General features: G+C 72.3%; 48 protein-coding genes and 1 tRNA gene (1 of these 49 running past the window's edge). 26 read left to right on the forward strand and 23 right to left on the reverse strand.

All coding sequences use genetic code 11. The features are described 5' to 3' along the window. Positions 1-176: 176 nt before the first annotated feature. Positions 177-2,993 (reverse strand): penicillin acylase family protein, encoded by a 2,817-nt coding sequence (locus ACFVFQ_RS27880; RefSeq protein ID WP_383420873.1) that lies wholly within the window; start codon positions 2,991-2,993, stop codon positions 177-179. A gap of 187 nt (positions 2,994-3,180) precedes the next feature. On the opposite strand from ACFVFQ_RS27880, the gene ACFVFQ_RS27885 reads away from it, so the two are divergent. The 5 genes from ACFVFQ_RS27885 (at position 3,181) to mscL (ending at position 9,178) form a co-directional block, all read left to right on the forward strand. Further along, positions 3,181-4,725 carry a potassium/proton antiporter gene (locus ACFVFQ_RS27885; RefSeq protein ID WP_383421011.1) on the forward strand — a complete coding sequence of 515 codons (1,545 nt, stop codon included), beginning with the start codon at positions 3,181-3,183 and terminating at the stop codon, positions 4,723-4,725. Positions 4,726-5,098: 373 nt separating this feature from the next. Continuing rightward, positions 5,099-6,373 (forward strand): MFS transporter, encoded by a 1,275-nt coding sequence (locus ACFVFQ_RS27890; protein WP_383420875.1) that lies wholly within the window; start codon positions 5,099-5,101, stop codon positions 6,371-6,373. A 136-nt stretch (positions 6,374-6,509) separates the two neighbouring features. Next, the gene (locus ACFVFQ_RS27895; RefSeq protein ID WP_383420877.1) at positions 6,510-6,842 is read left to right on the forward strand and encodes an FmdB family zinc ribbon protein; all 333 of its coding nucleotides are present in this window, start codon (positions 6,510-6,512) and stop codon (positions 6,840-6,842) included. Between the two features lie 135 nt (positions 6,843-6,977). Then, positions 6,978-7,811, forward strand: coding sequence for an S-methyl-5'-thioadenosine phosphorylase (locus ACFVFQ_RS27900; protein WP_383420879.1), 834 nt, complete (start codon positions 6,978-6,980; stop codon positions 7,809-7,811). 851 nt (positions 7,812-8,662) lie between these two features. Further along, the gene (gene mscL, locus ACFVFQ_RS27905; protein ID WP_383420881.1) at positions 8,663-9,178 is read left to right on the forward strand and encodes a large conductance mechanosensitive channel protein MscL; all 516 of its coding nucleotides are present in this window, start codon (positions 8,663-8,665) and stop codon (positions 9,176-9,178) included. A gap of 90 nt (positions 9,179-9,268) precedes the next feature. Here the strand turns inward: mscL and ACFVFQ_RS27910 are convergent, their stop codons facing one another. After that, on the reverse strand, positions 9,269-9,667 hold the full coding sequence (locus tag ACFVFQ_RS27910) for a hypothetical protein (RefSeq protein ID WP_383420883.1): 399 nt from the start codon (positions 9,665-9,667) through the stop codon (positions 9,269-9,271). A 727-nt stretch (positions 9,668-10,394) separates the two neighbouring features. Next, positions 10,395-10,886: an AMP-binding protein gene (locus ACFVFQ_RS27915; RefSeq protein ID WP_383420885.1), complete on the reverse strand. Its 492-nt coding sequence runs from the start codon at positions 10,884-10,886 to the stop codon at positions 10,395-10,397. Between the two features lie 351 nt (positions 10,887-11,237). Between ACFVFQ_RS27915 and ACFVFQ_RS27920 the strand changes: the two genes are divergently transcribed. Further along, entirely contained in the window at positions 11,238-12,638 is a 1,401-nt protein-coding gene (locus ACFVFQ_RS27920) for an MFS transporter (protein WP_383420887.1), read from the forward strand. A gap of 77 nt (positions 12,639-12,715) precedes the next feature. Here ACFVFQ_RS27920 and ACFVFQ_RS27925 read toward each other — a convergent pair whose 3' ends face one another. Beyond that, the gene (locus ACFVFQ_RS27925; protein ID WP_383420889.1) at positions 12,716-14,185 is read right to left on the reverse strand and encodes a rhodanese-like domain-containing protein; all 1,470 of its coding nucleotides are present in this window, start codon (positions 14,183-14,185) and stop codon (positions 12,716-12,718) included. Positions 14,186-14,413: 228 nt separating this feature from the next. On the opposite strand from ACFVFQ_RS27925, the gene ACFVFQ_RS27930 reads away from it, so the two are divergent. The 3 genes from ACFVFQ_RS27930 to ACFVFQ_RS27940 all read left to right on the forward strand — a co-directional run bounded on the left by ACFVFQ_RS27930 (position 14,414) and on the right by ACFVFQ_RS27940 (position 17,796). Then, positions 14,414-15,349, forward strand: a complete 936-nt coding sequence (locus tag ACFVFQ_RS27930; RefSeq protein ID WP_383420891.1) for a GntR family transcriptional regulator — start codon at positions 14,414-14,416, stop codon at positions 15,347-15,349. Between the two features lie 9 nt (positions 15,350-15,358). Then, on the forward strand, positions 15,359-16,318 hold the full coding sequence (locus tag ACFVFQ_RS27935; protein ID WP_383420893.1) for a sulfite exporter TauE/SafE family protein: 960 nt from the start codon (positions 15,359-15,361) through the stop codon (positions 16,316-16,318). A gap of 239 nt (positions 16,319-16,557) precedes the next feature. Next, positions 16,558-17,796, forward strand: coding sequence for an FAD-dependent oxidoreductase (locus ACFVFQ_RS27940; protein ID WP_383420895.1), 1,239 nt, complete (start codon positions 16,558-16,560; stop codon positions 17,794-17,796). A 437-nt stretch (positions 17,797-18,233) separates the two neighbouring features. Here the strand turns inward: ACFVFQ_RS27940 and ACFVFQ_RS27945 are convergent, their stop codons facing one another. Both ACFVFQ_RS27945 and ACFVFQ_RS27950 read right to left on the reverse strand, forming a co-directional pair. Next, a complete protein-coding gene (locus tag ACFVFQ_RS27945; RefSeq protein ID WP_383420897.1) occupies positions 18,234-19,325 on the reverse strand; it encodes a MerR family transcriptional regulator in 1,092 nt (363 codons plus the stop codon). Between the two features lie 142 nt (positions 19,326-19,467). Further along, positions 19,468-20,721, reverse strand: a complete 1,254-nt coding sequence (locus ACFVFQ_RS27950; protein WP_383420899.1) for an amidohydrolase — start codon at positions 20,719-20,721, stop codon at positions 19,468-19,470. Positions 20,722-20,976: 255 nt separating this feature from the next. On the opposite strand from ACFVFQ_RS27950, the gene ACFVFQ_RS27955 reads away from it, so the two are divergent. The 4 genes from ACFVFQ_RS27955 to ACFVFQ_RS27970 all read left to right on the forward strand — a co-directional run bounded on the left by ACFVFQ_RS27955 (position 20,977) and on the right by ACFVFQ_RS27970 (position 25,767). Then, on the forward strand, positions 20,977-22,008 hold the full coding sequence (locus tag ACFVFQ_RS27955) for a methyltransferase (RefSeq protein WP_383421014.1): 1,032 nt from the start codon (positions 20,977-20,979) through the stop codon (positions 22,006-22,008). Between the two features lie 171 nt (positions 22,009-22,179). Further along, positions 22,180-23,328: a low temperature requirement protein A gene (locus ACFVFQ_RS27960; RefSeq protein ID WP_383420901.1), complete on the forward strand. Its 1,149-nt coding sequence runs from the start codon at positions 22,180-22,182 to the stop codon at positions 23,326-23,328. A 464-nt stretch (positions 23,329-23,792) separates the two neighbouring features. Next, the gene (locus ACFVFQ_RS27965; RefSeq protein WP_383420903.1) at positions 23,793-24,608 is read left to right on the forward strand and encodes a L,D-transpeptidase family protein; all 816 of its coding nucleotides are present in this window, start codon (positions 23,793-23,795) and stop codon (positions 24,606-24,608) included. Positions 24,609-24,636: 28 nt separating this feature from the next. After that, positions 24,637-25,767 carry a P1 family peptidase gene (locus ACFVFQ_RS27970; protein WP_383420905.1) on the forward strand — a complete coding sequence of 377 codons (1,131 nt, stop codon included), beginning with the start codon at positions 24,637-24,639 and terminating at the stop codon, positions 25,765-25,767. Positions 25,768-26,032: 265 nt separating this feature from the next. On the opposite strand, the gene ACFVFQ_RS27975 is transcribed toward ACFVFQ_RS27970, so the two are convergent. After that, positions 26,033-26,749: a VIT family protein gene (locus tag ACFVFQ_RS27975; protein WP_383420907.1), complete on the reverse strand. Its 717-nt coding sequence runs from the start codon at positions 26,747-26,749 to the stop codon at positions 26,033-26,035. A 280-nt stretch (positions 26,750-27,029) separates the two neighbouring features. Between ACFVFQ_RS27975 and ACFVFQ_RS27980 the strand changes: the two genes are divergently transcribed. Beyond that, entirely contained in the window at positions 27,030-27,548 is a 519-nt protein-coding gene (locus ACFVFQ_RS27980; RefSeq protein WP_383420909.1) for a YIP1 family protein, read from the forward strand. A gap of 140 nt (positions 27,549-27,688) precedes the next feature. Here the strand turns inward: ACFVFQ_RS27980 and ACFVFQ_RS27985 are convergent, their stop codons facing one another. Beyond that, positions 27,689-27,958, reverse strand: coding sequence for a hypothetical protein (locus ACFVFQ_RS27985; protein WP_383420911.1), 270 nt, complete (start codon positions 27,956-27,958; stop codon positions 27,689-27,691). Between the two features lie 329 nt (positions 27,959-28,287). Here ACFVFQ_RS27985 and ACFVFQ_RS27990 point away from each other — a divergent pair, with 329 nt between their 5' ends. Both ACFVFQ_RS27990 and ACFVFQ_RS27995 read left to right on the forward strand, forming a co-directional pair. Beyond that, positions 28,288-29,496 (forward strand): CaiB/BaiF CoA transferase family protein, encoded by a 1,209-nt coding sequence (locus ACFVFQ_RS27990; protein ID WP_383420913.1) that lies wholly within the window; start codon positions 28,288-28,290, stop codon positions 29,494-29,496. A gap of 81 nt (positions 29,497-29,577) precedes the next feature. Beyond that, the gene (locus ACFVFQ_RS27995; RefSeq protein ID WP_383420915.1) at positions 29,578-30,906 is read left to right on the forward strand and encodes an Ig-like domain-containing protein; all 1,329 of its coding nucleotides are present in this window, start codon (positions 29,578-29,580) and stop codon (positions 30,904-30,906) included. A gap of 75 nt (positions 30,907-30,981) precedes the next feature. Here the strand turns inward: ACFVFQ_RS27995 and ACFVFQ_RS28000 are convergent, their stop codons facing one another. The 5 genes from ACFVFQ_RS28000 to ACFVFQ_RS28020 form a co-directional block, all read right to left on the reverse strand. Continuing rightward, complete coding sequence (locus ACFVFQ_RS28000; RefSeq protein ID WP_383420917.1) at positions 30,982-31,947, reverse strand: NAD(P)-dependent oxidoreductase; 966 nt, start codon at positions 31,945-31,947, stop codon at positions 30,982-30,984. Between the two features lie 108 nt (positions 31,948-32,055). Next, positions 32,056-34,257, reverse strand: coding sequence for a fructose-specific PTS transporter subunit EIIC (locus ACFVFQ_RS28005; RefSeq protein ID WP_383420919.1), 2,202 nt, complete (start codon positions 34,255-34,257; stop codon positions 32,056-32,058). After that, a complete protein-coding gene (pfkB, locus tag ACFVFQ_RS28010; RefSeq protein ID WP_383421017.1) occupies positions 34,250-35,338 on the reverse strand; it encodes a 1-phosphofructokinase in 1,089 nt (362 codons plus the stop codon). Before pfkB ends, ACFVFQ_RS28005 begins: the two co-directional genes overlap by 8 nt. A gap of 64 nt (positions 35,339-35,402) precedes the next feature. Next, positions 35,403-36,173 (reverse strand): DeoR/GlpR family DNA-binding transcription regulator, encoded by a 771-nt coding sequence (locus tag ACFVFQ_RS28015; RefSeq protein WP_383421020.1) that lies wholly within the window; start codon positions 36,171-36,173, stop codon positions 35,403-35,405. Positions 36,174-36,546: 373 nt separating this feature from the next. Continuing rightward, complete coding sequence (locus ACFVFQ_RS28020) at positions 36,547-37,548, reverse strand: RNA polymerase sigma factor RpoD/SigA (RefSeq protein ID WP_383420921.1); 1,002 nt, start codon at positions 37,546-37,548, stop codon at positions 36,547-36,549. 191 nt (positions 37,549-37,739) lie between these two features. Here ACFVFQ_RS28020 and ACFVFQ_RS28025 point away from each other — a divergent pair, with 191 nt between their 5' ends. After that, positions 37,740-38,255 (forward strand): GNAT family N-acetyltransferase, encoded by a 516-nt coding sequence (locus tag ACFVFQ_RS28025; RefSeq protein WP_383420923.1) that lies wholly within the window; start codon positions 37,740-37,742, stop codon positions 38,253-38,255. Positions 38,256-38,386: 131 nt separating this feature from the next. Continuing rightward, entirely contained in the window at positions 38,387-38,941 is a 555-nt protein-coding gene (locus ACFVFQ_RS28030) for a hypothetical protein (protein WP_383420925.1), read from the forward strand. 121 nt (positions 38,942-39,062) lie between these two features. Here the strand turns inward: ACFVFQ_RS28030 and ACFVFQ_RS28035 are convergent, their stop codons facing one another. Then, positions 39,063-39,659: a pyridoxamine 5'-phosphate oxidase family protein gene (locus ACFVFQ_RS28035; RefSeq protein WP_383420927.1), complete on the reverse strand. Its 597-nt coding sequence runs from the start codon at positions 39,657-39,659 to the stop codon at positions 39,063-39,065. Positions 39,660-40,056: 397 nt separating this feature from the next. Between ACFVFQ_RS28035 and ACFVFQ_RS28040 the strand changes: the two genes are divergently transcribed. Together ACFVFQ_RS28040 and ACFVFQ_RS28045 are read left to right on the forward strand one after the other, a co-directional pair. Further along, positions 40,057-41,109: a questin oxidase family protein gene (locus tag ACFVFQ_RS28040; RefSeq protein ID WP_383420930.1), complete on the forward strand. Its 1,053-nt coding sequence runs from the start codon at positions 40,057-40,059 to the stop codon at positions 41,107-41,109. A gap of 145 nt (positions 41,110-41,254) precedes the next feature. After that, positions 41,255-41,752, forward strand: a complete 498-nt coding sequence (locus ACFVFQ_RS28045; protein ID WP_274915205.1) for a MarR family winged helix-turn-helix transcriptional regulator — start codon at positions 41,255-41,257, stop codon at positions 41,750-41,752. A gap of 245 nt (positions 41,753-41,997) precedes the next feature. On the opposite strand, the gene ACFVFQ_RS28050 is transcribed toward ACFVFQ_RS28045, so the two are convergent. Both ACFVFQ_RS28050 and ACFVFQ_RS28055 read right to left on the reverse strand, forming a co-directional pair. Next, positions 41,998-43,527 (reverse strand): MFS transporter, encoded by a 1,530-nt coding sequence (locus ACFVFQ_RS28050; RefSeq protein ID WP_383420932.1) that lies wholly within the window; start codon positions 43,525-43,527, stop codon positions 41,998-42,000. A 341-nt stretch (positions 43,528-43,868) separates the two neighbouring features. Further along, positions 43,869-44,558: a TetR/AcrR family transcriptional regulator gene (locus tag ACFVFQ_RS28055; protein ID WP_383420936.1), complete on the reverse strand. Its 690-nt coding sequence runs from the start codon at positions 44,556-44,558 to the stop codon at positions 43,869-43,871. 518 nt (positions 44,559-45,076) lie between these two features. On the opposite strand from ACFVFQ_RS28055, the gene ACFVFQ_RS28060 reads away from it, so the two are divergent. After that, positions 45,077-46,621, forward strand: a complete 1,545-nt coding sequence (locus ACFVFQ_RS28060; protein WP_383420938.1) for a M6 family metalloprotease domain-containing protein — start codon at positions 45,077-45,079, stop codon at positions 46,619-46,621. Between the two features lie 51 nt (positions 46,622-46,672). On the opposite strand, the gene ACFVFQ_RS28065 is transcribed toward ACFVFQ_RS28060, so the two are convergent. After that, positions 46,673-47,317 carry a TetR family transcriptional regulator gene (locus ACFVFQ_RS28065; protein ID WP_383420940.1) on the reverse strand — a complete coding sequence of 215 codons (645 nt, stop codon included), beginning with the start codon at positions 47,315-47,317 and terminating at the stop codon, positions 46,673-46,675. 143 nt (positions 47,318-47,460) lie between these two features. On the opposite strand from ACFVFQ_RS28065, the gene ACFVFQ_RS28070 reads away from it, so the two are divergent. The 4 genes from ACFVFQ_RS28070 to ACFVFQ_RS28085 all read left to right on the forward strand — a co-directional run bounded on the left by ACFVFQ_RS28070 (position 47,461) and on the right by ACFVFQ_RS28085 (position 48,575). After that, positions 47,461-47,625 (forward strand): hypothetical protein, encoded by a 165-nt coding sequence (locus ACFVFQ_RS28070; RefSeq protein WP_383420942.1) that lies wholly within the window; start codon positions 47,461-47,463, stop codon positions 47,623-47,625. Beyond that, entirely contained in the window at positions 47,622-47,888 is a 267-nt protein-coding gene (locus tag ACFVFQ_RS28075; RefSeq protein ID WP_383420944.1) for a hypothetical protein, read from the forward strand. The genes ACFVFQ_RS28070 and ACFVFQ_RS28075 overlap by 4 nt, the downstream gene beginning before the upstream one ends. Before the next feature lie 82 nt (positions 47,889-47,970). Further along, positions 47,971-48,043 (forward strand) — tRNA-Arg (locus ACFVFQ_RS28080). A 133-nt stretch (positions 48,044-48,176) separates the two neighbouring features. Beyond that, entirely contained in the window at positions 48,177-48,575 is a 399-nt protein-coding gene (locus tag ACFVFQ_RS28085) for a hypothetical protein (RefSeq protein WP_383420946.1), read from the forward strand. Positions 48,576-48,863: 288 nt separating this feature from the next. Here ACFVFQ_RS28085 and ACFVFQ_RS28090 read toward each other — a convergent pair whose 3' ends face one another. From ACFVFQ_RS28090 to ACFVFQ_RS28110, 5 genes are all read right to left on the reverse strand, one after another. Then, positions 48,864-49,247 carry a hypothetical protein gene (locus ACFVFQ_RS28090; RefSeq protein WP_383420948.1) on the reverse strand — a complete coding sequence of 128 codons (384 nt, stop codon included), beginning with the start codon at positions 49,245-49,247 and terminating at the stop codon, positions 48,864-48,866. Continuing rightward, a complete protein-coding gene (locus ACFVFQ_RS28095) occupies positions 49,247-50,521 on the reverse strand; it encodes an amidase domain-containing protein (protein ID WP_383420950.1) in 1,275 nt (424 codons plus the stop codon). The genes ACFVFQ_RS28090 and ACFVFQ_RS28095 overlap by 1 nt, the downstream gene beginning before the upstream one ends. Before the next feature lie 2 nt (positions 50,522-50,523). Then, positions 50,524-50,853, reverse strand: a complete 330-nt coding sequence (locus ACFVFQ_RS28100) for a type VII secretion target (protein WP_383420952.1) — start codon at positions 50,851-50,853, stop codon at positions 50,524-50,526. Between the two features lie 488 nt (positions 50,854-51,341). Continuing rightward, positions 51,342-52,112, reverse strand: coding sequence for a tetratricopeptide repeat protein (locus ACFVFQ_RS28105; RefSeq protein WP_383420954.1), 771 nt, complete (start codon positions 52,110-52,112; stop codon positions 51,342-51,344). Then, on the reverse strand, positions 52,113-53,333 hold the full coding sequence (locus tag ACFVFQ_RS28110; RefSeq protein WP_383420956.1) for an NB-ARC domain-containing protein: 1,221 nt from the start codon (positions 53,331-53,333) through the stop codon (positions 52,113-52,115). Here ACFVFQ_RS28110 and recQ point away from each other — a divergent pair. Further along, a complete protein-coding gene (gene recQ / locus ACFVFQ_RS28115) occupies positions 53,247-55,235 on the forward strand; it encodes a DNA helicase RecQ (RefSeq protein ID WP_383420958.1) in 1,989 nt (662 codons plus the stop codon). The genes ACFVFQ_RS28110 and recQ overlap by 87 nt on opposite strands. A 212-nt stretch (positions 55,236-55,447) precedes the next feature. Here the strand turns inward: recQ and ACFVFQ_RS28120 are convergent, their stop codons facing one another. Continuing rightward, a protein-coding gene (locus ACFVFQ_RS28120; RefSeq protein WP_383420960.1) for a sensor histidine kinase crosses the window boundary here: on the reverse strand, positions 55,448-56,587 show its 3' portion. The gene runs 153 nt beyond the window's last position; the window shows 1,140 of its 1,293 coding nt (coding positions 154-1,293); its start codon lies beyond the right edge, outside the window — the gene reads right to left on this strand; it ends in the stop codon at positions 55,448-55,450.

The following is a 56,587-nucleotide window of genomic DNA, read 5'->3' on the forward strand; positions in this document are numbered from 1 at the left end:
GCGGTCCCCCCGGGGGGTGTCCCCCCCTCCCCCCACCCCCGCCCCCGGCGCGGCCGTGTTCCCCGAGAACGGCCGTGGGGGGGCCCGGTGTTGCCCGGGCCCCCCCGACGGCGTTGGCGGTTCTGGCGTGCCTGTTCCTGCCTGTTGCTGCCTGTTGCTGCCTGTTCCTGGCGTCCTTACGGCGACAGGGTCAGGGTGTCCTTGCCGGCCTTCTTCACGGCGTCCTCGCTGAACGCCCAGGGCAGCAGCTCGCCCTTGGCCCACTTGTCGGTCTGGTCGTAGTAGTGGGCGTGGTAGGCGTGCCCGGAGGCGCCGGTGAGGTTTATCCAGCGGGACTTGTCGAGGTCGGCGAGGTTGACCACCATCCGCATGGACGGGACCCAGGTGACCTTGTAACCGCCGGAGGCGTTCCAGCCGGTGGCGTCGACCGCGGCCTCACCGCCACCGAGGTTCCAGGGCCCGCGGTTGAGCAGGTCCTTGAGGAAGCCCGGACCGTCCTTGCCGAGGGTCTGGTTGGTGAGGTCCATCTGGTGCAGGCGGCCCCACGTCCAGTGGTCGATGTTCTTGCCCAGCTTGGAGGTCAGCTCGTAGCGGGCGTCCTTCATGGCCTGGGCCAGGAGCTGGTCGCGGTTCTTCAGGCCGGGGTGGCCGGGCCGGTCGTCGGTCTTCCACCAGGCGTTGTTGGGGTCGTCGAGGATGTTCCGGACGACCTCGTACCAGCGGTCTCCGCCGTCGGGCTGGGCGGTGTCGCCGGCCCGCTCGCCGCACTCGCGGACCAGCTTGTTCTGGTCGTCGGCCGGGCCGGTGTCGCTGGCCGGGCGGACGTAGAGGCACTGGCCCTGGACGCGCAGCTCCTTGGGCATCTTGTTGCCGAAGGCCAGCTTGAGGGTGTTGCGCCAGACGGCGTTGAAGTAGGCGGCCGCGGCGGAGTCGGGCTCCTGGGTGAAGTCCCAGCCGCTGAGGAGCTGCTGGGCGTCGCGGACGTACTTGTCCTTGATGTCGATCTTCGTCAGATAGGGCGTCAACAGCCGGGCGATCTCGCTGCTGTTGTCCTTCTGGAAGGTCTGCATGTCGTCGGTGGAGACCTTGCCACCGTCCTTGATCTTCGACTCGATCAGGTCGTTGATCCGCTGGCTACGGGCGCCGTAGCCCCAGTCGTTGGTGATCAGGTACGGGTACTTCTCGTTCGCGACGGCCTGGTTGGCGGTCACGATGAAGCCGCGCTTGGGGTTGTACTCGTACGGCAGCGCGCTCTGCGGGATGTAGCCCTTCCACTTGTAGGCGGAGTCCCAGCCGGGCGACGGGTAGGAGCCGTCGCCCTTGCCACGGATCGGGATCTGGCCGGGGGCCTGGTAGCCGATGTTGCCCTTGGTGTCGGCGTAGATGAGGTTCTGCGAGGGGACCTCGAAGTCGGCGGCGGCCTTGCGGAAACTGGTCCAGTCCTTGGCGCGGTTGAGCTCGAAGACGGCGTCCATGGACTTGCCGGGGTCCAGCGCCGTCCAGCGGAGCGAGACGGCGTAGCCGTCGCCGCGGTCGGGGGCGCCGTCGGCCACCGGAGCGTCCTTGCCGACGTTGGTCAGCTCGTCGTCGCGGTCGGAGACGATCGGGCCGTTGTTGGTGGACCGGACGGTGATCTTCTGGCTGTCGCCGCCGGCAACCTTGATGGTCTCCTGGCGGGTAAGGAAGGGCTGCTGCTTGCCGTCGTAGAGGTAGCCGTCGGCGTTGATCTTCTCCAGGTACAGGTCGGTGACGTCGGCGCCGAGGTTGGTCATGCCCCAGGAGATGTCCTGGTTGTGGCCGATGACGACGCCGGGCATCCCGGAGAAGGTGAAGCCGGCGACGTCGTAGTTGCACTTGGGGCCGGTGGTGCGGCAGTGCAGGCCCATCTGGTACCAGAGCGAGGGCATCTGCGGGGCCAGGTGCGGGTCGTTGGCCAGCAACGGCTTGCCGGTGGTGGTGTGTTCACCGGAGACGACCCAGGAGTTGGAGCCGATGCCGTTGCCGTTGGGGCCGAGCAGCGCCGGTACCTGCTCCAGGGTGCTGGACAGCGAGGAGAGTTGCGCCTGGACGCCGGCGGTGGCGCCGCGCACCGTCCCGCGGGGGGCGCCGGTGCCGCTCCCGGTGGACGAGCCGGAGCCCGTCCCCGTGCCCGTCCCCGTGCCCGTCCCGTTGGCCGTGCCCGTGCCGGTACCCGTGGACGCGCCGCCGCTCGGGGTGCCCTTGGGGTCGAACTCCTTGGTGGCCTGGTCGACGCTGCCGCCGTCGACGATCGGCCGGTTCCGCTGGTACGGGTAGCCCGGGTACAGCTGGTCGATCTGCTTCTGCGTGAAGCGGCTGGTCATCAGGGACCGGTCGATCTCGTCCTGCATGTTGCCGCGCAGGTCCCAGGCCATCGCCTTGAGCCAGGCCACCGAGTCGACCGGGGTCCAGGCCTCGGGCTTGTAGTCGCCCGTGAAGCCGAGGGCGGCGTACTCCAGGGAGAGCGCCGAGCCCTGATGGTCCTTGAGGTAGGCGTTGACGCCGGCGGAGTACGCCTGGAGGTACTTCTTGGTGCTGGCCGAGAGCTTGGTGTCGTATTCCTTCTGCGCCACCTCGTGCCACCCGAGGGTGCGCAGGAACGCGTCGGTCTTCACCTGGCTCTTGCCGAACATCTCGGAGAGCCGGCCGGCCGTCATGTGGCGACGGACGTCCATCTCCCAGAAGCGGTCCTGGGCTTGGACGTAGCCCTGGGCGCGGAAGAGGTCCTCGTCGGTGTCGGCGTAGATCTGCGGGATGCCGTTGGCGTCACGGACGACGTCCACCGGGTCGGTCAGGCCCGGGAGTTTGAGCGATCCGGTGGTCTCCGGGAACGAGGCGCGGACCGTGCTCACACCCCAGTACGCGCCGAAGCCGATGCCCGCCACGAGCAGCAGCACGACCGTGAGCGCGACGAGGCGGCCGCGCCGCCCCTTCTTCTTCTTTTTGGGGGCTGGTCCGGACTTGTTGGCGGGCATCTCTGTCCTTCGAGGGGCAGGGTGGGAGTGCTGGAGCAACCATAGGCGCACCGGTTTGTCGACCCCTACGCGGAGTCACCGCCGAGCACATTAAACTTTCAAGCAATGGTAAATTGTTAGAGTCAGTAACTAGATACGGTAACGACAAGCGGCCCATCCCGGCCATGGCGCGAGGAAGGATCAGCTCCTGACTGTCGAACACCTCAATGAACTCCTGCTGATCAGCTCACTCGTACTGCTCGTCGCGGTGGCCGCAGTACGACTCTCCTCGCGCAGCGGGCTCCCCAGCCTGCTCATCTACTTGGGGATAGGCATCGCGATAGGGCAGGACGGCATCGGCGGCGTCGTCTTCGACAACGCCGAACTGACCCAACTCCTCGGCTATGCCGCCCTGGTGGTGATCCTCGCCGAGGGCGGCCTGGGCACCAAGTGGAAAGAGATCAAACCGGCCTTGCCACGGGCGGCGGTGCTCTCGACGTTCGGCGTCGCGGTGAGCGTGGGGGTCACCGCGGCCGGCGCGCACTACCTCGCCGGGCTCGGCTGGAAGCAGGCGCTGCTGATCGGCGCGGTGGTGTCGTCCACGGACGCCGCGGCCGTCTTCTCCGTACTGCGCAGCGTCCCGCTGCCGGCCCGCCTGACGGGCATCCTGGAGGCCGAATCCGGCTTCAACGACGCCCCGGTGGTCATCCTCGTCGTGGCCTTCTCCACCGCCGGACCGGTCGAGCACTGGTACGTCCTGCTCGGCGAGATCGCGCTGGAGTTGGCGATCGGCGCGACCATCGGTCTGGCCATCGGCTGGCTCGGCGCGTACGGCATGCGGCACGTCGCGCTGCCGGCCTCCGGCCTCTACCCGATCGCGGTGATGGCCATCGCGGTCTCCGCCTACGCGGCCGGCGCGCTGGCGCACGGCTCCGGCTTCCTCGCCGTCTACCTCGCCGCGGTCATCCTCGGCAACGCCAAGCTGCCGCACGCCCCGGCGACCCGCGGCTTCGCCGAAGGCGTCGGCTGGATAGGCCAGATCGGCATGTTCGTCCTGCTCGGTCTGCTGGTCACCCCGCACAACCTGCTCGACGACATCGTGCCGGCGCTGCTCATCGGCATGATCCTCACGCTCGTCGCCCGCCCGCTGTCCGTCTTCGCCTCGCTGCTGCCCTTCCGGGTGCCGTGGCAGGAGAAGACCCTGCTGTCCTGGGCCGGACTGCGCGGCGCGGTGCCGATCGTGCTGGCCACCATCCCGATGGTGAGCGACGTCCCCGGCAGCGAGACGGTCTTCAACATCGTCTTCGTGCTGGTCGTGGTCTACACCCTCGTCCAGGGCCCGACGCTGCCCTGGTTGGCCCGACGGCTGCGACTGGGCGACGACGAGGAGGCCGCCGACCTGGGCATCGAGTCGGCCCCGTTGGAGCGGTTGCGCGGCCATCTGCTGTCCACGTCCATCGGTCCCACGTCCCGGATGCACGGAGTCGAGGTCGGCGAGCTGCGGATGCCGGCGGGCGCCGCGGTCACCCTCGTCGTCCGGGACGGCGCCAGCTTCGTGCCGTCCCCGACGACGGTGCTGCGGCACGGCGACGAGCTGCTGGTGGTCGCCACCGACCCGGTGCGGGACGCGGCCGAACGCCGGCTCCAGGCGGTGTCGCAGGGCGGCAAGCTGGCCGGCTGGCTGGGTACCGCCACCGCGCACCAGCCCCAGGAGGGCGGGGCCGGCCGGCCCCGGAGGCGCGAGGTCGGGTGAGGCGACGGGCCCGGCCGCCCCTGGGTGGCCGGGCCCGCACCCCATGGCGCCCGGCTTGTCCGGCCCAGCGCCGCATGTGCGCTATCTCTCCACGGATGCCAAGGAAATCCCCGGGAAGCCCCGCTTAATCCCAGGGCTTCTCCCCCATATGACCTGTACAATCGAAACGGTATTTTGTACGGATCACGAACCAACTCTGCCTGACGCAGAGCTGGCGCGACCGCTCGGCGGCCGCGGTCCCCTGCCACACGCAGCCACCTTCTTCGGTGCGGACCACGCGGTATCACTCGGTCCTGCGCGAGAGGACAGCTCTCGGCGCGCACCCGTGACGACCTCGCGGGGCGGCGCTACCAGGCGGCAGAAAGGCCCGGCCGTGGCATCCGCGGTCAAGGATTCCCGTCCCGGTTACGGACAACTGTTGCGCACGCCCGGCGCGTGGACCTATCTGGTGCCCGGCTTCCTGGCCCGGCAGCCGTTCGCGATGCTGACCATCGGCATCGTCCTGCTCGTCCAGTCCACCACCGGCTCCTACGGCACCGCCGGCGCGGTCTCCGCCGCCACCGGCGTCTCGATGGCCCTCTTCGCCCCGCAGGGCGGCAAGTTGGCGGACCGGTTCGGCCAGCGGGCGGTGCTCGTCCCCGGCGTCCTGGTGCACGTCGCGGGCGTCTCGGCGCTGATCGCGCTCGCCCTGGCGCACGCACCCCTGTGGGCGCTGCTGGCCGTCGCCGTCCCCACGGGCGCCTCGACGCCGCAGGTCGGCCCGATGGTGCGGGCCCGTTGGGCGGCGAAGCTGGGCGGCACCCCGTTGATGCCGACGGCCGCCGCCTTCGAGTCGGTGACCGACGAGTTCACCTTCGTCGTCGGCCCGGTGCTGGCGACCGCGCTGTGCACCGGCATCCACCCGGCCGCCGGCCTGGTCGCCGAGGCCGCACTGACGCTCGCCGGCGGCCTGCTCTTCGCCTCGCAGCGGCGCACCCAGCCGCCGGTCCACCGGAAGAGCGCCACGGATCAGGCACGGGTCTCGGCGCTGTCCGTCCCTGGTGTGCGCGTCCTGATCGTCGCGTTCCTGGGGATCGGCTCGGTCTTCGGCGGGATGCAGGTCTCGCTGACCGCGCTCACCGAGCACATCGGGCAGCCCGGCCTCAACGGCGTCCTCTACGGGATCTTCGCCGGCGGCAACATGCTCGCCGGCATCGCCTGCGGCGCGATCGCCTGGAAGGTCGGACCGCGCCGCCGCCTGCTGGTCGCCTACGGGCTGCTGGCGCTGGCCACCACCCCGCTGTGGGCGGTGACCGCGGTGCCGCTGCTGGGCGCCGTCGGCCTGGTCGTCGGCCTGTGCATCGCCCCCGCGCTGATCACCGGCTACACCCTCGTCGAGTCCCTGGTCCCGGCCTCCGCCCGGACCGAGGCGTTCACCTGGCTGACCGGCGCGGTGGCGCTGGGTCAGGCGGCCGCGTCCACCCTCGCCGGCCAACTCGCGGACCGCTTCGGTCCCAGCTCCGGCTTCCTGGTGCCGCTGGTCGGCACGGCGCTGGCCCTGGTGGTGCTGCTGAGCCTGCGCGCCCACCTGATGCCCCGTTCTTCAGTGGTCGTCACCGGGTCGGCGGGCGCCGTCGACGAGCCGGAGCGGGAGCTGAGCCGCGCCTGAACGGGCCCGAAACCGGGGGTGCTGGCGGGCGTGGAGTCCGTCACCGTATGCCGCTCGCGGTGGACTGGGGCGCCGGAATACTGCAAGATGGAGCGTCGTTAGCACTCAATGAGTGAGAGTGCCAGGAGGAAGTCAAGTGCCGACCTACCAGTACCAGTGCACCGCGTGCGGCGAGGGCCTTGAGGCCGTGCAGAAGTTCACCGACGACGCGCTCACCGAGTGCCCCAGCTGCAACGGGCGCCTCAAGAAGGTGTTCTCGGCGGTCGGCATCGTCTTCAAGGGCTCCGGCTTCTACCGCAACGACAGCCGCGGCTCGTCGTCCAGCAGCAGCCCGGCCAGCAACTCCTCGTCGAGCAACGGCTCGTCGAACGGCTCCTCGTCGTCCGATGCGTCCTCGACGTCCGGCTCCACCTCGTCGTCCTCGGACAGCAAGGCGACGACCACGGCCGGCACCGGCTCGGCCGCCTGACCAAGGCCCGACGCCCGCGAGCGGACTTCCGGGCCCCGCCGCTCCCCAGCAGGAGCGGCGGGGCCCGCCGCATTCCCGGGGGCCGGTCGCTTCGAACGCCCGCGCGCCGGCGCGGGCGCCCGATAGTGTGATCGCATGGCTGATGCGGAGATTGGCGTTATCGGCGGGTCGGGGTTCTACTCCTTCCTGGATGACGTGACCGAGATCACGGTGGACACCCCCTACGGGCGGCCCAGCGACTCCTTGTTCCTCGGCGAGATCGCCGGGCGCTCGGTCGCCTTCCTGCCCCGGCACGGCCGCGGCCACCATCTCCCGCCGCACCGCATCAACTACCGCGCCAACCTCTGGGCGTTGCGCTCCCTCGGTGTGCGGCAGGTCCTCGGCCCGTGCGCGGTCGGCGGGCTGCGCCCCGAATACGGGCCCGGCACGCTGCTCGTCCCCGACCAGCTCGTGGACCGCACCAAGTCCCGCGCCCAGAGCTACTTCGACGGCGAACCGCTCCCCGACGGCAGCGTCCCCAACGTCGTCCACCTCACCTTCGCCGACCCGTACTGCCCCACCGGCCGGCAGGCGTCCCTCGATGCCGCGCGCGGCCGCGACTGGGATCCGGTCGACGGCGGGACCCTCGTGGTGATCGAGGGGCCGCGCTTCTCCACCCGCGCCGAGTCGCGCTGGCACGCCGCCCAGGGCTGGTCGGTGGTGGGCATGACCGGCCACCCCGAGGCCGTCCTGGCCCGCGAACTGAGCCTGTGCTACACCTCGTTGACCCTGGTCACGGACCTGGACGCGGGCGCCGAGACCGGCGACGGCGTCTCCCACGAGGAGGTCCTGAGGGTCTTCGGCGAGAACATCGGCCGGCTCCGCGAGGTCCTCTTCGACACCGTCGCCGCGCTCCCCACCACCGCGGACCGCACCTGTCTGTGCACGGACGCGCACCAAGGGTGGGACCTGGGGATCGAGCTGCCGTAACGGGGCGGGCGGGGGCGCGGCGCCCGCTCAACTCCCCTGCCGGGTGACGTAGTTGTCCACAGGCTCGTAACGGCTCTGGGGCTGTCCACAGGCCGCAGCGGGCTGGGGTGAAGTACGGCACGGTGGTGACCGCGGGCCCGAGCGCGGGGCCCGCCTGTGACCGTGTCCGTTGCACGTCCGCACCCCAGGCGGTGATCACCATGCCCACCCCGTCCCCGGCCCTACCCACGCCCCCGCGGTGTGAAGTGCCCCACTTTGCCCCCGTTCTCGCGGGCGGTATCCGCTCCCGATGGCGCGGGCCCGCCCGCCGCCGGCTGCTCGTCGCCGGCCTCGCAACGGCCGCCGCAGCATGGGCCACTGGCCTGTCGCACGGCCCCGGGGAGCCCGCTTCCGCACCCGCCGCCTGCCCCGCGGCGGCGGCCGACGGGGGGCGGTGACGATGGCGCGCGCACGACAAGATCGAGTGGCGTCCGCCGCTCGGGCACGCGAGACTTCTGCGAGTGGCGGGGCACCTGCCGCGCGTCCCAGAGGGCGCGCCTGCACCACCGATACCGATGCCGCTATCGGCACCGCCGCACCAATCACCGCCGCGAGGGCCCTGCCGAGCGGCCGGACCCGCCGCTCCCCGGCGGGCGCCGGACCCCGCACGGCCGCCCCTTCGCCCCATACGAACCACCCTCGATTCGACCCGGTCCGCCGGATCCGTCCTGCCCGGGCGGTTATCCGTACTGGTGCCCTGGTCGATCGCCGGTTCGGGTCGGGTGATTGGACAGCTCCGCCCCGCCCTGTCGTAAGTTGCGGTGCTGATTGTCGGTGCACCGTCCAGAGCGAGCGTGGAAAGAGGCTGTTAGGTGAGCGAGAAGAAGAGCGTCCTCCAGGGATTCAAGGAATTCCTGATGCGCGGCAACGTCATCGAACTGGCGGTGGCGGTCGTCGTCGGCGCGGCGTTCACCAACATCGTCAACGCGGTGGTCAAGGGCGTCATCAACCCGATCGTCGGTGCCTTCGGCTCGCAGAACCTCGACAACTACCAGACCTGCATCAGCGCCGCGTGCACGGTGGACAAGAAGACCGGCCATTACGCGGACGGCATCTACGTCCTGTGGGGCTCGGTGCTCAGCGCGGCGCTGACGTTCCTGATCACCGCAGGTGTCGTCTACTTCCTCATGATCCTGCCGATGAACAAGTGGAAGGCCCGCCAGGACGCCAAGAAGGCGACCGAGGAGAAGTCGGCGGCCCCGACCGAGATCGAGCTGCTCACCGAGATCCGGGACACGCTGGTCGCCCAGCGCAACGGCGGCTCCGCCGACCCGGCTGCGGCCTCCGCGGCCGCAGCGGCCATCATCACGCAGAAGTCCCAGCAGTAGCGGGCGCTCCGGCCAGGGCCTGTCCGATGGGTCAGGCCCCGACCCTGACCCATCGGACAGGCCCTGGTTCACGCCGCCCCGTCGCCTCGCTCAGAGGTGGTGGGGCGGCTTTTCGTCGAGGAAGCGGGCGAGATCGGCGGCACCGCCCGTGGCGGTGGGGCGCTCGCCCCAACCGCGGTCCGTGTCGTCCGAGGACCGCTGGCTCAACGGGTCGTCGAAGATCAGCGCGGCGGCGCTGCGGGGGTCGGGACGCCGACGGGTGGGAGCGGGCTCGGGCTGGGACTCGGCGGTGGGCTCGGAAGCGGCCTCTTCGCGGGGCGCGTCCTTGGCTGCGGCGTCCGTCGGCGCCGCGGTGGCTGAGGACGGTGCGGTAGCGGCCGGGGGGTGGGGCTGGGGCGCCGCGGGTGCGTCCCGGGGATCTCGGGTGGCCCCGGCGGCCGAGTCGGTCTCGGGACCGGGCTCGGGCTGGGACTCGGGCTTGGTGCTCACCTCTTCAGGGTACGGGCGGGCCCGATGACCGCCGGACCGCTAGGCCGTTCCGATGGGGCGGGGTCGGATCGGCCGGGGCGTCTGGTGTGGTGCCTCGCAAGGCTCCGGAGCGGCCTGGCAGCGGAGTATGGGGGCGGTTTGGCAGCGCCGCGAGGTGCCGTGCCAGGCGTTCCGACCCCGGCCCCATGGGACAGGCCCTAGCTGCTCCAGCCCCCGTTCTCGTGGGTGGGGATCGGGTGCGGGCGTTGGGCGTCGTGCGGTCGCGTGGGCGGTCCGTGCTCGGCACGCCCCTGCCCGAGCGGCCACCCACGATCGGAACCGGGGAGGGGGCGGGGGCGGGGGTGGTGACCGCGGGCTCTGCGCTTCGGCATGGCGACCTGGCCTCCGTACGGGGTCGGGAAGGCCCACGCTAGGAGCGCCTGGGGCCGCGAGCCCGTTGTGCGGGGCATCGGGGTGTGAGGGCGCGGGGTGTTGCGGCGGCCCTGGTCCGAGGAGGCGACCGGGGCGGTGCCCCTTGTTCCCAGAGGTCCGGTGGCCGTGTTCCGAGGCGCGCGAGGCGATGGCCCTGTTCCCGGAGGGCGGGTGGCCGCTTCCCGAAAGGGGCGGCCGCTTCCCGGAAGTGCGGTGGCGGTGTGCCCCGGAAGGGACGGGGTGGGGCGGGGTGGGGTGCGTCGCGGTGCGGTCTTGGTGGTGGTCCGGTGCGGGTCGCGGTCCGGTGACGGGTGGGTCAGTCGGTGGCGAGGGCCTCGTGCCACCACGTGTCGCGGCCGGGCTTCCAGGAGATCGGGCGGGAGCAGCGGTTGACCACCAGGACGGTGTGCGGCAGTTGACTGCCGCCGGCGGCGGCGCTCCGCGCCAGCGCGTGGTCAAGTACCGGCTTCACCGGGCGCACGGAGCCGTCCCAGAACGCCGCGTCCGCCGTGATCAGCACCTGGATCCCCGACTCCCGCAGGCGCGCGGCGAGTTCGGGGACGGTCAGCGAGACCGGCAGCGTGGTGCGTATCGCGTCCAGCCGGCCGCAGGCCAGGGTGGCGATCACCGACTCGGGCACCAGCGGCAGGTGTACGGCGACGCGGTCACCGGCCCGTACCCCGCAGCGGGTGAGCGCGGCGGCGGCCCGTTCGGCCTGTTCCAGGAGCATGCCGTGCGTCAGCTCCTCCAGGCGGCCCGGCTCCCCGCTCCAGGTGAGGGCGATCTGCGACGCATCCGGCTCTTGCACTTCTCGGGCGTCTTCTGCATGCTCTGAGATCACACGGCGCAACATGCGCATCAGCATGGAGTTCAGCGATCAACAAATGCTGAACGCCCGCTGTACGGGCCCGCGGTGGCCATGATCGTACGGCGGCTCTACGGGGCCGGCGCCGGCCCCTTCCTTGCACCCCGCAACGGCTGGCGCGGCGCGTTCCCGCCTCTTCCTGCCCCGGTCCGGTGCGCTTCATCCCTCCCTCTCCGCTTTTCTTTCTCTTCCTTTTCGTTCATTGATTTCCGGTTTTTTCTGTTCGCCCGCTTGTTGGCTTGCCGGCTTTGGGGGCTTGCCGTGGCGCGCGCGTGAGAGGTGGTGGCTGGGCTTATGTCCGTGGCTGCGAAGAACGGGCCTTCTGGGCGCGGGGGTTGGGCGCAGTGGGCGTTGGGGGTGGGGGCCTTCTGCGTGCAGCTGGACTCGTTTGCGTTGAATCCGGCGTTGCCGGTGGTGCGGGCCGAGTTGCCGGGCGCCGCGGCCGCGGCGCCGTGGGTGGTCAGCGGGTATCTGCTCGCCGCCGGGGCGCTGATGCCGCTGGCCGGGCGGTTGGCCGACCTCTACGGGCGGCGGCGGATGCTGGCCCTCGGGGCGGTGCTGTTCGGGGTGGGCTCCGCGCTGTGTGGGCTGGCGCCGTCGCTGTCGTTCCTGGTGGCGGCGCGGGTGGTGCAGGGCGCGGGCGGCGCGTTGATCATGCCCGCCGGGCTGGCGTTGCTCACCAACGCCTGCCCGCCGGGGCGGGCGCGGCGGGCGACCGGGCGGGCCCTGGGGTTGGCCGGACTGGCCACGGTGTGCGGTCCGTTCCTCGGTGGCGTACTGGCCCAATCGGCGTCCTGGCGGGCGGTGTTCTGGCTGACGGTGCCGCTGGCCGGGGCCACCGTGTGGTGTGCGCGCCGGGCGGACGAGTCGCGGGACGCGGCCGCCGCGGGGCAGCCGCTCGATGTTGCCGGGGCGGTGGCCGGGACGGTCGCCCTGGTGTGCCTGGCGCGTTGGCTGGAACACGCCGCCGCGGTGGGGTGGTTGGTGGGTGCGGTGCTGTGGGGCGGCCTGTTCGTGCGGGCCGAACGGCGGGCCCCGGCGCCGCTGGTGGATCTCGCGCTGTTCCGCAATCTCCCCTACGTGACGCTGACCGCCGCCGGGGCGGTCGCCAACGCGGCGACGGTGGCGCTGCTGTACGTACTGCCGTGGACGTTGCAACAGGGGCGCGGGTGGACGGTGTTGGCGGCGGGGGTGGCGTTTTTGGCGCCGGCCGTGGCGTTGGCCGTCGGCGGGCCGGTGGCCGGGCGGGTGCGGTCCGGGGCGGCCGTGGCGGTGATGGCGGCGTGTCTGGCCGTTGCCGGGGGTGCGTTGTGGGCCACCGGGGTCGTTGCGGGGACGCCGGGCCTGCTGGTGGCGTCGACGGGGGCCGCGGCGGCGTTGGGCGTGGCGGGCGGGCTGGCGCTCACCGGGACCCAGTCCGTGGTCCGGCGCGAACGGGCCGGGGAAGCCTCGGGGTTGACCAAGTCGGTGCTGACGATGACGGCGGGGTTGGGGTTGGGGTTTGCCCTTACGGGGCCGGGGACGGGGGCCGGGTCTGCGTCGTCGGCCGCTGCCGGGGCGAGCGGCGGTGGCGGGCTTCCGTCGCTGGTGGTGCCGGCGGTGGGCTGTGTGGTGGGGGCGGGGTTGACGGTGATGGTGGCGGGATGGGGGTGGTTTCGGCGGAGGCAGAGGCGGAGGCGTGGGGACGGAGGGTGACACGGGGGGGGAGGGCTGGCCAAGGCGGCTGGCGCGGGGGCGGATTGGGAGTCGGGGTCGCCAGCCCTCCCCCCGTGTCAGCGGGCCGTCGCCAGTTCCGCGTAGCCGCCCAAGACGTCGCTGACCTGGTCGAAGCCGTGTGCCTCCAGGAGGGCCGCCGCGATCACCGAGCGGTTGCCGCTGCGGCAGTAGAGGATGACCGGGCGGGCCGGGTCGAGTTCTTCGAGCCGGTCGGCGAGCGCGGCCAGCGGGATGTTGCGGGCGCCGGGGAGGGCGCCCGCGGCGAACTCGGCCGGGTTGCGGACGTCGATCAACTGGCCGCCGTCGACGGGGTCGTGGGGGTCCAGGGGCAGCCGCGGGAGCAGGTCGGGCAGGCTCAGGCGGTGGCTGCGGCGGATGCGTTCCGGGGCGGCGGCCAGCGCCGCGGCCGGGTCGGGCAGGTGGCCGAGGACCTGGTCGTAGCCGATGCGGGCGAGGCGGAGGCGGGCCTCGCGCTCGGTGCCGGGGTCGGTGAGCAGCACGATCGGGGTGCCGGGGGCCACCACGCTGCCGGCGTACTCCGCGAACCGGGTGTCCAGGCTGGTGTGCAGGGAGCCGGCGAGGTGGGCGCGGGCGTAGGCGTCGACCGGGCGGCAGTCGAGCAGTGCGGCGCCCTGTTCGTCGCGGGCGGTCAGGGCCTCGTCCAGGGTGAGCGGGGCGGGTGGCGCCGTGTCCCGTAGGGGGTGGCCGTCGCGGTTGAGGGCTGCGTCATGGGCGAAGTAGCCGGGGGCGACGGGCTGTTCGGCGGTGACGAGCCGGACGAAGGCGTCCTCGGTCATGGGTTGCAGCGCGTAGTTGAGGCGGCGCTGGTCGCCGATGGTGGAGCTGGTCTCGGTGGAGATGCTGCGACCGCAGGCCGAACCGGCGCCGTGTGCGGGAAAGATCCGGGTCGCGTCCGGGAGGGTGAGCAGTTTGGTGTGCAGGGAGCGGTAGAGACGGGCGGCCATGTCCTGGGGCGAGTGGCCGGCCGCGGAGAGCAGGTCGGGGCGGCCGACGTCGCCGACGAAGAGGGTGTCGCCGGTCAGGACGCCGAACGGGACGTCGTCGTCAGGGTTTTCCCGGATGGCCAGGCAGATGGATTCCAGGGTGTGGCCGGGGGTGGCGAGGACGGTGAGGGTCACCCCGGAGGTGGGCGTCGGGGTGCTGGCCTCCTGGGGGTGCGCGGTGGGCGGCGTGCCCAACGGGGCGTCGTCGGCTGCTGGTTCGGCGCCCAGGTAGAGGCGTTCGCCATCGTGTAACCGGCGGATCGGGAAGCCGGTTTCGGCGGCCGCGCCGAAGGCGATCTCGGCGCCGGTGGCCCGGGCCACCTCCAAGTGGCCGGAGAGGAAGTCGGCGTGAATGTGCGTCTCAATGACGAGTTCGATGCGCAGGCCGGCCGCCTCGGCGTCGGCCAGGTAGGCGTCGATGTCGCGGCGCGGGTCGACGAGGACGGCGCGTCCGGAGTTCTGATCGCCGATCAGGTAGGACGCCTGGGAGAGACAGTCGAGGTAGTACTGCGCGAAGTGCACGGTCGGGCCTCCAGGGGTGCGCGGCGCCCGGGCGGGGTCGGTCCACTCGGGCCGGAGCGTGGGCGGCTGAATGCCCCGTACAGACCGCTCTGTTGTGCGGATGCACGGATGTACGTACATTAAGGAGCCGGCTGGCGGGAGAACAAGCCGGCCCCCTCAACAGGCGGCCGGACGACGACCAGGCGCCGGCCGCAGGACCAGAGGGACGCCAAGGATGCGAGGACCGACATGACGCCGCCTCAGCCGGAGCCGCCGGGCGCGCGCGGCCGCCAGACCCCACGCGGCGCGAACGGCGCGAACGGCGCGAACGGCGCGAACGGCGCGAACGGCGGCCAGGGTGCCCCCGGGACCCGTGATCCCGCTCCCCGTGGCCCTGGGCCCCAACCTGGCCACGGGCCGCGCCCGTTGGACCGCGGATCGCCGCTGCCGCTGTGGGCGCAGCTCCTGGACGATCTGCGCCGGCGGATGGAAGTCGGCGCGTTCACCGAGGAGTTCCCGGCCGAGCACCGGCTGACGAGCGAGTACGAAGTGAGTCGGCACACCGTGCGGGAGGCGCTGCGCAAGCTGCGCGCCGACGGCCTGGTGATCGCCGAACGCGGCCGCGCCAGTCGCCTCGACACCCGCCGCATACAGCAGCCGCTCGGCTCCCTCTACAGCCTCTTCCGCGACCTGGAGGCGCAGGGCGTGGAACAGCGCAGCGAGGTGCTGCGGCTGGAGCGGACCGCGGACGCGATGGTCGCCGGCCACCTGGGGCTGGTCCCGGACGCGCCGCTGGTCGTCCTGGAGCGGCTGCGGCTCGCGGACGGCGAACCGCTCGCCCACGACACCGCCTACCTCCCGGCCGACGTCGCCGGGCCGCTGCTGGACGCGGACTTCGGGCACACCTCCCTCTACGCCGAACTGGCGCGGCGCTGCGCGGTGAAGGTCTCCGGCGGGCGGGAGCGGATCGCTCCGTTCCTGCCGGACATCCGGCAGGCGTGGCTGCTCGGACTGGCCGACCGCGAGGCGGCGTTCGCCATCGAACGGGTCGGGCGGGCCGGGCAGCGGTCGGTGGAGTGGCGCGAGACGGTGGTCCGGGGCGACCGCTTCGCGTTCGTCGCCGAGTGGTCCGACGCCAGCCGGGCCGTCGCCCTCGCGCCGCGCGCCGCGGCGCCGACCGCCTAACGGGCCGCCGTGACCGTCCTCTTAGCCGCGACGGCGCTGCCCTGCGGGCTGGTGATCGGCCTCCTGCTGGGCGCGCTCGGCGGCGGCGGTTCGATACTCGCGGTGCCGGCGCTGGTCTACCTGATGGGGCAGTCCCCACACGGTGCGACCGCGGGCGCCCTGGTGGTGGTCACGGTCGGCGCCCTCGGCGGCCTCCTCTGCCACGCCCGCGCGGGCCGGGTCCGTTGGGCCGCCGGAACAACGTTCGGCGCCCTGGGGACGGCCGGCAGCTACCTCGGCTCCCGTTGGAGCGCCACCCTTGACGCCGATGTCCTGATGGCGGCGTTCTCGGGGCTGATGCTGGTGGTGGCGGTGGGGATGCTTTGGCGGGATGGCGGGGGCTTGCGCCGGCGTCGGGGAGGGGCCGAGACGGGGACGGAGACAAGGACGGGGACGGTGGCAACGGGCTCTGCGGAGCCGGTGCCTCTGGCGTCCCAGGGGGAGCGTGCGGCGCGTGAGGGCGCCTCCGAGGTCCAGGACCGCGCCCAGGCTGTCAACTCGCCCTCCAGCGCGCCCTCATGGCCGCGGCGGGCACGGTCCAGCCCTCCCCCACCGCGTCGCGCGCGGCCCCTGCGGACCGTCGTGACCGCCTCGTCCGTGGGGCTGCTCACCGGGTTCTTCGGGGTGGGCGGCGGCTTCGTCGTCGTACCGGCCCTCACCCTCGTCCTCGGCCTGGAGATGCCGGTCGCCGTCGGCACCTCGCTCCTGGTGATACTGATCAACTCCGCGGCCGCGCTGGCCACTCGGGCCGGCACCGGTGCCCTGGACTGGCCCCTGCTCGCCACCCTGGCGGCCTGCGCCGCGGCCGGCAGCCACCTCGGCAACCGCCTCGCCGGCCGCCTGCGCCCACAGACCCTCACCGCCTCCTTCGCCGCCCTGGTCACCGTGCTGGCCCTGGCAATGGCGGCCACCACACTGCCCCACCTCTAGCGCCCCGGCGCCCGTATGCCCGGGCCCAGGCGCCGCCCCCAACCGGGAGCCCACAACTCAACAGCGACAAACCGACCAGTCGATGGGTCACCAGGCGAGGGGCCAACAGCCCCCGCACCAAGGCCAATGGCCTCTAGTCAGTGACCAATGGCCAATGACCAATGGCCCGTAGTGCGCCAGACCGGCCCCCGTCTACACATTGACTGCCCCCGTAAACCCCCAACCGACAGGAGACCCGCATGACCCGGCCCGCAGCCGACGCGGACCCCGCGCCCGCCACCGCCCCCGTACACCACCAGGTCCTGATCGTCGGCGGAGGCACCGCCGGCATCACCGTCGCGGCCCGGTTGCGCCGTGCCGGCGTCCGGGACGTGGCGCTGCTGGAACCGGCGGAGACGCACTGGTACCAGCCGCTGTGGACCCTGGTCGGCGGCGGTCAGGCACCGCTGCGGGCCGCGCTGCGCCCCGAGGTCGAGGTCATCCCGCCCGGCGTGCGCTGGCTGCGGGAGCGGGCCACCGCCGTCGACCCCGTGGCCCGTACGGTCACCACCGCCACCGGACGGGTGTTCTCCTACGGGCAGTTGGTGCTGGCGCCCGGCTTGAGCCTCGACTGGGACGGCGTGCCGGGGCTGGCGTCGGCCGTCGGCCACGACGGGGTGAGCAGCAACTACCGGGCCGATCTCGCCCCGTACACCTGGGACCTGATCCGGCGGATGCGGCGCGGCACGGCCGTGTTCACCATGCCGTCCGGGCCGGTCAAGTGCGGTGGTGCACCGCAGAAGATCGCGTATCTGGCGGCCGACCACTGGCGCAAGCGCGGCGTGCTGGGCGCCATCCGGACCGTTCTCGTCCTCCCGGAACCGACGCTCTTCAAGGTGCCGGTCTTCGCCCGAACGCTGGAGCAGACCGCCCGCCGCTACGGCATAGAGGTGCGGCTGCAATCCGAACTGACCCGTCTGGACGGCCCGGAGCGCACCGCCGTCCTCACCGACCACGCCACCGGCAACACCGAGACGCTCCGCTACGACATGCTCCACGCGGTACCGCCGCAGCGCGCCCCGCGGTGGCTCGCCGACGGCCCACTGGCCGCCCCCGACTCCCCTTACGGGTACGTCAAGACGGACCCGCACACCCTCCAAAGCCCGGATTTCCCCGAGGTGTTCGCCCTAGGGGACGTGGCACATCTCCCCACGTCCAAGACGGGCGCCGCGGTCCGCAAGCAGGCCCCGGTGGTCGTCGCCAACCTCCTCGCCGGTCTCCGCGGCCGCCCCGCCGCCGCCCGCTACGACGGCTACACCTCCTGCCCCCTGGTCACCGCCCGGCACAAGATGGTGCTGGCCGAGTTCGACTACGACCTCCGGCCCACCCCCTCGTTCCCCTTCCTGGACACCACGAAGGAACGCACCGACATGTGGTTCCTCAAGCGCTACGGCCTGCCGCAGATGTACTTCCAGGGGATGTTGAAGGGGCGGGCGTAACGGAGACGTCTGCGGGCGCAGATGGAGATGGCTGCCGGTGCGGAGCGAGATGCCTGCCAGTGCAGACGGGTATGCCTGCGGGCGCAGACGGGCTCAGGCGGGTGACGACTGGCTCAGGCGGGTGCCGCCGCCGGCCGTTGATCCTTTGCGTCTGTTGGTCGTTGATCGTTGATCGGTGGTCCTTGGTCGTTGACCATCGACCGTTGGCCGTCGGCCGTGCGCCTCTGGCGGCTGACGGCCGACGGCCGACCGTAAGCGGTAGGTCGTCAGCGCCCGCGAGGACGCGGCCGGCCACGCCCCCGACGTGGCCGGCCGCTCCGTACGGACGGGGCGCCCCGGTGTCCCGCACCGCCCCGCGGGGAAGGGATCTGCAAGGGGCACCCCCACCCCCTAAGGGCCACCCGTAGGGCCTCCCCCTCCGCCCCACACGCCCCCGCCTACACCCCCTCGCCCCCCTCCACCCCCTCCACCACATCCGCCACCACGCACCCCACGTTGTCCGGCGCCCCCGCCTCGTGGGTGCGGGATATCAGGGCCGCGACGGCCTGTTGGGGGGTGTCGGCGGCGGCGAGCACCTCCTGGATCGCCTCGGGAGGCACGACGCCGGTGAGCCCATCGGTGCAGAGCAGATAGCGCTCCCCCGGCCGGGCGTCGAGCAGTTCGAGGTCCGGGGCGAACTCCTCGCCGGCGTCCAACGAGCGCAGCAGCAGGGCACGTTGCGGATGCATCGGCGCCTCCTCGGGGGTGAGCCGGCCCTCGTCGATGAGGGACTGCACCACGCTGTGGTCGTGGGTGATCCGGAACAGCCCGGAGTCCCGAAGGACATACGCCCGCGAGTCCCCGATGTGCAGCAGCGCCAACCGGGAGCCCGCGCGCAGCAGTGCGGTGAGGGTGCTGCCGGTCGCCTCGTCGCCCGTCGGCGCGTCCCGGTGGGCGCGCAGCGCCGCCTCCTCCAAGGCGGCCAACAGGTCGACCTCGGCCACCTCCTGGCCCTCCAGGAGCTTGAGCGCCTCGATGGCGGCGAGCGCGGCCGGGCCGCCCTTGGGGCCGTAGCCGTCGGCCACCGCCAACAGGTGCCGGCCGGCGAAGGCCGCGTCCTGGTTGACGGCCCGCACCAGGCCCCGGTCCGTCAGGGCGGCGCAACGCAGCGTCAACGGCCCGACTGCATCGTGGTGTTCGGTCATCGTGGGGTCCCTCCGCTTCAACTGGTCCACGAGGAAGGCGGCCAGCTCCCTACGGGCGGCGACATCGGCCTCGACCTGCGCCCAGTACGCCGCGACCGCGCCGGCCGCGGCGCCCGGCGCCAGCTCGCACACCTCGCGGATGCGGGCCAGCGGCATCCCGAGCCGGCGCAGCCAGGCGACCAGCCGGGCCCGCTCCAACTGGGCCGGGGCGTAGTGCCGGTAGCCGCTGTGCGGGTCGACGTGCGCGGGCGTCAGCAGCCCCAGCTCGTCGTAGAGGCGCAGCGCCTTGGGCGAGAGCCGGGACGCCCGTGCGAACGCCCCGATCGTCAGCAACTCCCCGCCCATCGGCGCCCCTTACCTCTCCGGCCTCCTCGTACCGGGCCCCTCGCCCGGCCCCACCGATGCTGGGCCTTCCCCCAGGGACAAGGTCAACGCACCGGACGAGCCCGCCCAACGGGCCGGAGGTGCCGTCCCCACTACCGCCCCTTCACACCCCGCCCAGCCGGCTCAGCGCCCCCACCGTCATCGCCTGCACGCCCGTGGTGAGCGTCGGCCGGACGACCGGTACGAAGTGGGGCGAGTGGTTGGAGGGGATGTCCTGGGCCAGCCGCCCGGCGGCCAACGCGGTGCGGAACGCCTCCGGGTCCCAGCCGCCCAACCACCAGTAGTACAGCGGGGCCTTGGCGGCCGTCGCCAGCAGCCCCGCGTCCTCGCTGCCCGTCGCCGGCTCGTACCGGAACACCCGCTCCGCGCCGAAGAACCGCCTGAAGTCCCCGTTGACGCCCTCCAGTACCGCCGCGTCGTTGACGGTCACCGGGAAGGAGTCCAGGACCTTCGTCTCAGGCTCCCGCGGTGCACCGGACGCGGCCGCCTCCGCCCGGGCGATCCGGTCGATGGCGGCCAGCACGGCGGTCCGCACGTTCGGGTCGAAGCTGCGGACGCTGACCCGTAGGACGGCGCGGTCCGGGATGACGTTGGCGGTGCTCCCGGCGTGGAACGAGCCGACCGTGACCACCACCCGGTCCCTCGCCGCGATCTCCCGCGCGACCACCGACTGCACCCGCTGCACGAACGCCGAGGCCATCAGGACCGGGTCCACCGTCGTCTCCGGCCGCGAGCCGTGGCCGCCCGACCCGTGGAAGGTGATCTCCAGGCTGTCCGCGGCGGCCATGCACGCGCCCGGACAGTAGGCGATCAACCCCGCGCCGAACGGGGCGACATGCTGCGCCAGCACCACATCGGGCGTGGGCACCAGGCCCTTGCCGTAGAGACCGTCGTCGAGCATGGCGCGGGCACCGCTGCCGGCCTCCTCGGCCGGCTGGAACAGCACCACCAGCGTCCCCGACCAGCACGCGCGCCCCGCCGCGAGCAGATCGGCGGCGCCCAGCAGGCAGGTCACATGCACGTCGTGCCCGCAGGCGTGCATCCGCCCCGGGACGGTGGACGCGTACGGCACGTCCGCGCTCTCGGCCACCGGCAGCGCGTCCATGTCGGCGCGCAGCAGCACCACGGGCCCGGGGCCGTTGCGCAGCACCCCGGTGACGCCGGTGCCGCCGATGCCGGTGGTCACGTCGTAGCCGTGCGCGGTCAGCCGGCGGGCCACCTCGGCGGCCGTGCGGGTCTCCTGGAAGGCGAGTTCGGGGTGGCTGTGGAGGTCTTCGTAGAGCGCCACGAGGTCCGCGAGGCGGGCGTCGAGCGGTTCCAGGACGGACGCGGGGAAGGAGGTGTCACTGTCGCTCATAGCCGCATTCGACCATGCGCGACGGTCGCCGTCTGCCCCTCGACGCGACCGCACCGGCCCGCCCGTTTGGCCGCCCGTCGAGGGGCCGCCCACCACGGGAGATCCGCCCCCGCGCTGGCCGGTACGCACCGGTCCGGTGCCCCTCCCCCCGTGACACCACCACCCCGCGACTGCAACCGTGGATCACCGTGAACCGTGCCGCGCCGTGCCCGCGACGTGGCACGGGCCGCCCAAGCCGACGACCGGAGGCTGACGTTGGCCACTTCTCCCACCCGACCGGCGGACGAGCCCGGCGACCTCGCGACCCGCCTCATGGACCAGGCCATGGGGCACCTCTTCTCCGCCGCGCTGCGCGCCGCCGCCCACTACCGCATCGCCGACCAGCTCGCCGCCGGCCCGCGCACCCCCGAGCAACTGGCCGTCGCCACCGACACCCACGCCCCGCACCTGCGCCGCGTCCTGCGTTACCTCGCCGCCCGCGGCATCTTCCGCGAGGACACCTCCGGCGCCTACCAACTGACGCCGGCCGCCCAACAGCTCCGCACCGACGTGCCCGACTCGCTCCACCCGGCCGTCATGATGCTCACCGACGAGCTGTTCCTGCAGACCTCCGCCGGCCTGACCGAGACGGTGCGGCACGGCGGCGCCGCCTTCGAGCGCCTCTTCGGCGCGCCGCTCTTCGCCCACCTCCAGTCGGATCCGGCCAAGCGGGAGCTCTTCGACGACGGGATGGCGTCGCTGGCCGCCCCGGTGGACGACGCGGTGGCCGCCGCCTACCCCTTCCCCGCGACCGGCACCGTCGTCGACGTCGGCGGCGGCCGCGGCGGGCTGCTGCGCGCCGTGCTGCGCCGCCACCCCGCCCTCACCGGCGTCCTCTTCGACCTGGCCCCACCACTGGCCCACCACCTGTTGGAGACCGATGACCTGAAGGGCCGTTGGCGCGTCCAGGAGGGCGACTTCTTCGCCGCGGTCCCGGAGGGCGGCGATGTCTACGTCCTCAAACACGTCCTGCACGACTGGCCGGACGACGCCTGCCGCCGCATCCTGCGCAGCTGCCGCGCGGCGATGGCGGACGGCCGCCGCCTCCTGGTCGTCGACTGCGTGCTGCCGCCCGGCAACGCCCCGCACTTCGGCAAGACGATGGACGTCGCCATGCTGGCCGTCCTCGACGGGCAGGAGCGCAACGGGGACGAGTTCGCCGCGCTGCTGTCGGCCGGCGGCTTCCGCCTGACCCGGGTGCTGCCGACGCCGAGCGTCGCCTCCATCGTGGAGGCCGTCGCCGACTAGCGTTCCCCCGCTTCCGAGTTGACCGCCCGCTCGCCGTCTCCCCGCGCCCACCGTCCGCCCGGCCGCGACACGCCGCGGGGGCAGTGCCTCCGGCGCCCCTGCCCGCGCGCTCTACTGAGGGCCCATCCCCAGTGGCCGACGAGAGGGGCGCACGTCACCGTGCCGGTTCTGATGCATGCGCGCAGCCGTGAGGAGGCGCACCGCGCCGCCACCCCGCTGGAGCTGTTCTTCGACCTGTGCTTCGTCGTGGCCGTCGCCCAGGCCGGCCGCCAACTGGTGCATGCCCTGGCCGAGGGCCACCCGGTCCACGGCATCACCGGCTATCTGATGCTGTTCTTCGCCGTGTGGTGGGCCTGGGTCAACTTCAGTTGGTTCTCGTCGGCGTACGACACGGACGACTGGCTGTACCGCGTGGTGACGCTCCTTCAGATCGCCGGAGTGCTGGTCCTGGCCGCGGGCGTGCCCCGGGCCTTCACCGCCGGCGACTTCCGCATCGTGTGGTTCGGGTATCTGGTGATGCGGCTGGCGCTGGTCAGCCAGTGGCTGCGGGCCGCGCACGGCACCCGGGGCGCCGAGCGCCGCACCGCCCTCCGTTACGCCCTCGGTGTGACCCTCTGCCAGGTCGGCTGGCTGGCCCTGGTGTTCCTGCCGCCGGCCAACGCCCCGTGGGTGTTCCTCGTGATGGGGGCGCTGGAGCTGTCAGTCCCGGCCCTCGCCGAGCGCGAGCGGCAGACGAGCTGGCATCCGCACCACATCGCCGAGCGCTACGGCCTGTTCACCATCATCGTGCTGGGCGAGACGGTCTCCGCGGCGACCGTGGCCGTGCAGTCGGCGCTCGACGAGCACCACGACCTCGGCACCCTGCTGCCGATCGCGGCCGGCGGCCTGCTGCTGGTCTTCGCCGCGTACTGGATCTACTTCGCGGTCCCCATCCACCTCCACCTCCGCTCCAACCGGCAGGCGTTCCTGTGGGGCTACGGCCACTACCTGGTCTTCGGCTCGGCCGCGGCGGTCGGCGCGGGGATCGAGATCGCGGTGGAACAGTCGGCCGGGCGGGCGCACCTCTCGACGTACGCGGCGGCGGCCTGCTTCACGGTGCCGGGCGCGCTCTACATGTTCACGGTGTGGCTGATCCACTCCCGCCACCAGAAGCGCGGCCTGGCCCAGCAACTGGTCCTGCCGGTGTCCGCCGTGCTCGTCCTGCTGTGCACGTTCGCCGGGCACGCGGCGGTCCCGGCGGCGGGCGCGGTGGCGGCGGTGACGGTCGCGGTGGGCGTCACCCTGACGGCCCGCCAGGGCACTGCTCTGGAGGAGGAGTAGCGACCGCCGGTCGGCCCATCCCGGTTACGGGCACGAGGGGCACCCGGCCCGCGTCCCGTCCCCCGTAAGCGTGCCGAACGACCGTGCGCGCACCCGCCCCGACCACCCCAAAGGAGCGCGCCGCCGAACCGGCCGCGCCATCCCCGCTATCGGGACCCGGCCGCCCAACTCCATCCGCCCACATTGGACTTGGGGCACATTCCGGCCAACTTTGCCCGACCACACCGGCCCCTCCACGCCACCCACTTCCCCCGCCCGCACGGCCAATCCCCGCATTCCCCTACCAAAGGTCACCCCGGTGTGCGGCGTCATCCTCATGCCCTCTACCGTTCACCACAGTCCGCGGAAGCGACCCCGCGGGAACGCGGTAGGGTGCAGATTGCCCTTTTTATGCCTGGGGGCTCTGCGGACCCCGCAGTTGCTCACGGGCCGTCCATCCGTCCGTACCTGAGGAGACGCCAGACATGGCAGCCCGCCACGCTCAGTCCCGTGCGCGCAGGAGACTGTCCCGGCGCAGCAAGGCCGTCAGCGGTCTCGCCCTCTCCACGCTCGTCGGCACCGCCCTGTGGGCCTGGCCCGCTTCGGGCGACGACCACAGCGGCCGGCCGGACGCCAAGAGCGGCACGCCCCGAACGGTGTCCAGCCCGAACACCCCCGGGCCGCACCAGGCGGCGCAGGAGGCCGCCCGCGGCCTGCGCGCCATCCCGGACCTCAGTGACGCCGCCCGCAAGCGCATACCGGCCAACGCCCGCCAGGTCCTGGTCGTCACCGGCAAGAGCCCCGACTCGTACGACTCCCGCGTCGTCCTCTACACCCGCGAGGACGGCTCGGACCTGTGGGAGCCCGGCCCCACCTGGGCCGCGCACAACGCCGCCCACGGATGGACCACCCGCCACCACTACGGCGACCTGCGCTCCCCCGAGGGCGTCTACACCCTCACCGACGCCGGCGGCCGGCTGCCCGCCCCGGGGGGCACCAAGCTGCCCTACGACCACAACAGCAGCTTCGTCGCCCATGGCACCGGCGTCGAGGGCGAACCGCTGGCCGGCGCCTTCGACTACGTCATCGCCATCAACTACAACCGCGTCCCGGGCACCTCCCCGTTGGACGGCCAGCGCCCCCTCGGCGACGACAAGGGCGGCGGCGTCTGGCTGCACGTCGACCACGACGGCCCCACCCAGGGCTGCGTCAGCCTCAAGCCCGAGGTGATGCGCGAACTGCTGCGCACCCTGGACCCGGCGCTGCACCCGGTCATCGTGATGGGCCCGGCCGGCCACTGAACGGGGCCCGCGTGGTACGCATGGCCCCATGAGTGACGCGCGGCAACACCAGCGGTCCCCGGGGGACGAGGGCACCCCTCACCCCCCGGGCCCGCACGACGCCCTGACCGACGTCCCCGGCCTGAGGGTCGGTCATGCCCAGCGCATCGGCGACGGTTGGCTTACCGGGACCACCGTGGTCCTCGCCCCCGAGGGCGGCGCCGTCGCGGCGGTCGACGTGCGCGGCGGCGGCCCGGGCACCCGGGAGACCGACGCCCTCGACCCCCGCAACCTCGTCCAGCGCATCGAGGCCGTGGTGCTGACTGGCGGCTCCGCGTTCGGTCTTGACGCCGCGTCCGGTGTCGCCGCCTGGCTGGAGGAGCGGGGCCGCGGCTTCCGGGTCGGCCCCGATCCGGCCCAGGTCGTCCCCGTCGTGCCCGCCGCCGCCCTCTTCGACCTGGGCCGCGGCGGCGACTGGCGGGCCCGCCCGGACGCCGCGTTGGGCCGCGCGGCAGCCGAGGACGCCGCGCGTACGCGCCCCGGCTCGCCCGTTCCCCAGGGCAACGTGGGCGCCGGCACCGGCGCGGTCTCGGGCGGCTTCAAAGGCGCCATCGGCACGGCCAGCGCCGTCCTGCCCTCCGGGATAACGGTCGCCGCGCTGGCCGCTGTCAACGCCGCGGGCTCCTTCGCCGACCCGCACACCGGCGCCCTCTACGGCGCGCCCGGCCCGCTGCCCGCGCCCGAGGTCCACGCGGCCGCCCGAGCCCGTCTCGCGGAGGCCCGGGCGACGTCCGCGGCCCGCTCCGCCGCCTCGGTGCGCCCGCCCCTCAACACCACCCTCGCGGTGGTGGCCACGGACGCCGTCCTCACCCGCGCCCAGGCCCACAAGTTGGCGGGCACCGCCCATGACGGCCTGGCCCGCGCCCTGCGGCCCGTGCATCTGCTCAACGACGGGGACACGGTGTTCGCCCTCGCCACCGGCGCCCGCCCGCTCGCCGACCTGGAGGCGCTGGCCGACCCGGCGTTCGGCGTGCACCTGGAGGCCGGCGCCCTCAACGACATCCTCGCGACCGGCACCGATGTCCTGACCCGAGCCATCGTCAAGGGCGCGCTCTCGGCGGCCTCGGTGGACGGCCCCGGTGGCGTCTTCCCGTCGTACGCCGAGTTGTATGCCCTGTGACGGTCGGTCTGTCGGGCCTGTAGTGGTCCGTGTGACGGTCGGTCCGTCGGGTCCGTAGTGGTCGGTGTGATGTGACGGGTCGGGTCCGTAGTGGTCGGTTAGTGGTCCGTCTGCTCGTGCGCCGTCGCCGCCTCGCTTGTCCGGTGCGCCGCCGCCTCCTCTTATCCGGCAACGAACGTGGGGTGGTGGGGAGTTCCGGGTTCCGTTACGGATTGTAGTTGGGTGGGTGGGGGTGGTGACAGGGGGTGGGGATGGGGTGGTGGGGTCAGGCGCCGGTGGCGCCGAGGAGGGTGCCGGCCGCGTAGGTGACGGCCATGGCCAGGGCGCCGCCGGCGACGTTGCGGAGGATCGCCGGTGTCACGGGCGCGGAGCCCAGGCGGGCGCTGCTCCACCCGCACAGGGTCAGCGCCGCCAGGACCGCGACCACCGTGATCCACAACCGTTGCCCGGCTCCCGGCAGCACGATGGCCAGCAGCGGCAACAGGGCGCCGACGGTGAAGGCGAGGAAGCTGGCGCCCGCCGCGTGCCAGGGGTTGGTGAGGTCGTCGGGGTTGATGCCGAGTTCGACCTCGGCGTGCGCGCGCAGGGCGTCGTGTGCGGTGAGTTCGGCGGCGACCTCGCGGGCGAGTTCGGGGCGCAGGCCCTTGCCCTCCAGGAGTTCGGTCAGTTCGGCGAGTTCGGCCTGGGGTTCGGTGGCCAGTTCGCTCTTCTCCAGGGCCAACGCGGCCTTCTCGGAGTCGCGTTGGGTGGAGACCGAGACGTACTCGCCGGCGGCCATGGACATCGAACCGGCCGGCAGGCCGGCGAGTCCGGCGGTAAGGAGGGTGGAGCGCGAGTCGGTGGCGCCGGCGACGCCGACGACCAGGCCGGCGGTGGAGACCACGCCGTCGTTGGCGCCGAGGACCGCCGCCCGCAGCCAGTTGAGGCGGCTGCCGAGCCCGCCGCCGTGCGCCTCGTCGTGCTCGGGTGTCTGTAGGGTCACCGGCCGAGCGTCTCATCCGGGTGTCGGCGTCGGGGTGAGCTGCCATCCGGAGCCCGCGCGTCGTGCCGGCGCGGCCGGTGGTAGAAACGGCCGTATGTCCGCATCGCCTCCCCCCACATCACCGCCGCCGAGGCCCCGTCGGCGTTCCGCTCCGCCGTCGGGCGCCAAGTCGCCGCCTCCGCCACCCACGTTGGTGCAGCCGGCGCCGCCGGAACCCGGGCCCGCGCCCCCGCCCGCCCGTAGGGAGCCCGTGCGGCGGCAGCGGTTGTGGTGGCACCGGTTGATATTGGGGCTCTGGTACCGGCCGGTGGACATCTTCGACGAGGCGCGGGACCGCAGCGCGTGGAGCGCGGCGGTGTTGCTGTGTCTGGTCAGCGGCGGGATCGGGATCGTGTCGGTGGCGCCGTTTCGGGCGCAGTGGACGGCGGACCGTTCGGCGGCGCTCCAGTTGGTGGGGATGGCCGAGGCGGGGGTGTTGTTCGCCAGTTTGGGGCTGGGGGCGGTGACCCACGCGATAGCGCGGACCCTCGGGGGCAACGGGCGGTTCGCGCCGACCGCGAGCATGTTCGTGGTGGTCTTCTGGGTGACGGACCTGCCGCGGTTGGGGATCGCGGCCTGGTTGCCGGCGAGTTCGACGTTCGTCCAGGCCGCGACGTGGACGACCTGGGGGTTCGGCTACTTCCTGGCGGTGTTGCTGATACGAGGTCAGCATCATCTGCCGACGCATAAGTCGGCGGCCGCGGTGTCGGTGCAGATGTTGGCGGCGTTGGCGCTGTTGAAGTTGGGGCCGGTGCGCTGAGTTGGGGGTGTGATCGTGCTGAAGGGGGGCGCTCGGGAGGGGGTGCCCCCCGAGCGCGTTTCCGGGCGCCGGCGGCTTGGGCCGGGAGGCCGCGTGGTCGTGAACCCGTCAGGCCGCGGGCCCGTCCATCCGTCAGTGGTCTAGCTGTGGCTGGTGAGTTGGCGGACGAGGTCGTCGAAGGCTTGGCGTTCGTCGGGGGTGAGCTCGACGTTTTCCGCGGGCGGTCCGCCGGGGCCGGTCTGGCGGGGCACCGCGTCGAGCCGGGCCCGGGGTCGTCGCGCGGGCCTTCTGCCTGGGGCGGTGGGGTGGTGCCCGGGCCGGGTCAGTCTGATCAGGCCGACTGCCCAGAGGACGACGACCAGCAGAACGCCTAGGCCGATCTGCTGGAGAATCGATACGGAGGGGAGCATGTTGTTCCTCCCGAACAAGTGGGCGCTGGGCAAGGCCCAGTAGACACCACGCGTCACGGCTTCCGACAGGGGATCTTGGGCCGTAAATCCCGAAGTGGCGTATCTCCTGTGATATTTCCCGGTTTTTCCGGCTGCACACGCGGGCGCGCGTCGCCGTGCGCAGCCGTGCGTCGGCATGCGGGCCGCGCGGTCCGCGTGCGTTCCCGCGCGATGCCACCGGCCGCACCGGCCACTCGTGCAACTCCCGTTAGACACCGCGGCCCCTTCCCTCGGCGGCGGGCGGTCGCGAACGATGGCGGCGTCCCGTCCGCGACGTGAGGAGTGCGCCCGTGCCGCAGCCCGAGCCCGTGCCCCAGCCGTTCCACCGGACCTCCGCCCCGCGCGCCCTGGAGGGCGTGCTGGTGGCCGACTTCAGCCGCGTGCTGGCCGGTCCGCTCGCCGCGGCGACGCTCGCCGATCTCGGTGCCGAGGTCATCAAGGTCGAGCGGCCGGGCACCGGTGACGACACGCGTTCCTGGGGGCCGCCGTTCGTCGCCGGCACCGCCGCGTACTTCGATGCGGCGAACCGTTCCAAGCGCGGCCTGGCGCTCGATCTGGGCGATCCGGTGGACGCGGCCGCGGCCCGGGAGTTGGCGCGGCGGGCGGATGTGCTGATCGAGAACTTCCGGCCGGGGTCGCTCGCCAAGTACGGGCTGGATCCGGCGGCCACGTTGGCGGCGAACCCGGGGCTGGTGCACTGCACGATCACCGGTTTCGGTTCGGGTGCGGGTGCGGCGCTGCCCGGTTACGACTTCGTGGTGCAGGCGGTGGGTGGGTTGATGAGCATCACCGGGGAGTCGGGTGGGACGCCGGTGAAGGCGGGGGTGGCGTTGGTGGACGTGTTGACCGCCAAGGACGCGGCGACCGGGATCCTGGCGGCGCTGCGGCACCGGGAACGGACCGGTCAGGGGCAGGCGGTGGAGGTCAACCTGTTGTCGTCGCTGTTGGGGTCGTTGGTGAATCAGGCGTCCGGCCATCTGGCGACGGGGCGCGATCCGGTCCCGATGGGCAATCGGCATCCGAGCATCGCCCCGTACGAGACGTTGGCCGCGCGGGGTGGGCTGTTGGCCGTGGCGGTGGGCAACGACCGTCAGTTCCGGGCGTTGGTGGGGGAGCTGGGGGCGCCGGAGCTGGCGGACGATGTGCGGTTCCGGCGGAATCAGGACCGGGTGCGGCACCGGGCGGATCTGGTCGAGGCGCTGGAGGCGCGGCTGGCCGCGGACACCCCGCGGGGGTGGACGGAGCGGTTGGCGGCGGTGTCGGTGCCGTGCGGGCCGGTCAACAGCCTGTCGGAGGCGCTGGAGTTGGCGGGGCGGTTGGGGCTGGATCCGGTGGTTCCGGTCGGGGAGGGGCGCATTCCCCAAGTCGCCAGCCCCTTGCGCCTGTCGGTGACTCCGGTGACCCAACCCGCGGCGCCGCCCCGCCTGGACGAGGACGGCGTGGCGCTGCGAACCTGGCTGTCGGGGCCGAATGACGGACCCCTGCCACCGCGGGTGTGACCTTCGTCACAAGATGATCGTTCTCGCAACCAAATCCACCCGTAGGTGCTGTTTACCAGCACGGAATCACAACACCCCTGTATGGAGCAGCTCGTGACATCGCTGGACAACCCCGCGCCCGCCCAGTCCCGCACCGCCCACCAGCCGCTTCAGTCCGAGCTGCGGGACGCCGCCGCACCGCGCCGCACCCGCCGGATGCGCCGCACTCTCGCCGTCACCGCCCTGTTCGCGGCGGGCGCGTTGTCCCTGTCGGCCTGCGGCGGCAACGCCGAGGCGGGCGGCCACGGCGACGGCAAGAACGGGCAGGCCGGCGCGGATGCCGCGGCCGCCAAGGACGCCTCGGACGCCAAGATCCAGGTCTCGTCGAAGGACGGCGCCACCGACGCCAGCATCAACGACACGGGAGTGAAGGTCACCGGCGGCAAGTTGACGGATGTGAAGCTCATGGCCGTCGACACCGGCAAGGACGTCGCCGGCGCCATATCGCAAGACGGCACGTCCTGGAAGCCGAGCGCGCAGCTGGACCGCGGCGCCAAGTACAAGATCGTGGCCAACGCCAAGGACGCCAAGGGCCGTCCGGCGACGGAGAACGCGACGTTCACCACGGTCTCGTCGGCCCACAGCTTCATCGCTTCGTTCACGCCCGACAACGGCAAGACCGTCGGCGTCGGCATGCCGGTGTCGTTCAACTTCGACAAGTCGATCAGCAACCGCAAGGACGTCCAGTCCCACATCACGGTGACCTCCAGCAGTGGCCAGCAGGTCGTCGGCCACTGGTTCGGCGACCGGCGGCTGGACTTCCGGCCGGAGGACTACTGGAAGGCCGGCTCCAAGGTCACCATGAAGCTCGACCTGGACGGGGTGAAGGGCGGCCAGGGCATCACGGGCGTGCAGTCCAAGACGGTGTCGTTCACCATCGGGCGCTCGCAGGTCTCCACGGTGGACATGAACACCCAGATGATGACCGTCAAGCAGGACGGCAAGGTCGTCAAGACCATCCCGATCTCCGGCGGTAGCGCGGACCACCCGACGTACAACGGCCAGATGGTGATCTCGGAGAAGTACGAGCAGACCCGGATGGACGGTTCGACGGTCGGCTTCGGCGGCGAGTACGACATCAAGGACGTCCCGCACGCCATGCGACTGTCCTCGTCGGGCACGTTCATACACGGCAACTACTGGGGCAGCCCGTCGATCTTCGGCCACTCCGGGACGAGCCACGGCTGCGTCGGCCTCCAGGACAACAAGGGTGGCGGCGGCTCCACCCCGGCCAAGTGGTTCTACGAGAACTCGCTGGTCGGCGACGTGGTGATCGTGAAGAACTCCAAGGACAAGACCGTCCAGCCGGACAACGGCCTCAACGGCTGGAACATGTCCTGGTCGCAGTGGACGGCGGGCAGCGCCTCCTGACGGCCGCCCGGGACCGCTGACGACGCACCGAGGCGGTGACTGTTCCCCATCTGGGGGCGGTCACCGCCTCGTCGGCTATACGGGCGCCGGCCGGGACCGCGGCCCCCTGGGGTGCACCAGTTCCAGCACTCCCCCGATGCTCTCCTCGCCGTGGCCGTCCGCGACCCGCCGCTTCATCAACTCCCAGAGCGGGGCGAACAGTTCGGTGGACACCCCCTGCGCCCGGCTGACCGCGCCGATGGCGTCGTGCGACACCTGCATGGCGAGATTCGATCCGGTGGCGCCGTAATTCCCCGCGTCCGCCTGCTCCGCCATCGCCGGCAATTGACTGTCGGCCATCGCCCGCAGCCATGGCACCAGCAACTCCCGGGTGAACTCCGCGACGTTTCCGCCGGCGGATCGCACCAGTCCGGCGGCGTGCAGAAAGCCGCCGAACATGCCGTACATCCCGCTCAGCAGGGCGAGATCGTTGAGCGGTGCCAGCCCGGGGTCCGACCCCAGATAAACGCTGCGGGCGAAGGCGTCCAGGAGTCCGCGGTGTGCCTCGAAGGCGTCCTTGGCGCCGCTGTAGAGAACGAACGCCTGGGGTTTTCCGATGATTTCCGGTACGGCCATGACGCCGCCGTCGAGATAGTCCGCGCCGAGCGCCGTCACCTGCTCCGCCAGGGCCCGTGCCTCGTCCGGCGAGCCGTTGGTCACGTTGACCACGGCCCGGCCCCGCAGCGCCTCGCCGGCCCCGTCGTCCGTCAACAGCGGCCCGATGTCCGCGTAATCGAGGATGCAGACGAGGACCAGCGGGCTGTCGCGGATCGCCTCGGTCGGGGATTGCGCCTGCCGGGCTCCCTTTTGCGCGAGGGCGGCGGCCTTGTGGGGTGTGCGGTTCCAGACCGTTACCCGGTGGCCGGCGGCGAGGAGGGACGTTGCCAGGGCCGTTCCCATAGCGCCCAGGCCGAGGACCGTGACGCTTTTCCGGGCCGATTCCCGGGTGGATTCCCGGGTGGGTTCCTGTGGTGCGTCCGCCGCCGTGTTCTGCTCCGTCATGAGGAAATCGCGCTCCCGCCTCGATAACGCTGATCGCGTATCGATCAGCCGTTGTTCACGTGCTGACCAGTCTTGGCGGGGGCGCGATTCCGGACAAGTACCCACTATTTAGTGGGTGGTTACCTCGCGGTGCGGGTTCTCCGCGCGAGGCGCCTGCGCCGCGTCGGGCGCGGGGTCGGCGCTCGGCGGCACGTCCGTGCCCGGGCTCGTCGGGGACGGTGCCCCAAAGCGCTTGAGGAGGATGACCAGGGCGGCGCTGACGGCGGTGCCGGCGGCGACGGCCAGGAGGTAGAGCAGCGGCTGGCCGATCAACGGGACGACGAAGACGCCGCCGTGCGGGGCGCGGAGGGTGCAGCCGAAGGCCATCGACAGCCCGCCGGTGACCGCGCCGCCGGCCATCGCGGAGGGGATCACCCGCAGCGGGTCGGCGGCGGCGAACGGGATGGCGCCCTCGGTGATGAAGGAGGCGCCCAACACCCAGGCCGCCTTGCCGTTCTCGCGTTCGGCGCGGGTGAACAGGCGCCCCCGCACGGTGGTGGCCAGCGCCATCGCCAGCGGCGGGACCATGCCGGCCGCCATCACCGCGGCCATCACCTTCAGGCTGCCCGGGTTGGGGTTGGCCAGCCCGCCGACGGCGAAGGCGTAGGCGACCTTGTTGAGTGGGCCGCCCAGGTCGAAGCACATCATCAGGCCCAGCAGCACCCCGAGGATCACCGCGTTGGCGCCGGAGAGGTCGGAGAGCCAGCCGGTGAGCGCCTTTTGGAGTGCGGCGATCGGCTTGCCGACCACCAGGAACATCAAAAAGCCCACCAGCGCCGAGGAGACCAGCGGGATCACCACCACCGGCATGATCCCGCGCAACACCGGTGGCACGTCCACCCGTTGGATCGCCCGGACCACCGCGCCCGCCAACAGGCCGGCGATCAGCCCGCCCAGGAAGCCCGCGTTGACGGTCAGCGCGATCGCGCCGCCGACGAAGCCGGGGACGAGCCCGGGGCGGTCGGCCATCCCGTAGGCGATGAAGCCGGCCAGGACCGGGACGAGGAACCCGAAGGCGGTGCTGCCGATCTGGAAGAGCAGCGCCGCCCAACTGGCCGACTCGGCCCACACGAAGTGCTGTGCCACCGACGGGGCCTTGTCGACGGTGTAGCCGCCGATCGCGAAGGCCAGGGCGATCAGCAGGCCGCCGGCGGCGACGAACGGAACCATGTAACTGACGCCGGTCATCAGCCACTTGCGGAGCCGGGTGGCGTAGCCGTCGGCGGTCTCGGCGCCCCGGTCCATGGGGGCGGCGGGGCCGGCGGGGGCCGCGGTGGTCTCTCCGCGGGCGGCCTTCGCCCGCAGTTCGGCGATGAGTTCGGCGGGGCGGTTGATGCCCGCCTTCACCCCGACGTCGACGACCGGCTTGCCGGCGAACCGCTCGCGCTCCCGCACCTCGACGTCGTGTGCCAGGAGCACGCCGTCGGCGGCCGCGACCAGCTCCGGGTCCAGGCGCCGGAAGCCGGCCGATCCCTGGGTCTCCACGGCGAGTTCGACGCCGGCCGCCCGGGCGGCCTTCTCCAGCGACTCGGCGGCCATGTAGGTGTGCGCGATGCCGGTGGGGCAGGAGGTGACGGCGACGATGCGGAAGGGGGCGGGGGTCGGGGCGGTTTCGGCGGGAGTCGGCTCGGCGGGGGTGGGCTCGGCGGGGGTGGGCTCGGCTGCCGACGGTGCGTCCGCCTTCGGCTCGTCCGCCTTCGGCTCGTCCGCCGTCGGTCCGTCCGTCGTCGGTTCGTCCGCCGTGGTCGTGGGCTCGCCGCGTACGGGCTCGGGCGGGGCCGCCGTGGGCTCGTCGGGCGCGGGTGGGGGCGCGGCCGCCGCCGGCTCCTCGCCGCGGATGAGCGCCGCCGCGCGCGCCGGCTCGCTCTCCGACCGCAGCGCGCCGGTGAACGTCTCGTCCATCAACTGCCGGGCCAGCGACGAGAGGATCGACAGGTGGTCCGCGTCGCCGCCGGTCGGGGCCGCGATCAGAAAGATCAGGTCGGCCGGGCCGTCCGCGGCGCCGAAGTCGATGCCGGCCGCGCTGCGCCCGAAGGCCAGCGTCGGCTCGGTCACATGCGCGCTGCGGCAGTGTGGGATCCCGATGCCGCCGTCCAGCCCGGTCGGCATCTGCGCCTCCCGGGCGGCCACATCCGCCAGGAAGCCCTCCAGGTCGGTGACCCGCCCGGCGGCGGCCATCCGCTGCGCCAGCGAGCGAGCCGCGGCGTCCTTCGTTGCGGCGGACCGGTCGAGTTCGAGGTCGACCAGGTCCGTGGTGATCAGCTCACTCATCGCGGGCTCCCTTGCGCGCGGCACCGCCGGACGGGCGGTGGGGACGGGGTGAGAGGGGACGGGACGGCAGGACGCCGGACGGGGCGGGCCCGGCCGGAAGTGGGGTGGCACGAGCGGGAGTTGACGACAGGGGGGTGGGCACCGGCTCGGTCAGCGGTCGGTCGAGCGGCACGTCGGCCGTCACCGTGACCCGCCCCGGGGCCAGGTCCGACGGCGTCGGCATCAGGCTGCCGGGCAGCTGCACGGCGGCCGCGCCGTGTGCCACCGCGGCCGCCAGCGCCGGGGTGCCGCTGCCGCCCGCGGCGAGGAATCCGGCGAGCGAGGCGTCTCCCGCGCCGACATTGCTGCGCACCGCGGCGACCGGGGCGCTGCCGAAGCGGGCGCCGTCCGCATCGACGAGGAGTTGCCCGTCGGCGCCCAGCGAGGCCAGGACCGCGCGGGCGCCGCAGGAACGGAGTTCCTCGGCGGCCTCGACCGCGTCGCCGAGGGTGGTCAGCGGGCGGCCGACGGCCCCGGCGAGCTCCTCGGCGTTCGGCTTGACGACGTCGGGGCGTTCGCGGAGCGCCGCGGTCAGCGACGGGCCCGAGGTGTCCAGGGCGATCCGGGCGCCGGCGCGGTGCGCCCGGGCGACCAGTTCGGCGTACCACTCGGGTGCGAGGCCGCGCGGCAGGCTGCCGCAGCAGGCGATCCAGTCGGCGCCGGCGGAGCGCTCGCCGACCGTGGCCAGCAGCGCCTCGGACTCCTCGGCGGTGAGCTCGGGGCCGGACGCGTTGAGCTTCGTCAGGGTGCCGTCGGGCTCGGCGACGGCGATGTTGGAACGGGTTTGGCCGGCCACCGGGACGCCCGCCACCTCGATGCCCTCCTCGCGCAACAGCCCGGCCAGCGCCGCGCCCGCGGGGCCGCCCAACGGGAGCACGGCGAGGGTGCGGTGACCGGCGGCGGCGACCGCGCGGGAGACGTTGACGCCCTTGCCGCCGGGGTCGATCCGGTCGGCGGTGGAGCGCAGGACGGCGCCGCGCTCCAGGGTCGGCACCTCGTAGGTACGATCCAGGCTGGGGTTGGGGGTGACGGTGAGGATGATCATGGGCGTTCCGGTCCGGCGGTGAGGGGGTGGGGGTGCGGGTGGCGGGGGCTGCCGCGCCCGTTCATGCCCGGATGACTTCCGTTCCGGCGCGTTCGATGGCGAGGGCGTCCGCGGGGCTGAGCCCGGTGTCGGTGATCAGCAGGTCCACGTCCGACAGTTCGCCGAAGCGGGCGAAGTGCTGCTGCCCGAACTTGGCGGAGTCGGCGAGCAGCACCACCCGCCGGGCGGCGGCGACCAGCGCCCGCTTGACCGCGGCCTCGGCGAGGTCGGGGGTGGTCAACCCGCCGTCGAGGCAGAAGCCGTTGGTCGCCAGGAAGAGCACATCGGCGTTGATCTCCCGGTAGGCCCGCAGCGCCCACTCGTCGACCGCGGCCCGGGTGCGGTGCCGGATCCGGCCGCCGACGAGGTGGAGGGTGAGGCCGGGGTGGTCGGCGAGGCGCGCGGCGACCGGCAACCCGTGGGTGACGACGGTGAGTTCGGCCTCCAGCGGGATCTCGGCGGCGAGCCGGGCGGCGGTGGTGCCGGCGTCGAGGATCACGCTGCGGGGGCCGTCGCCGCCGGGCAGTTCGGCCAGCGCGGCGCGGGCGATGCGCTGCTTCTCGTCGGCGGCGACCGCGTCCCGTTCGGCGAGGTCCGGCTCGAAGTCCAGCCGGCCGGCCGGGATGGCGCCGCCGTGTACCCGCCGGACCAGGCCGGCGCGGTCCAACGCCTTCAGATCGCGCCGCACGGTCTCGGCGGTGACCTGGAACTCCTCGGCGAGGGAGAGCACATCGACCCGCCCGCTCTCACGGGCGAGCCGCAGGATCTCCTGCTGGCGCTCGGGTGCGTACATCTGTATCTGCGTCCGTTCCATGCCCGAACCTGTGGTTTTTCGGGATGCTACGCCCACCACTCCGGCAAGTAAACAGATTCGGGCAATCAATCGGACCCAAACGGGCACGCGACAAGACGCCAACCTCGCGCCGTCAGCCGTCAGCCGTCAGCCGTCAGCCGTCAGCCGTCAGACACACAACAGCCCCGATGCCGCTTCGACATCGGGGCTCGCCCACGCGAAATCACCGCGCACTCGGAGCGCGCACGGCCCGCACCGGCTCACGGCCGCACGGACCACCACCCGCCACCCCGCTACGGGGCCGGCACCGACGCGCCCCCAACGGGCGCGCGCCTCCTACGGAACGGGTGGAACGGGGAAACCGGGACGCGGCTCAGGCCGCCGCGTCGAATCCGGTGTCCCGCGCCATCCGCTTCAGCTCCAGCAGCGCGTGCTTCTCGATCTGCCGGATCCGCTCACGGGTCAGACCGTGCTGCTTGCCGACCTCGGTCAGCGTGCGCTCCCGGCCGTCCTCGATGCCGTAGCGGGCCTTGATGATCGACGCGGTGCGCTGGTCGAGGCGGTCGATCAGGTCCTCCAGCTCCTCGCTGCGCAGCAGCGTGAGCACGGACTGCTCGGGGGAGGCCGCGGAGGTGTCCTCCAGCAGGTCGCCGAACTGGGTGTCGCCGTCGTCGTCCACCGACATGTTCAGACTGACCGGGTCGCGGGCCCAGTCCAGCACGTCGGTGACCCGGGCGGCGGTGGAACCGAGCTCGCCGGCCACCTCCTCCGGCTCGGGGTCGCGGCCGTTCTCGCGGTTGAACTCGCGCTGCACCCGGCGGATCCGGCCGAGCTCCTCGACGAGGTGGACGGGGAGCCGGATGGTGCGCGACTGGTCGGCGATGGAACGGGTGATGGCCTGGCGGATCCACCACGTCGCGTACGTGGAGAACTTGAAGCCCTTGGCGTAGTCGAACTTCTCGACGGCGCGGACCAGGCCAGCGTTGCCCTCCTGGATCAGATCCAGCAGCGGGAGGCCGGAGCGCGGATAACGGCGGGCCACGGCGACGACCAGGCGCAGGTTGGACCGGATGAAGACATCCTTGGCCCGGTCGCCCTCGGCGGCCAGCGCTTCGAGCTCCTCACGGCTGGCACCGGCGGCATTGCCGTCGGTGATCTCGCCGTCCAGGATCTGTCGGGCGTACACGCCCGCCTCGATGGTCTGGGACAGCTCCACCTCCTTGGCCGCGTCGAGCAGCGGCGTGCGCGCGATCTCGTCGAGGTACATGCCGACCAGGTCGCGGTCGGCGATGTCCCCGCCTGTTGCGCGAACGCTGTTGGCCTCGTCGGAACCGGTGGTGCTGGCCTGACGACGGGCGACGGCACGGGTTGCCATGCGGGTGCTCCCTTTGCGCTGAGTCGGTCGCGGGACGGTGGGGCGGGTCGTCGGGTTCGGGTACCGCCTGGTGGCCGGCCTCATGACCCGTCCGAAGGAAACAACGGCTGGAATCCGGACAGAATTCCCCAGCCGCGCCCCAATTTTTCTGATCTTGCAGTACCCTGCGCTGCCACCAGGGAGGGCGGACGATGCGTGGACGCGGGGAAGTGCAGGTCAGAGCGGGCGCCGAGACGGACCTCACGGCCCTCACGGATCTCAACAATCACTACGTCCGTGAGACGGCCATCACATTCGACACGGAGCCCTTCAGCCCCGCACAACGTCGCCCGTGGTTGCTCTCCCACCCCAAAGACGGCCCGCACCGCCTTCTGGTTGCGCAGGACGACGACGGCGCCCTGCTCGGCTACGCGACCAGCGGCCCCTTCCGCCCGAAGGGCGCCTACGCGACCTCCGTGGAGACCAGCGTCTACTGCGCGCCGGACGCCGCCGGCCGGGGCGTCGGCACGCTCCTGTACGGCGCGCTCTTCGCGGCGCTGGCGGACGAGGACGTGCACCGCGCCTACGCCGGGATCGCCCAGCCCAACGAGGCGTCCGCCCGCCTGCACGCCCGCTTCGCCTTCCGGCACATCGGGACGTTCGCTCAGGTGGGCCGGAAGTTCGACCGCTACTGGGACGTGGCCTGGTACCAGAAGGATCTGCGGTAGGCCGGCCGGTGTCCGCGGCCGACCGTCATCGGCCGCCCCCGCCGGCCCGGTTGGCGCCCGCTGATCCAGTTGACGCCACCGGTCCCCGGGTGTCGCCTGGACTGGAAGAGGGCGAACGAGAGGAGCCCGTCATGGACCAGCACGCGCACGGCGACCAGCCCGTCCACGACGAGGGGCTGCCCGAGACGGCCCGCTCGCACGGCACCGTCGAACCGGAGCACGGCGCAACGGTCGCCACCCGCGCGGAGCGCTCCGCCCCGGACACCGGGCGCCGCGTCCCGCTCCGCGTGACCCTCCCGGTCATCGCGGCAGTCTGCTTCGGCTGCTACACGATCTGGATGGCCCACACCGGCGGGGCCAGCGGCGGCCGCGCCGCGCTCCTCGGGTTGATCGGCGCGGTGGTCACCGGCGCACTGGGCGTGACGCTGGTGCACTTCCAGTCGACGATGCTCACCGAGACCCGAGCCGTGGCCTACGGCGCGCTCTTCGGCGCGTCGATGGGCTGGCTCTACTCCCTCGGCGGCAGCGCCCCCTCGGTGCTGCAGTCGGTGGCCTGGGGCCTGGGCATGTTCGGCGTGATGTTCCTCGTCTCCCTCTACGTCTTCCGGACCCATCGCGTGCGCGAGCCGCACGGCCCGCACCGGCCGCACGCGGCACGGCAGCACCGCCCGCACGCGGCGCACTGAGCGCCCACACCGCGCCGCCCACCAACCCGGGCGGCGCGGTCACGCCCTCATCCGCATCCGTCCAGCAGTCGCGTCCCCGGCCCCCAGCGCTCGCGCCCTCGTCCGTCCAGCAGTCGCGCCCTCACCCCTCCGACAGCTGCGGAGCCTGTGAGGGCCTCGGATCCTCCCATAGCTGTGGATCCTCCGACGTCCTGCGTAGGGTGCGCAGCGGCCGGCCGGGCCGCCAGACCTCCAGCTTCACGAACGGCGGCTCAGTGGACGTCCGCACCACCTCCGTCAGCTCCGCCCGGAAGAGATGGAACGGCTCGGGCGGCTTGACCGCCGCCGCGTACCGGGCCTTCAGCCGGGGGTCGGTCTCCTCCATCGCCCGGCCGGCGACCCGGACGTCACCGTCGGACAGCTCGCTCCCGCCACCGGGGTTGGCGTGCAGCGCGAAGCGGGGGTCCCGCCGCAGGTCCAGCACCTTGCGGGAGCCCGTCATCATGCCCAACCACAGCTCGCCGTACCGGAAGTCCGCCTCCAGCCCCGTCAGCCGCGGCGCACCGTCCTCGCGCAGCGTGGCCAGGACGTGGTGTCGATACGCACCGAACCGCTCCCGCACGGCCGCCGCGAACCCCGGCACCGCCGCCTCGACCGCCGCCCAACCAACCGCTCCCCGCAGGCCGTTCGCCCCACTCTCCGTCCCCGTCCCCGTCCTCGCCCCTCTCGCCCTCTCCATCGCGCTATCGCTCCCGCTCCCGCTCCGCTGCCTCTCGTCACTCGTCATGGCGGCAAGACTCCCGCTCATACCCGACACCTCCTGTCCGGAATTCCGCGCCGATGGCATCCGCTTCTCCCCAACGCCCCTCCGCATCCCACGACTTCAGCGTCGCACCCACCACTGACAACGCCCCGACGGCGGGCCTCACCCCGGCGGCACGCGCCCCGCGACGGCCGGCCGCCCGACGACGCCCTCCGCGCAGCGCAGCGAACGCACCACCCCAGTCGACCCCAGCTCTCCCCCTCCCCCGTCACCCCTCCCCCCGCCGTACGACCAACGCCGTAGTCCCGCCGGCCGGTTCGGGTTCCGTCCCCGGTCCGTTACCCGGCGCCGGAGCGCGACCTAGCCTCGGGCCATGGATACGACGAGCGGCACACTCGACGAAGCCCTGGAACGCCTGCACGCCACCGGCCCCGAGTTCAGGGGCTTCCTCGCCAACCACGGCCCGATGGCCGTCGAGGCCCTGGTCCGTCACGGCCAAGCGGACGCCGTCCACCGCTGGGTCGACGCCTACGCGGCCCAGTTAGAGGACGTACCGAGCGCCCGGGCCGCGCTTACCGACGCCAACTGGCAGGAGGCGCTGGGCGATCCGCAACGGGTCACCGACTGGACCACGTACCTGACCCGCCAGGTCGCCGAACGCCCCTGGCGGGAGGTGCTCGCCGAGTGGTGGCCCCGCCTGCTGCCCGGCATCGCGGGCGCCGCGACCCACCCGGTGATCCGCGTCGGCCACGCCGTGCGCACCCTGTTGGAACAGGGTGAAGAGGAGCCGCGGATCGCCGAGTTGGCGCACGCCATCGGCTACTGGGCGGCCCGCCACACCACGCTGCCGGTCTCCGTGGAGCCGCGCGGCGCGACCCCGCCCGACGCGGCACTGGCCGGCCTCCCGCGCCTCCACGGCCAGCGACTGTCGGTGGTCGAGGGGCTGCCCCAACTCGCCCACACCGAGGGCTGGTCGGAGGCGGCGGACGCGCTGCGCGCCCCACGGGACCCGGAGGACGCGCGCGACCAACTGACCGCACTGGTGCGGGCCGCCACCCACCGCTACCTGGACTACGGCCACGGCGACGAGGTCCTGCTGGTGCACTCGGCCACCGCCCCCAACGCGGTGCTGCGCACCCTCCCGGTGCTCCCCCGCGACCTGTGGGCGCCCTCGCTCGCCGCCGCCTGGGCCGCGAGCGCCGCCCTCACCTCCGTCTACTCCGCCGACGAGCCGCTGCCGGCCCTCAAAACGGGCGCACTCACCCCGGAAGAGGTCTTCGAACGGGCCGCCGCACACGGCGACGCGCATGCGATCAAGATGACCGACACCGCCCTCGACGTCGCCTCCTGGGCCGCGGACGGCGACGACCGCGCACTGGCGGCCGCGCTCCGCTCGCAGGAACTGATCACGCCCGGCGAGGGGTGAGCACCGTGCGCACCCAAGAGCCGGCGGGCCGGCACCGGTCCGCCGGTTCCGGCCCGTCTGTCTCCCGCCCCGAAGCGCCGAATCTCAGCCGAAGACCTATTGTTAAAACTTAAATAACTCTCAAAGCGGTGAGAGAGTGGATGGCATGAGCAACGAACCCGCGACCGAGCCTCGCTGGCTCGACGACGAGGAGCAGCACGCCTGGCAGGCGTACCTCCACGCCACCACGCTGCTGGAGGACCACCTCGACCGTCAGCTCCAACGTGACGCCGGGATGCCGCACGTCTATTACGGCCTGCTCGTCCAGCTCTCGCGCGCGCCGCGGCGCCGCATGCGGATGACCGAGCTGGCCCAGAACGCCAAGATCACCCGGTCCCGCCTCTCCCATGCCGTCGCCCGCCTGGAGAAGAACGGCTGGGTCCGCCGCGAGGAGTGCCCCTCCGACAAGCGGGGCCAGAACGCCTACCTCACCGACGAAGGGATGCGGGTCCTGGAGAAGGCCGCCCCCGGGCACGTCGCAGCCGTCCGGGCCGCGATCTTCGACCGCCTCACACCGGAACAGATCAGCCAACTCGACGCGATCTGCTGCGTGATCGCGGACGGCCTCCAACCCCAAGGCGCCGACCTCCCCTGGCTCCGCTGACGCCCAGCAGAACGACGGAAGGCCGGCGCAACGCCACGCCTTCGAGTGGTTTCCGCCACGCGCCTGCGGGCCTACGGGCCTACGGGCGTACGGACCTACGAGGCCCCGCGGCCCCCACGGCCCATACGGGGCCGGGGGCACGGCGCGGGCCGGGTCACCGAACCGGCCGGGGCGCGCGGTCGCCGTGCGCCCCCGCGCCCACCGACCCCGCGCCCCGTGCCCTCATCGCACCGACGTCATCGCCCTCAGTGCGCCATCACCGGAACCTGCACCTCCGACTCCTCGCCGGCCCCCGCGCCCGCGCCGTCGTCCGAGGAGACTGCCGGCGAACCGCCGCCCGGCCGCCCGGTGTTGACGAGCGTGAAGGCGAGCGCCGCCGCCAGGGTCAGGATGCCCACCGCCCACCAGATGGCGGTGGTGTAGCCGTGCACCATCGACTGGAGCTTGAGCAGGTCCGCCGAGCGGGCTCCGGCCGCGTGCGCCGTCGCGTACGCGGTGGTGGCGCTGGCCGCGATGGTGTTCAGCAACGCGGTGCCGATCGCGCCGCCGACCTGCTGCGAGGTGTTGACCATCGCGGAGGCGACGCCGGCGTCCCGCGGCTGGACCCCGTGCGTGGCCAGCGACATGGCCGGCATGAACGCGGTGCCCATGCCGAGGCCCATCAGGACGAAGCCGGGCAGGATCAGCGCCGGGTACGACGTGGTCAGGTCGATCTGGCTCAGCACCAGCATGCCGAGCGCGGCGACCGTGAAACCGGGAGCCATCAGCAGCCGCGGCCGCACCCGGGTCATCAGCCGCGCGCCGATCTGCGTGGAGCCGGTGATCATGCCCGCAACCATCGGGAGGAAGGCCAGGCCGGTCACCACCGGCGTGTACCCCTTCACGATCTGCAGGTAGTAGGTCAGGAACAGGAAGAGCCCGAACATCCCGATCACGGCCAGGCCCAGCGAGGCGTAGACCCCCGCGCGGTTCCGGTCGGCGACCACCCGCAGCGGCAGCAGCGGCGCCGCCACCTTCGACTCGACGAGGACGAACGCCAGCAGCAGCGCGGCCGCCGCGACGAACAGGCCCAGCGTCGGGCCGGCCAGCCAACCGTCGGACTCGGCCCGGGTGAACCCGTAGACCAGCGAGACCAGTCCGAGCGTCGCCAGGATGACGCCGGGCACGTCCAGGCGGGAGGGGTTGCGGCCCTCCGCGGGCTCGCGGATGACCAGGACGGCGCCGGTCGCGGCGACCACCGCGAACGGGATGTTGACGAAGAACGTCCAGCGCCAGTTCATGTACTCGGTCAGCACGCCGCCGAGGATCAGCCCGACCGCGCCACCGCCACCGGCGATCGCGCCGAAGATGCCGAACGCCTTGGCGCGCTCCCGGGCTTCGGTGAAGGTCACCGCGAGCAGGGACAGCGCGGACGGCGCCAGCAGCGCGCCGAAGACGCCCTGGAGCGCCCGCGCGCCCAGCAGCATCGTCTCGTTGGCCGCGGCCCCGCCGAGCGCGGAGGCCACCGCGAAGCCGATCAGCCCGATGATGAAGCTCCGCCGACGGCCCCACAGGTCGGCGATCCGGCCACCGAAGAGCAACAGGCCGCCGAAGGCGAGGGCGTAGGCGGTGATGACCCACTGCCGGTTGGCGTCGCTGATCCCCAGGTCCTGCTGGGCCGAGGGCAGCGCGATGTTCACGATCGTCGAGTCGAGGACGACCATCAGTTGGGCGAGGGCGATGAATATCAGCGCTTTCCAGCGCCGTGGATCGACGGACGGGAGGGTTTCAGGCATGACGGGGTCCACCTAGTGGTGCGTAACGGAACGAAAGGACGCCCCAGGGGCCTTGGGAACTCCGGGAGTTGCGGAAACTCGGGAGCCCAAAGAGCTCTGGGACGCCCAGCGAGAACTGGGAGAGCTGAGAGAACTGGAGAGCTGAGAGAACTGGGAGAGCTGGGGAACTGGCTGGAAGCAGACGGGGACGTACGGGAGGGGCAGGCGGGACGAGCAGGTCCGGCGAGTCGGACGGAGCAGACAGGCCAGATGGGGCAGACGGGTCAGACAGGTCAGGTGGGTCGAACGGGAGCGGAGAGGTCACTGCGCCCCCAGGGAGCGGAGGCAGCGGGCCGTGGTGCCTAATGGGAGCGCGGCGGGCCGGCAGCAGCCCGCCCACAGCTCCCGGCCCCACCGCGCCTCAGGTCCTCCAACGTGGCGGCGGCGCCGGGTAGTTCGGACCGGCCCGGGGCCCGTAGGCCGTCCAGGAACAGCTGGAGGTGCCGGTGCACGAACCCGTCGAAGTCGAGGCAGACGCTGCCGGGCAAGGGGCGGGTGAGCTGGGTGAGCGCGACCATCAGGTCACCGACGGCGATGTCGGTGCGCAGTTGGCCGCTGTCGCGCGCGGCGCCCATGACGGCCTCCACGGCCGCGTCCAGGCGCTCGCGCGCGGCGAGCAGTTCGGGGTGGGCGTGGTCGATGCCGTCGGAGAGCAGCGGGCACAGCGCGCCGATCCGCTCCTCCACCGCGTCGTGGGCGAAGCGCCGCAGCGCTTCGAAGGCATCCGGCTCCTCGGCGAGTGCGCGCTCCGCGCGGTCCGCGACACGGGACATGACGGAGAGCGTGACGTGGTGGATCAACTCCTGGCGATCGGCGAAGTGACGGTAGAGCGTCGCATTGCCGACACCCGCGCGTCGAGCGATTTCATCGAGCGGGACCTCGGCCCCGAACTCGACCATCGTCTCCCGCGCGGCGGCGATGATCCGCTCGCGGTTGCGCACCGCGTCGGCCCGCAGCCGCGGCGCTGCACACTTCACACCCACTGCGGTCACGTCGGCGCACTCCCTTCGCTGTCATCGCGTCCACCGAACCCGGGATGGCCCCGGAACCGGAGAAGCTCCTCTGGAACCGGGGGCCCACCGCCAGCACCGGCCCGCCCAGAAAGCGGAACCGGAAGCGGGGAAGCACTCCCCGCTTCCTCCAACACCCAGCTAAACGGGGACCGGCTCCCCGGATATTTCCGGACCGGCATGTGACCTGGGACACGCACCCGCACCCGCCCCCCGAACACGAGCCCCACACGCCCCGAGCACACCCCCGCCCCCTCCCGCCACCCGCGCCGGGCACCCGGCGTAAGCCCGGCCCGCCAGCCATCCGCACCACACCGCCCCTCCATTTGACGCATCCCCACGCGCGAGCGACCATCCGCCGCCGCAGGCTGAACACCATGAGTCAGAAGGCACCCGCTCCATGAGGCGAAGGGCAGGCCCACACCCCGTCAACCGCACCGCGGAGACCGGCAAACACCTCGCAGACACCCCGCAGACACCGGCAAGTACGAGGCAGCCCCATGCGCACCCTGACGCACACGCTCTGCGCCGCCCTGGCCACGACCGTCACCTGTGCGGCCGCGGCCATCGCCCTGACCACACCCCCCGACGCCGTCGCGGCCGCACCCCCGCCACCCCCCGACCCCCGCGTCACGCCCCCCGCCACTCCCGTACCGCCCGCCACCAACGTCAAGCCGGTCCCCTCACCCCCCGGCACCACCAAGCCCACCAGCCCGGCCACCATCACCCCCACCGCCCCGACCATCACCACCAACCCCACCAAGACCACCGGCCCCGCCACAGTCACCGGCCCCCCGAAGACCACCACCCCCACGCCCGTCCCCACCCCCACGCCCACGCCCCCGCGCATCGCGCCCCATAAGCCCCCGGCCCCGCCCGCCCCCGCGCGCCCCAGCGGCCCCTGCGCCCTGCCCGGCATCACCAACAACGTCTCCGAGGCCGCCCCCACCCCCGCCGGCTACGCCCGCGCCTTCGGCACCGTCCGGGCCCTCACGCTCTTCGTCGACTTCCCCGACGCCCCCGCCACCCTCTCCCCCATGGCCCGCTTCGCCGAGTTCTTCCCGGCCGCGACCGACTACTTCCGCGTCAGCTCCTACGGGCGGATGACCTACGTCCCCAAGCCCCTCTTCCGCTGGATCCGGATGTCCCACCCGTTGGCGGCGTACGGCATCAACCGGGGCGCCAACTTCGACCCGTCCTCGAACACCGGCTACCACGCCCTGGCCCGCGAACTCGTGCACGCCGTCGACCCGTTCGTCGACTTCCGCGACTACGACGTCGTCAACGTCATCACCTCCCCCAACGCGGGCCCGCCCGCCACCCGCACGGTCTGGTCGGTCACCTTCAGCGGCGGCGACCTGGGGATGAAGACCGGCCGCGGGGCGCCCTTCCGGAACGTTTCGTTCATCTGGAGCCGGCAGACGGGCCTGAGCGCCTTCCGGGTCCTCAACCACGAGAACGGGCACGCCTTCGGGCTGCCCGACCTCTACTACAGCAACGAGCGCGACGGCCCGACCCCGGTGGGCCACTGGGACCCGATGGACGAGGACTGGGGACCGAGCAACGACTTCCTCGGCTGGCACAAATGGAAGTTGGGGTGGCTCACCCCCGGCCAGGTGCACTGCGCGCCGGCGGGCGGCGCACCCGCCGAACACGTCCTGACGCCGATCTCCACCCCCGGCGGCGCCAAGATCGTCGTCGTGCCGACCGGCCCGCACACCGCGTTCGTCGTCGAGGCGCGCGCCAGCGGCCTGTTGGACCCGATCGTCTGCCGCCCCGGCATCCTCGTCTACCACGTGGCCACCAACGTCCCCACGGGCCGCGCCCCGATCCGGGTCATCGACGCCACTCCGCACAGCCGCGGCTGCTACGGCGACGCCCGTTACGTCGACCCGGACATGACGGACGCCACCTTCCGCCCCGGCGAGACCTACACCGACCGCACCAGCGGCGTCACCGTCACCGTCCTGACCGAGAACACCGACGGCACCTACCGCGTCCGCGTCACCCCCGCACACGCCGCGGCGCCACCCCACCCCCACTGACCCATCGGACAGACCCTAGGGCCTCTCCGACCCTGACCCATCGGACAGGCCCTAACTCCCGCCCTCCTCCTTCCAGTGCCGCCGCCCGATGCTGATCAACCGCAGTTGCCGCCGCGCCCGCCACACCACCCGCTCGACCGCGTCCTCGCCGCCCTCCTCGCGGGCGTCGAGCAGCTCCGCCGCGGTCGTCACCAGCCGGTCGACGTACAGCTCGGCCAGCATCCGCACGTCCTCGTCCCGCCAACCGGCCGACACCTGCTGGGACTTGAGCGCCTCCGCGACCTCCGTCACGAACCGCTCCAGCTCCTCGGCGATGGCGTGCCGCACGGCCCGCACGCCGCCGCGCCGCTCGCGGGCCACGAACCGTACGTGCGCGGGGTGTTCGCGCACCAGCCGCTCGACCACCGCGACCGTGCGGTCTATCCGCTCCTCCGCCGCGTCCTGCTCGGCGAGGATCGCCCGCACCATCGCGTGCAGACTGCCCAGCGCCTCCTCGACGAGCGCCACGCCCAACTCCCCCAGATCCCGGAAGTGTCGGTAGAACGCGGCCGGGGCGACGCCCACCACCCGGGTCACCTCACGCAACCCCAGGCTGCTCAGGCCCTGCTCCGCCAGCAGCCCGAGCGCCGCGTCCAGCAGCGCCTGACGGGTCTTCTGCTTCTGCACCTGGCGGACTCCGCCCTCGCTGTGACTCATGTCATCCAGTAAACAACCGTTCTCCGAAGCGCTCCACCCGCCCTCAGTCGTACACTGAAGAAGTCAGTGAACAACTGTCCGCTGAAGCTCCCCGCGGGCCCTACCGGCCCTGCCCGGAGCCGGCCCTCCCGGAAAGGCAGACCATGCTCTTCCTCGTCGCAGCCCTCCTCCTGATGGGGATCGCGCTGGGCACCGCGGCGCACCTCCCCGTCCCGGTCACCCTCGCCGCCGGCGCCGCCATCGCCGTCTGGCTCCTCGTCTTCTACCTGCGCGAACGCCGCCACCACACCGAGGGGACCCCCCGATGACCACCCTCACCACCCCCAAGCCCGCCGCCCGCCTCGACGCGGACGGCATGGCCGTCGCCTCCTTCGTCCTCGGCCTCGTCGGCACCCTGGTCCTCAACATCGTGCTGGGCCCCTGCGCGCTGGTCCTCGGCACCCTCGCCCTGACCCGCGGCACCACCCGCCGCGGCCGCGCCGCCCTGGGCCTCGCCCTCGGCGCCGCCGGCCTGCTGCTCCTCGCGGCCCTCACCGCCACCGACGGCACCCTCAGCTGGCACCTCGGCTAACCCACCGAACCGCCCGCACCCACCCGCCCCACACCAGCCATCCGCTACGCTTGTCGCCGGATCGGATCACCCCGATCCACCCGCCTCCGTAGCTCAGGGGATAGAGCACCGCTCTCCTAAAGCGGGTGTCGCAGGTTCGAATCCTGCCGGGGGCACAGTGCAGATGGGCGACGGCGTCCCATCGGTTCGGCCGGCCCGGATCGCTTCAGTAGCGATCCGGGCCGTTGCTTCGATCGTGTCGCTGGTGAGCACCACCCGGCAGCGCGCGCTGTTGCTGCGCTTGTCGTAGTGGATCTGGAGCCTGAAGGCTTCCAACATGCGGCGCCGCATCGCGTCCGTAAGTTCTGCGATCTCGCACCTTGCGGCGGGCAGTGCGTCCACGAGGGCCGGGGCCTGCCAAACCGGAGTCCGCTGCCGGTGGGCGGTGATCTCGGCTTCCTTGGCTTGGATCTGCTCATCGAGTTCGGCGATGCGCGTCTGGACCCCTTGGACGAAGCGCCGGTCGGGATTGTCGGCGAGTTCGAGGGCGTGGAACTGGCGCTCCCGTCGTTGACTGAGGTCCCTCAGAGCAGCGTTCAGCGCCTTGTGCCGTTCCGTGTGCCGGCGTGCCTCACTCTCGTCGGCCGCGGGCAGCGCCCGGCCCAGGCCGCGGCTACTACATCACCCGCAAACGCGGCACATCCCTGATCCAACTCGGCTGGCAACCCGACCAGTAGTCCGCTCAACCGGCTACCGGCGGCCATGCCTTTTGAGCGACCCTCCGCACCACGTGCCACTGTGCCCTCGACGCCCACGCCACTATGCCAGGTCCACGGACCGCCAATAGGCGACGTCAAGGCCGTACCCATGCCAGCAGGACGGTCTCAGCTCATCGCGCCGTGACACCGGTCCTGCATTGCCGAAATCGACTGGCCCACCCCAACTAAACCGGCGCCGACGGCCAGTTGTCGATGCGCTCTCGGTGGGGGCGTATCGCTAGACACAACTGATGGGCCCGCCAGGCGCCGGCTGGTACACGTACCAGACCACGAAGAGCTGCAAGGCCAGCAGCGGGATGTCCAATGCGGCAGCGATCACCGCCAGCTTGCCCTGCCAGCCGCAGCCCACCCAAGCGCCCCGTCGCCGGGCCCGTCGGGCAAGCCACCAGAACAGCGTGAGCGTGAGAATCCCACAAGCCAGCGAGCCGTAGGCAGTCAGGTAGATCTGCCACGTCAGTGGGAGGTCCCTGCAGTGCGCCCACTCCGCGGCGGTGTGTGCGTCGTCAGCCTTCCCATACACCGCGAGGCCGCCTAGGCCGAGTAGCGCGAACAACGGGACCAGCAGCGCGGAGAACGGGGCGCTGGATAGTTTCCTGGCCATCAATACCAATCCGGGTGAGGGCGGATGATACGCACCCGCTGCTGTCCCTCGGCCTTCTCCACGGCCGGGAGACGGCCCTGCAGACTCGCGTTCTGGTATGGGTCACTGTGCTGCGTGTACTTGATCTCGCCGTCCGGCATCACCGCGGTGACGATCGCGGCGTGGTGAGCCGCCCCCTTCTTCAGTCCGTCGTTCGGGCCGGCTTGGTCGTAGTAGATGATGTCGCCGGGTCTGGCCTGGGAACGGTCGACTTCTTCACCGCCGTGCTTGAGCATGAAACTCTGCTGGTTCTCGGCACCGGCCCACGTTTTGGAGTGCCCGAGAGAGCGGTCTATCTGCTCGAAGCCGGGAAAATGAATACCGGTGGGGTTCCCCCGCATCCAGGTATCGTCGCCGCGCGTCCCCTCCCAGAACGAGGTCTTCTCCTGCATGCCGGCATACGCCAGCGCGTTGGAGACGAAATTGGTGCAGTTGTTCCCGAAGTCGACTGGATCGTCCTGGTTCCAGTTGTCGAGGGCGTACTCCACCATCTTGACGCGATCGAACTTCCCGTCTGTGCCTTGCATTTCGCGTTTGACGCTTTCCGGGATTCCGTCGAGATGCGCGAGCTTAACTGGCTCGGCCCGCATCATGTCCTGCTGTTGCTTCTCACTCAGGCCGTTCCACCAGGCGCTTACCACGGCCGGGTCAGTATCCGCCTTCGGGATATCGGCAGCGAGCATGTCCATCTCGACGCGCGAGGCTCGGTTCTGCTCTTTGAGGGCCTTGTCCGGGTCGCTCATATCGACCATGCCAGCCAGGCGGGACAGTTCCGCCGCTGTTTTCTCGTCCGCTTCCGTCGCCTGCCGAAGCGCCTGTTCGCGTAGAGCGACGATCTCGCGATAGGCCTGTTGCTGATCAGCATCGGCGTTCGGGGCGGGGCACTCCAAAGGCATGCCGTCCTCGCCGAGGGGGAGGTCGTGGGCCCGCGACAGGTCGGCGATCTGGTGCGCGACGCTCATCGCCGTGTCAAGGCTGGCGTACATGCCTTCCATGACCATTTTGACGCTGAGCAGCAGGTCGTACGCCGACTCCAGTTGGTTGGCGAGTTTCACGAAATCACCGGCCGCGGCCGCACCGACTTCGTCTGCCCAATTATCGGCGAGGGGCTTGGCACCCTGCTCGCGTACGTCGTTCGCGGCGTTCAACGCGTACTTCGCCAGTGCCGCCCAATCTTCCGCAGCGTCCTTCCACTTCTGGGGATGAGCACTGATGAGCTCCGAGTACGTGACCATGGTCAGTGCCTCCCCAGGTCCCGCAATCCGGCCTTCATCCGCGAGGCTGCTTCCTGGTCTGCGGCGTCGTAGCCGTCGGCAGAGTCCTGCAACCGCTGGCCCAACTCGCCCATCTTCTTGGCGAGCTCGATCATGTGGTCCTCCCAGGCGGTGCGGCACGACATCACGGCGTTCCCGCACTTCCAGAACATGGCGTCGAAGTAGACCTCTTGAGAGCTGTCAAGGACATGCGCCAGCCGCCGCTGGGTGTCGCTCGACAACGCCTTCATGTCATCACCAGTGCTACGCACCTTTGCCGTGTCCACCCGTATGTCGCCCATGGCCGCCCCCATTTCGTTCGGAACTCCCCCACCTGGCCTTGTACATGACCAGGCAATGTCGTACCTGCATACCGTACGAGGCGCCCGACAGGGTTCCAGAAGAGGGGGACGGACCCTGCAGCGGGGTTGTGACCACGCCACAGGTACTACGCGCGTCCCGATAGCAGATCCGCGCGCCGCGGCTGTGAATCCCACCCCATCGCACTGAGCCCCTTCGCCGCCTGGAGGGATCCGGCGGAGCTCACGCTCCCCGCCATCGAGCAGTGTGATCCGCTGCCCCGCCGGGGGCACCAGCGCTAAGGCCGCCTAGGGGCGTTCCTGGGTGGCCTTTGGTGTTTGTTCCTGGGGGTGACCGGCTTGTGCGGCTCTTGGTCTGGTGGGGTGGGGGTGGGTGAAGTGTTGGGGTGGGGTGAGGAGTTCGCGTCGCGGGTGGTAGTTCGGGTGGGCTGTGGGGGGGGCGGGTTGGGGGTGCGGGGCTGAAGTGGGCTGTTTGTGGGGGGCTAGGGGGAGTTTTCGGGGGTGAGGGTGGTGAGTTGTTGGTGGAGGCGGTGGGTTTCGGTGGGGCGGTGTTGGGAGGTGTAGAGGGTGAGGGCCTGGTGCCAGGCCGCGCGGGCCTCGGGTTTGTTGTGGGGGGCGAGGGCGTGGCCCAGGTGGTCGAGGGTGTCCGCCTGGGCTGAGGTGTCGCCGAGGTCGCGGTAGAGGGCGAGGGCCTGGCGGTAGCGGTCGGCGGCCTCGTCGTGGTGGCCGGTGTGGTGGGCGAGGTAGCCGAGGCTGAGCAGGGTCCTGGCCTGGCCGCTGCGGTCTTCGGCGGTGCGGCACTGGTGGAGTGCCTGGTCGCAGTGGCGGCGGGCCTCTTCGTAGTGCCCCAGCTTGGCCAGGTACCAGCCGACCTTGTTGCGGGCGTGGGAGCCGCTGACCTTGACGTCGAGGTCCTCGAAGAGGCGCAGGGCGCGGCGGACGTGGTCCAACGCCCTTTGGTATTGGCCCTGTTGTTCCCAGGCGACGGCGATGGCCCGGTGGGTGTGGGCCTGGCCGAGCCGGTCGTCGTCGCGCTCCGCGCCGGCGAGGCCGTCCTGGAGGTGGACCAGCGCCTCCTCGTGCTGGCCGAGTTGGGCATGGGCCCGGCCGAGGTGGCGGTACGAGCGCGTACGGGAGCGCGGGGCGTCCAGGTGGTTCGACGCGGCGGCGCCGGCCTTCCAGGCGGTGAGGTTGTCCTGGAGGTGTCCCTGGCGTAGTTGGAACGTGGTGAGCGTCCAGGCCAGTTGCCACACCTACGGGTGCCAGGAGCGCTCCGCGGCCGCGTGTTGGATGGCCATGAGGTTGGCGCGTTCGGCGGCGAACCAGGCCCATGCCTCCGTGGCGTCGGCGAGCGGCTGCGGTCGGCAACCGGGGCCGGGGGCGCCGAGTTCGATGGGGGCGTGGTGCGGGGCGATGAGGCGGTCGGCGGCGTGCGCGGTGTGGGCGGCGTACTCCGTCAGCCGCCGCAGGGCCTCGTCGAGGGCGGCGGGCTCCTGTTTGCGGCGGGCGAAGGTGGCAGCGCACAGGCGGACCAGGTCGTGCATCCAGTAGCGGCCCGCCTCCAGCTGCTGCACCAGGGAGACGCGCTCCAGGTGGCGCAGCACGCGGCGCACCTTTGGCGCCGGTTGGCCGACGAGGCTGGTGGCGGCCGGCAGGCTGATGTCGGAGCCCGGGGCCGTCCCCAACAGGCCGAACACCGTGGCCTGTTCGTCCGTCAACTGCTCGTACGACCAGGACAGCACCGTTTCCAGGCACGCCATCGGGGGCTCCTCGGCCAGCGCGTCGAGCCGTGAGGAGGCGTCCCGCAGCTCCTCGGCCAGCGCCGCGAGCGGGATCGTGGGGTTCAGCTGGGCGCGGGCGGTGACGATGCTCAGGGCCAGCGGGAGCCCCGCGCACCAGGTGACGATCTCCGCGACCGCCGCGGGCTCGTCGGTCACCCGCCGTTGGCCGAGGTGGCGGGTGAGGAGCGCCCGCGCCCCGTGGTCGTCGAGCGTGGGGACGGTGATCAACCGGGCGCCGTGCGCGGTGATCAGGCCGGCCATGTGGTCGCGACTGGTGACCAGCACCGTGCAGGTCGGCGCGCCGGGCAACAGGGCGTCCACCTGGGCCGAATCGTGGGCGTTGTCCAGGACGATCAGCAGCCGGGGGCCGGGGGCGGCTGGTTTTCGCAGGTCGTTGGGGGCCGGGCGGTGGGGGCGGGGCGGGGTGGTGGTGCTGCGGTCCGGGCGGCTGTGGCGTGGTGCGGGTGGAGTTATCCACAGGCTCGGCGAGCGGTGGGGCAGAGCTCGTAGGCTTTCGGGGTGGTTCCGGCGGACGTGGGAGTGGTCGTGGGCGTGGACGAAGACGTGCAGAGCGCGGCGGGCGTGGTGGATGCGCCCGAAGGCGGTGTGCTGGTGGACGAGGCGGTGCAGGTGCTGCGCCGGGTGTTCGGGTACGACGCGTTCCGCGGGGAGCAGCGCGAGATCATCGAGCATGTCATCGGGGGCGGGGACGCGGTCGTCCTGATGCCCACGGGCGGCGGGAAGTCGCTGTGCTACCAGATTCCCGCGCTGGTGCGGCCGGGCGTCGGGGTGGTCATCTCGCCGCTGATCGCGCTGATGCAGGACCAGGTCGATGCGCTGCGGGCGCTGGGCGTGCGGGCCGGCTTCCTCAACTCCACGCAGGATCTTGAGGAGCGGCGGCTGGTCGAGGCCGAGTTCCTGGCCGGCGAGCTGGACGTGCTGTATCTGGCGCCGGAGCGGCTGCGGGTCGAGCAGACGGTGCAGCTGCTGGAGCGCGGGAAGATCTCGCTCTTCGCGATCGACGAGGCGCACTGTGTGGCCCAGTGGGGCCACGACTTCCGGCCGGACTATCTGGCACTGTCGATGCTGCACGAGCGCTGGCCGGACGTGCCGCGGATCGCGCTGACCGCGACGGCGACGAAGGCGACGCACCAGGAGATCACCTCCCGGCTGCGGCTGGACGGTGCCCGGCACTTCGTCGCCAGCTTCGACCGGCCCAACATCCAGTACCGGATCGCGGCGAAGAGCGAGCCCAAGCGGCAGCTGCTGGAGCTGCTGCGCGGCGAGCACGCGGGCGACGCGGGGATCGTGTACTGCCTGTCCCGCGCCTCGGTGGAGAAGACCGCGCAGTTCCTGGTGGACAACGGCATCGAAGCCGTGCCGTACCACGCGGGGCTGGACGCCCGGGTGCGGGCGGCGAACCAGGCGCGGTTCCTGCGGGAGGACGGGCTGGTGGTGGTCGCGACCATCGCGTTCGGGATGGGCATCGACAAGCCCGATGTGCGGTTCGTGGCCCATCTGGACCTGCCGAAGTCGGTGGAGGGGTACTACCAGGAGACCGGGCGCGCCGGGCGGGACGGCGCGCCGTCCACGGCCTGGCTGGCGTACGGGCTCCAGGACGTGGTGCAGCAGCGGAAGATGATCGACGGGTCGGAGGGGGACGACGCGCACCGGCGCCGGTTGTCCGCCCATCTGGACGCGATGTTGGCGCTGTGCGAGACGGTGGAGTGCCGACGGGTGCGGCTGCTGGCCTACTTCGACCAGGAGAGCGGCCCGTGCGGCAACTGCGACACCTGTCTGACGCCGCCGCAGACCTGGGACGGCACGGTGTCCGCGCAGAAGCTGCTGTCGACGGTGGTGCGGTTGCAGCGCGAGCGGGGGCAGAAGTTCGGCGCGGGGCAGATCATCGACATCCTGCTGGGCCGGAAGACCGCCAAGGTCATCCAGTTCGACCACGATGCGCTGAGCGTCTTCGGAATCGGGGAGGATCTGCGCGAGGCCGAATGGCGGGGCGTGGTACGGCAGTTGCTGGCCCAGGGACTGCTGGCCGTGGAGGGGGACTACGGGACGTTGGTCCTCACCGAGGAGAGCGGCGCGGTGCTGCGCGGGCAGCGTCAGGTGCCGATGCGGCGGGAGCCGGAGAAGCCGGCCCGGGCGGCCAAGGCGAAGGCCAAGGGCAAGCGGGCGCCGGTGGATCTGCCGGCGGAGGCGCTGCCGGTCTTCGAGGCGCTGCGCGCCTGGCGGGGCCGCACGGCCAAGGAGCAGGGCGTCCCGGCGTATGTGATCTTCCATGACGCGACGCTGCGGGAGATCGCGGTGACGGGCCCGGCGAGCATCGCCGAACTGGGCGCGCTCAACGGGGTGGGCGAGAACAAGCTCGCCAAGTACGGCGAGCAGATCCTCCAGGTGCTGGCAGGAGGGGGAGACGAGGCGGCCGGGGCCGATGTGGCGCCCGGTACGGGCGGGACCGCTACGGCGGCGCCGGCGGCCCCGAAGGCACCGGTGTCCCCGGCGTCCCCGGCGACGGTGCCGGCCCCGGCCGAGGCCGAGGACGAGGAGGTGCTGCCGGAGCCGCCGGATGACATCGACTGGTGAGAGGGCGTCGACCGGCGAGATGGCGCCGAGCGGTGAGAGGACGTCGACCAGCAAGATGGCGCCGACCGGTGAGATGGCGTCGAGCGGTGAGATGGCGTCGAGTGGTGAGATGGCGTCGGCCGGTGAGGAGTGAGCGGAGCGAGAGGGGAGACGGGGGACGAGGGGCGGGCGCGGGGGCGGTCAACTCCCGCTTCGCCTAAGGCGCGTGGTGCTCAGGGGCCGGCCTTGGTGTCCGTCGGGGGATGCTGCGGGAAGGTGAGGATCGCGCTGGCGCCGCCGTCGGGACCGTTGCCGAAGTGCAGGCCGATGCCGAGGACGGCGGCCTGGCCGACGGCGATGGTCAGGCCGAGGCCGTGGCCCTTGCCGCGACCCGGGGCGTCGGTGCGGAAGCGTTGCGGGCCGTGGCGGAGCAGCGCGTCGGGGTAGCCGGGGCCGTGGTCGCGCACCTCGATGGTGGGGGTGCCGCCGGGCGGCGCGACGACCGTGACGACGACCGGGGGCCGGCCGTGCCGGTGGGCGTTGAGGACGAGGTTGGCGAGGATGCGGTCCAGGCGGCGGCGGTCCGTTTCGACGACCGTGTCGGCGAGGATGCGCACCTCGGTGTCGAGACCGGTGGCGCGCACGGAGCGGACGACCAGCGGGCCGAGTTCGTAGGCGGCGAGGTCGGCGTGCTCGGTGCCGGTGTCCAGCCGGGAGATCTCCAACAGGTCCTCGGTGAGCCGGTGCAGGGCCCGCAACCGGTCGTTGATCATCTCCTTGGGGCGGCCCTCCGGGAGGAGCGCGGCGGAGGCGAGGATGCCGGTGAGCGGGGTGCGCAGCTCGTGGGCGACGTCGGCGGTGAAGCGCTGCTCGGCCTCCAGGCGGCTCTGGAGGGTGGCGGCCATGGAGTCCAGGGCGGCCGCCACGGCCGTCACCTCGTCGCCCGCCGCGGGCGCGCCGCCGGGGCGTTGCCCCGCGGCCTCGCCGACCCTGGCGTCCAGGTCGCCGGCGCTGATCCGGCGGGCGACGGCCGCGGTGGTGGTCAGCCGGCGGCTGATGCGCCGGGCCAGGAAGAGGCCGGCGAGGGCCACGGCCGCGGCGGCGAGGACGGCCGAGCCGAGGATGGCGGTGTCGAACTTGTCCAGCGTCCAGCGGGTGTTCCCGTACGGCGACCAGACGGCCATGATCTGGCTGCCGGCCGGCGCCGCCGCCCACATCACGGGCTGGCCGCGATAGCTGCCGACCATGCTGCCGCGCCGCCCCTTGCGCGCCAACGCCCGTAGTTCGTCGGGGAGTTCGGGCGGGTCGAGGACGGAGTTGATGCCCTCGCGCGAGGTGCCGTACTCGAAGAGGTCCAGCGCGACGTCGAGGTC

This window comes from Streptomyces sp. NPDC057743 (assembly GCF_042798755.1).
Taxonomy (GTDB): domain Bacteria; phylum Actinomycetota; class Actinomycetes; order Streptomycetales; family Streptomycetaceae; genus Streptomyces.

Bases quoted from the DNA above. Each gene is read 5' to 3' on its own strand.
- ACFVFQ_RS27880 (WP_383420873.1), bottom strand. From the start codon at position 2,993: ATGCCCGCCAACAAGTCCGGACCAGCCCCCAAAAAGAAGAAGAAGGGG.
- ACFVFQ_RS27900 (WP_383420879.1), top strand. From the start codon at position 6,978: ATGGCTGATGCGGAGATTGGCGTTATCGGCGGGTCGGGGTTCTACTCC.
- ACFVFQ_RS27920 (WP_383420887.1), top strand. From the start codon at position 11,238: ATGTCCGTGGCTGCGAAGAACGGGCCTTCTGGGCGCGGGGGTTGGGCG.
- ACFVFQ_RS27930 (WP_383420891.1), top strand. From the start codon at position 14,414: ATGACGCCGCCTCAGCCGGAGCCGCCGGGCGCGCGCGGCCGCCAGACC.
- ACFVFQ_RS27940 (WP_383420895.1), top strand. From the start codon at position 16,558: ATGACCCGGCCCGCAGCCGACGCGGACCCCGCGCCCGCCACCGCCCCC.
- ACFVFQ_RS27945 (WP_383420897.1), bottom strand. From the start codon at position 19,325: ATGGGCGGGGAGTTGCTGACGATCGGGGCGTTCGCACGGGCGTCCCGG.
- ACFVFQ_RS27950 (WP_383420899.1), bottom strand. From the start codon at position 20,721: ATGAGCGACAGTGACACCTCCTTCCCCGCGTCCGTCCTGGAACCGCTC.
- ACFVFQ_RS27960 (WP_383420901.1), top strand. From the start codon at position 22,180: ATGCATGCGCGCAGCCGTGAGGAGGCGCACCGCGCCGCCACCCCGCTG.
- ACFVFQ_RS27965 (WP_383420903.1), top strand. From the start codon at position 23,793: ATGGCAGCCCGCCACGCTCAGTCCCGTGCGCGCAGGAGACTGTCCCGG.
- ACFVFQ_RS27970 (WP_383420905.1), top strand. From the start codon at position 24,637: ATGAGTGACGCGCGGCAACACCAGCGGTCCCCGGGGGACGAGGGCACC.
- ACFVFQ_RS27985 (WP_383420911.1), bottom strand. From the start codon at position 27,958: ATGCTCCCCTCCGTATCGATTCTCCAGCAGATCGGCCTAGGCGTTCTG.
- ACFVFQ_RS27995 (WP_383420915.1), top strand. From the start codon at position 29,578: ATGGAGCAGCTCGTGACATCGCTGGACAACCCCGCGCCCGCCCAGTCC.
- ACFVFQ_RS28000 (WP_383420917.1), bottom strand. From the start codon at position 31,947: ATGACGGAGCAGAACACGGCGGCGGACGCACCACAGGAACCCACCCGG.
- ACFVFQ_RS28005 (WP_383420919.1), bottom strand. From the start codon at position 34,257: ATGAGTGAGCTGATCACCACGGACCTGGTCGACCTCGAACTCGACCGG.
- ACFVFQ_RS28015 (WP_383421020.1), bottom strand. From the start codon at position 36,173: ATGTACGCACCCGAGCGCCAGCAGGAGATCCTGCGGCTCGCCCGTGAG.
- ACFVFQ_RS28020 (WP_383420921.1), bottom strand. From the start codon at position 37,548: ATGGCAACCCGTGCCGTCGCCCGTCGTCAGGCCAGCACCACCGGTTCC.
- ACFVFQ_RS28025 (WP_383420923.1), top strand. From the start codon at position 37,740: ATGCGTGGACGCGGGGAAGTGCAGGTCAGAGCGGGCGCCGAGACGGAC.
- ACFVFQ_RS28030 (WP_383420925.1), top strand. From the start codon at position 38,387: ATGGACCAGCACGCGCACGGCGACCAGCCCGTCCACGACGAGGGGCTG.
- ACFVFQ_RS28035 (WP_383420927.1), bottom strand. From the start codon at position 39,659: ATGGAGAGGGCGAGAGGGGCGAGGACGGGGACGGGGACGGAGAGTGGG.
- ACFVFQ_RS28040 (WP_383420930.1), top strand. From the start codon at position 40,057: ATGGATACGACGAGCGGCACACTCGACGAAGCCCTGGAACGCCTGCAC.
- ACFVFQ_RS28045 (WP_274915205.1), top strand. From the start codon at position 41,255: ATGAGCAACGAACCCGCGACCGAGCCTCGCTGGCTCGACGACGAGGAG.
- ACFVFQ_RS28050 (WP_383420932.1), bottom strand. From the start codon at position 43,527: ATGCCTGAAACCCTCCCGTCCGTCGATCCACGGCGCTGGAAAGCGCTG.
- ACFVFQ_RS28060 (WP_383420938.1), top strand. From the start codon at position 45,077: ATGCGCACCCTGACGCACACGCTCTGCGCCGCCCTGGCCACGACCGTC.
- ACFVFQ_RS28065 (WP_383420940.1), bottom strand. From the start codon at position 47,317: ATGAGTCACAGCGAGGGCGGAGTCCGCCAGGTGCAGAAGCAGAAGACC.
- ACFVFQ_RS28070 (WP_383420942.1), top strand. From the start codon at position 47,461: ATGCTCTTCCTCGTCGCAGCCCTCCTCCTGATGGGGATCGCGCTGGGC.
- ACFVFQ_RS28075 (WP_383420944.1), top strand. From the start codon at position 47,622: ATGACCACCCTCACCACCCCCAAGCCCGCCGCCCGCCTCGACGCGGAC.
- ACFVFQ_RS28090 (WP_383420948.1), bottom strand. From the start codon at position 49,247: ATGGCCAGGAAACTATCCAGCGCCCCGTTCTCCGCGCTGCTGGTCCCG.
- ACFVFQ_RS28095 (WP_383420950.1), bottom strand. From the start codon at position 50,521: ATGGTCACGTACTCGGAGCTCATCAGTGCTCATCCCCAGAAGTGGAAG.
- ACFVFQ_RS28100 (WP_383420952.1), bottom strand. From the start codon at position 50,853: ATGGGGGCGGCCATGGGCGACATACGGGTGGACACGGCAAAGGTGCGT.
- ACFVFQ_RS28110 (WP_383420956.1), bottom strand. From the start codon at position 53,333: ATGCTCGATGATCTCGCGCTGCTCCCCGCGGAACGCGTCGTACCCGAA.